General features: G+C 55.0%; 42 protein-coding genes and 2 pseudogenes (2 of these 44 running past the window's edge). 24 read left to right on the top strand and 20 right to left on the bottom strand.

Annotated elements, in window-relative coordinates:
- The 8 genes and pseudogenes from AC4LFW_RS14030 to AC4LFW_RS13995 all read right to left on the bottom strand — a co-directional run.
- Positions 1-150, bottom strand: a pseudogene (locus AC4LFW_RS14030) (conjugal transfer nickase/helicase domain-containing protein); its annotated part reaches 246 nt to the left of the window's first position; the annotation flags it as partial.
- Positions 151-461: 311 nt separating this feature from the next.
- Positions 462-2268 (bottom strand): annotated as a pseudogene (mobH, locus tag AC4LFW_RS14025) (MobH family relaxase); the annotation flags it as partial.
- A gap of 267 nt (positions 2269-2535) precedes the next feature.
- Positions 2536-2841: an ArsR/SmtB family transcription factor gene (locus AC4LFW_RS14020; RefSeq protein WP_049326338.1), complete on the bottom strand. Its 306-nt coding sequence runs from the start codon at positions 2839-2841 to the stop codon at positions 2536-2538.
- Between the two features lie 138 nt (positions 2842-2979).
- Entirely contained in the window at positions 2980-3963 is a 984-nt protein-coding gene (locus AC4LFW_RS14015) for an LLM class oxidoreductase (RefSeq protein WP_063543695.1), read from the bottom strand.
- Positions 3964-4029: 66 nt separating this feature from the next.
- A complete protein-coding gene (locus AC4LFW_RS14010) occupies positions 4030-5154 on the bottom strand; it encodes an alkene reductase (RefSeq protein WP_015275826.1) in 1125 nt (374 codons plus the stop codon).
- A gap of 63 nt (positions 5155-5217) precedes the next feature.
- Positions 5218-6717 carry an aldehyde dehydrogenase family protein gene (locus AC4LFW_RS14005; RefSeq protein WP_003291466.1) on the bottom strand — a complete coding sequence of 500 codons (1500 nt, stop codon included), beginning with the start codon at positions 6715-6717 and terminating at the stop codon, positions 5218-5220.
- A gap of 251 nt (positions 6718-6968) precedes the next feature.
- Positions 6969-7100: a hypothetical protein gene (locus AC4LFW_RS14000; protein WP_003291465.1), complete on the bottom strand. Its 132-nt coding sequence runs from the start codon at positions 7098-7100 to the stop codon at positions 6969-6971.
- Between the two features lie 216 nt (positions 7101-7316).
- Complete coding sequence (locus AC4LFW_RS13995; RefSeq protein WP_003291464.1) at positions 7317-7568, bottom strand: PIN domain-containing protein; 252 nt, start codon at positions 7566-7568, stop codon at positions 7317-7319.
- A 920-nt stretch (positions 7569-8488) separates the two neighbouring features.
- On the opposite strand from AC4LFW_RS13995, the gene AC4LFW_RS13990 reads away from it, so the two are divergent.
- The 6 genes from AC4LFW_RS13990 to AC4LFW_RS13965 all read left to right on the top strand — a co-directional run bounded on the left by AC4LFW_RS13990 (position 8489) and on the right by AC4LFW_RS13965 (position 16555).
- The gene (locus AC4LFW_RS13990) at positions 8489-8893 is read left to right on the top strand and encodes a DUF6957 family protein (RefSeq protein ID WP_003291463.1); all 405 of its coding nucleotides are present in this window, start codon (positions 8489-8491) and stop codon (positions 8891-8893) included.
- The gene (locus AC4LFW_RS13985; protein WP_003291462.1) at positions 8893-9207 is read left to right on the top strand and encodes a hypothetical protein; all 315 of its coding nucleotides are present in this window, start codon (positions 8893-8895) and stop codon (positions 9205-9207) included. Before AC4LFW_RS13990 ends, AC4LFW_RS13985 begins: the two co-directional genes overlap by 1 nt.
- Positions 9208-9723: 516 nt before the next feature.
- Positions 9724-10377, top strand: coding sequence for a 3'-5' exonuclease (locus AC4LFW_RS13980; protein WP_003291461.1), 654 nt, complete (start codon positions 9724-9726; stop codon positions 10375-10377).
- A gap of 208 nt (positions 10378-10585) precedes the next feature.
- Positions 10586-13069, top strand: a complete 2484-nt coding sequence (locus AC4LFW_RS13975; protein WP_197446075.1) for a tellurite resistance TerB family protein — start codon at positions 10586-10588, stop codon at positions 13067-13069.
- Positions 13066-14361: an ATP-binding protein gene (locus AC4LFW_RS13970; protein WP_491819700.1), complete on the top strand. Its 1296-nt coding sequence runs from the start codon at positions 13066-13068 to the stop codon at positions 14359-14361. Before AC4LFW_RS13975 ends, AC4LFW_RS13970 begins: the two co-directional genes overlap by 4 nt.
- Positions 14336-16555: a DEAD/DEAH box helicase gene (locus tag AC4LFW_RS13965; RefSeq protein ID WP_393552737.1), complete on the top strand. Its 2220-nt coding sequence runs from the start codon at positions 14336-14338 to the stop codon at positions 16553-16555. Before AC4LFW_RS13970 ends, AC4LFW_RS13965 begins: the two co-directional genes overlap by 26 nt.
- A 320-nt stretch (positions 16556-16875) precedes the next feature.
- On the opposite strand, the gene AC4LFW_RS13960 is transcribed toward AC4LFW_RS13965, so the two are convergent.
- Both AC4LFW_RS13960 and AC4LFW_RS13955 read right to left on the bottom strand, forming a co-directional pair.
- Positions 16876-17778, bottom strand: coding sequence for a proline iminopeptidase-family hydrolase (locus AC4LFW_RS13960; protein WP_058147394.1), 903 nt, complete (start codon positions 17776-17778; stop codon positions 16876-16878).
- Between the two features lie 111 nt (positions 17779-17889).
- A complete protein-coding gene (locus AC4LFW_RS13955) occupies positions 17890-18651 on the bottom strand; it encodes a DeoR/GlpR family DNA-binding transcription regulator (RefSeq protein ID WP_042909940.1) in 762 nt (253 codons plus the stop codon).
- A gap of 221 nt (positions 18652-18872) precedes the next feature.
- Between AC4LFW_RS13955 and AC4LFW_RS13950 the strand changes: the two genes are divergently transcribed.
- A complete protein-coding gene (locus AC4LFW_RS13950; RefSeq protein ID WP_042910624.1) occupies positions 18873-19871 on the top strand; it encodes a phosphotransferase enzyme family protein in 999 nt (332 codons plus the stop codon).
- Positions 19868-21202 carry an aspartate aminotransferase family protein gene (locus tag AC4LFW_RS13945; RefSeq protein ID WP_042909941.1) on the top strand — a complete coding sequence of 445 codons (1335 nt, stop codon included), beginning with the start codon at positions 19868-19870 and terminating at the stop codon, positions 21200-21202. Before AC4LFW_RS13950 ends, AC4LFW_RS13945 begins: the two co-directional genes overlap by 4 nt.
- A gap of 123 nt (positions 21203-21325) precedes the next feature.
- Here AC4LFW_RS13945 and fabG read toward each other — a convergent pair whose 3' ends face one another.
- Entirely contained in the window at positions 21326-22090 is a 765-nt protein-coding gene (gene fabG, locus AC4LFW_RS13940; RefSeq protein WP_393552733.1) for a 3-oxoacyl-ACP reductase FabG, read from the bottom strand.
- Positions 22091-22338: 248 nt separating this feature from the next.
- Between fabG and AC4LFW_RS13935 the strand changes: the two genes are divergently transcribed.
- From AC4LFW_RS13935 to AC4LFW_RS13920, 4 genes are read left to right on the top strand one after another with little or no spacing between them, the layout of a single operon-like run.
- The gene (locus AC4LFW_RS13935) at positions 22339-23490 is read left to right on the top strand and encodes an ABC transporter substrate-binding protein (protein WP_393552730.1); all 1152 of its coding nucleotides are present in this window, start codon (positions 22339-22341) and stop codon (positions 23488-23490) included.
- Between the two features lie 25 nt (positions 23491-23515).
- Positions 23516-24616, top strand: coding sequence for an ABC transporter ATP-binding protein (locus AC4LFW_RS13930; protein WP_200984355.1), 1101 nt, complete (start codon positions 23516-23518; stop codon positions 24614-24616).
- A 2-nt stretch (positions 24617-24618) separates the two neighbouring features.
- Positions 24619-25485 (top strand): ABC transporter permease, encoded by an 867-nt coding sequence (locus tag AC4LFW_RS13925; RefSeq protein ID WP_042909948.1) that lies wholly within the window; start codon positions 24619-24621, stop codon positions 25483-25485.
- Position 25486: 1 nt separating this feature from the next.
- A complete protein-coding gene (locus tag AC4LFW_RS13920) occupies positions 25487-26284 on the top strand; it encodes an ABC transporter permease (protein ID WP_042909949.1) in 798 nt (265 codons plus the stop codon).
- Positions 26285-26716: 432 nt separating this feature from the next.
- Here the strand turns inward: AC4LFW_RS13920 and AC4LFW_RS13915 are convergent, their stop codons facing one another.
- On the bottom strand, positions 26717-28981 hold the full coding sequence (locus tag AC4LFW_RS13915) for a DUF262 domain-containing protein (protein WP_491820230.1): 2265 nt from the start codon (positions 28979-28981) through the stop codon (positions 26717-26719).
- Positions 28978-30741 carry a DUF262 domain-containing protein gene (locus AC4LFW_RS13910; protein ID WP_491819698.1) on the bottom strand — a complete coding sequence of 588 codons (1764 nt, stop codon included), beginning with the start codon at positions 30739-30741 and terminating at the stop codon, positions 28978-28980. The genes AC4LFW_RS13915 and AC4LFW_RS13910 overlap by 4 nt, the downstream gene beginning before the upstream one ends.
- Before the next feature lie 877 nt (positions 30742-31618).
- On the opposite strand from AC4LFW_RS13910, the gene dpdE reads away from it, so the two are divergent.
- The 8 genes from dpdE to dpdD are packed head-to-tail and all read left to right on the top strand — an operon-like array spanning position 31619 to position 49093.
- Positions 31619-34708, top strand: coding sequence for a protein DpdE (dpdE, locus tag AC4LFW_RS13905; RefSeq protein WP_491819697.1), 3090 nt, complete (start codon positions 31619-31621; stop codon positions 34706-34708).
- Positions 34708-37185, top strand: coding sequence for a protein DpdF (dpdF, locus tag AC4LFW_RS13900; protein WP_491819696.1), 2478 nt, complete (start codon positions 34708-34710; stop codon positions 37183-37185). The genes dpdE and dpdF overlap by 1 nt, the downstream gene beginning before the upstream one ends.
- A gap of 5 nt (positions 37186-37190) precedes the next feature.
- A complete protein-coding gene (gene dpdG / locus AC4LFW_RS13895; RefSeq protein ID WP_491820228.1) occupies positions 37191-38087 on the top strand; it encodes a protein DpdG in 897 nt (298 codons plus the stop codon).
- Positions 38084-41182, top strand: coding sequence for a protein DpdH (dpdH, locus tag AC4LFW_RS13890; protein ID WP_491819694.1), 3099 nt, complete (start codon positions 38084-38086; stop codon positions 41180-41182). The genes dpdG and dpdH overlap by 4 nt, the downstream gene beginning before the upstream one ends.
- Positions 41169-41921, top strand: coding sequence for a hypothetical protein (locus AC4LFW_RS13885; RefSeq protein ID WP_491819692.1), 753 nt, complete (start codon positions 41169-41171; stop codon positions 41919-41921). The genes dpdH and AC4LFW_RS13885 overlap by 14 nt, the downstream gene beginning before the upstream one ends.
- Complete coding sequence (dpdJ, locus tag AC4LFW_RS13880) at positions 41921-46381, top strand: protein DpdJ (RefSeq protein ID WP_491819690.1); 4461 nt, start codon at positions 41921-41923, stop codon at positions 46379-46381. The genes AC4LFW_RS13885 and dpdJ overlap by 1 nt, the downstream gene beginning before the upstream one ends.
- 10 nt (positions 46382-46391) lie before the next feature.
- Positions 46392-46919 (top strand): phospholipase D-like domain-containing protein DpdK, encoded by a 528-nt coding sequence (gene dpdK, locus AC4LFW_RS13875; RefSeq protein WP_491819688.1) that lies wholly within the window; start codon positions 46392-46394, stop codon positions 46917-46919.
- Entirely contained in the window at positions 46916-49093 is a 2178-nt protein-coding gene (gene dpdD, locus AC4LFW_RS13870) for a protein DpdD (protein ID WP_491819687.1), read from the top strand. The genes dpdK and dpdD overlap by 4 nt, the downstream gene beginning before the upstream one ends.
- Positions 49094-49126: 33 nt before the next feature.
- On the opposite strand, the gene AC4LFW_RS13865 is transcribed toward dpdD, so the two are convergent.
- The 7 genes from AC4LFW_RS13865 to AC4LFW_RS13835 are packed head-to-tail and all read right to left on the bottom strand — an operon-like array spanning position 49127 to position 55336.
- Positions 49127-49570: a 6-pyruvoyl trahydropterin synthase family protein gene (locus AC4LFW_RS13865; RefSeq protein WP_491819686.1), complete on the bottom strand. Its 444-nt coding sequence runs from the start codon at positions 49568-49570 to the stop codon at positions 49127-49129.
- On the bottom strand, positions 49570-50202 hold the full coding sequence (gene queE, locus AC4LFW_RS13860) for a 7-carboxy-7-deazaguanine synthase (protein ID WP_491819684.1): 633 nt from the start codon (positions 50200-50202) through the stop codon (positions 49570-49572). Before queE ends, AC4LFW_RS13865 begins: the two co-directional genes overlap by 1 nt.
- A complete protein-coding gene (gene queC, locus AC4LFW_RS13855; protein ID WP_491819683.1) occupies positions 50199-50903 on the bottom strand; it encodes a 7-cyano-7-deazaguanine synthase QueC in 705 nt (234 codons plus the stop codon). The genes queE and queC overlap by 4 nt, the downstream gene beginning before the upstream one ends.
- Before the next feature lie 23 nt (positions 50904-50926).
- Entirely contained in the window at positions 50927-51982 is a 1056-nt protein-coding gene (dbpB, locus tag AC4LFW_RS13850; RefSeq protein ID WP_491819681.1) for a DGQHR domain-containing protein DpdB, read from the bottom strand.
- Positions 51979-53277, bottom strand: a complete 1299-nt coding sequence (gene dpdA, locus AC4LFW_RS13845; protein WP_491819679.1) for a tRNA-guanine transglycosylase DpdA — start codon at positions 53275-53277, stop codon at positions 51979-51981. Before dpdA ends, dbpB (AC4LFW_RS13850) begins: the two co-directional genes overlap by 4 nt.
- Positions 53274-54401, bottom strand: coding sequence for a DGQHR domain-containing protein DpdB (gene dbpB / locus AC4LFW_RS13840; protein WP_491819678.1), 1128 nt, complete (start codon positions 54399-54401; stop codon positions 53274-53276). Before dbpB (AC4LFW_RS13840) ends, dpdA begins: the two co-directional genes overlap by 4 nt.
- Positions 54398-55336: a hypothetical protein gene (locus AC4LFW_RS13835; protein WP_491819677.1), complete on the bottom strand. Its 939-nt coding sequence runs from the start codon at positions 55334-55336 to the stop codon at positions 54398-54400. Before AC4LFW_RS13835 ends, dbpB (AC4LFW_RS13840) begins: the two co-directional genes overlap by 4 nt.
- 171 nt (positions 55337-55507) lie before the next feature.
- Between AC4LFW_RS13835 and dbpB (AC4LFW_RS13830) the strand changes: the two genes are divergently transcribed.
- From dbpB (AC4LFW_RS13830) to AC4LFW_RS13815, 4 genes are all read left to right on the top strand, one after another.
- The gene (gene dbpB / locus AC4LFW_RS13830) at positions 55508-56608 is read left to right on the top strand and encodes a DGQHR domain-containing protein DpdB (protein WP_491819676.1); all 1101 of its coding nucleotides are present in this window, start codon (positions 55508-55510) and stop codon (positions 56606-56608) included.
- Positions 56601-57035, top strand: coding sequence for a hypothetical protein (locus tag AC4LFW_RS13825; RefSeq protein WP_491819675.1), 435 nt, complete (start codon positions 56601-56603; stop codon positions 57033-57035). The genes dbpB (AC4LFW_RS13830) and AC4LFW_RS13825 overlap by 8 nt, the downstream gene beginning before the upstream one ends.
- A 1-nt stretch (position 57036) precedes the next feature.
- Positions 57037-57390, top strand: a complete 354-nt coding sequence (gene queD, locus AC4LFW_RS13820; RefSeq protein ID WP_491819674.1) for a 6-carboxytetrahydropterin synthase QueD — start codon at positions 57037-57039, stop codon at positions 57388-57390.
- Between the two features lie 81 nt (positions 57391-57471).
- A protein-coding gene (locus tag AC4LFW_RS13815) for a hypothetical protein (protein ID WP_491819673.1) crosses the window boundary here: on the top strand, positions 57472-57671 show its beginning. Its footprint extends 754 nt past the window's final position; 200 of the gene's 954 nt are visible here — the first part of the coding sequence; it begins with the start codon at positions 57472-57474; its stop codon lies beyond the right edge, outside the window.

Here is a 57671-nt window from a genome sequence, read left to right as displayed (position 1 = left end):
CTACGCATAGCGCTGGAACACGCTGGGACTGACCAGGTAGGCGGTGTCGCTCACCGTATGCACGAGCGCCTTGGCGTCGTTGATGATGAGTCGCCGCGCGGCGACTCCCTGTTGCAGCCACGTCATGAAATGCTCCCCGGATGGTATCGCGACTATTGGAGTTGATGCAGGTCCAGGCGCAGGGGTAAGTGGCAAGGGAGACGCTGCGGCTGTGGTTGGGGCAGGGACTTTCTCCACTGGATCTTCACCCTTCCCCATGTCGGCCGTGCGATCCAATCCAACCATCGCCAGCATGTCCTCCATGACGTCAGGCACGGGCGGGGCCGCAGTCGGCAAGGCGGTATCGCTGCGAGGGCATTCCCAAGGGGGAGTCTCCAGACCTTCGGGGGTTGGCTGCCCCACGACCGCGGGCGGTGTGCCTGGTGCACTGCCGTTGGTTTCCGCTGGCGTCGTGTCGATCGCCACCGTGCCTGCGAAAAGCGCTGGCCGCTCGCCGGATTCCCAGATCAGCGCGGGCGCGAGGCGCAACAGGGTCAACGAGTAGGACCAGCCGGTCGCACTGGTCACGGTCGCGCGCCAGACCGCCTTGCCGTCTGAGGTGGGCTGGAGCATGCCGTGGTTCTGCAGCACGTTGAAGACGGCGGTGTTGTTCACAGGAATGCCGTCGATCCCCTGAGACAGCAGGTGCGCGCGCAGCTTGTCCGAGACAGTCTTGCTCACCAGCCACAGCCCATCCTCAGTGAGCCAGCCATCGGAGGCTTCCGGCTGATTCAGCTTCAACGGTTCCTTGAGCAGGAAGCGCAGCCCGTCCAGCAGCTTGCGTTGCAGCGCGTGCCTGGGCGCGGCCATGGCGCGCGCGGGATCGCCGCCCAGTTCCTGTGCCACAGAAGCGCGATCAGCCTGCACGACCAGTTCACTCAGCACGCCGGCGTGCTCGTACTGCCCGGCCAAGACGTAGAGCAATGGTGCCCACAGAGACGGATAGCCGCTGAGCCAGTCTAGGAGCGGACCATCGAGCAATTGGCGGTAGAGCAGCCCTGTTGCGGCGCTGTGCAACCGGTACTCGCGGTCTTCGCGGTAGCGGAAGCGGTACGACTGGTGCAGCGGGCCGTGCCAGGGATGCCACAGCGAGCCGTCTGCCAGCTCGACCAGCAGATCGACGGCCACCTTGCCGATGTCGTGCAGCAGCGCGGCGTAAGCAACGGCGGCGGTCCAGGCTTCCGACTGCGCCGCCTGGTCTTCGGGGCTGGCGCCGATGGGCAACAGATGGGACTGCCGCAGCTTGAGCGCATAGGCGACGATCTCCAACCCGTGATCCAGCATGCCGCCGGGGTAAGCGTGATGATGGCTCTCGGAAGCGGGGAATTGCTGGACCAGCTCGGCGTAGCGCTCCAGCGGCGTGCGGTACAGCGTGGCGAACTGCCGGCGCGACAGCGACGTGCGCTGCCAGATGTGTTCCAGCAGCTTCTGTCGGCGCGGTGTCGCCAGCAGCGATGCGGCCGATTCGGGCCGTAGCAGCCCTTTGGGGAGGTCGGTGGCGGGCGCTGGTGATGGTGCAGTGACCGGAGGCCGTTTTCGCTGGAACAGGGAGAGCATGTGGGTGTCCTCTGGGGGGGCGGCCGGGATGCCTTTTCGCCTTTTCGAGGTAGGGCCTTTCCCCTTGCACCCCCATTCCCTTGCCGTTTCGGCCCTTTGGCCTTTAACCGCTTCGGTATAGCGGGAAATGGGATGCGGCTCCAGCGTCAATGGGGAACCCGCTGGAATGGAATGGTCAGCGTCCTTCAGGTCACGCTCGATGCCGTAGAGCTTGTTGATCAGGCTCAGCGCCACGTCGGCACGCCCAGTCTTGCCCTTGGGCTGCACCTTTTGGGCTTCGACGAACTTGCGTCGCGCATGCGCCCAGCAGCCCAGGCGTTCGATGCCGTCGCGTGCAGCCACGGCGTTGTAACCGGCGTAGTCGTCGGTCATCAGGTAGCCGCGGTAGCCATCGAGCAGGCGTAGCGGCACCTCCTGCGCGCGGCTGGCTGTGTAGTCGAAAAGGATCACCGGCTTGTCCGGCGGCCCACCGCTTTGCACCCACATCCAGGATTGTGCCGAGGGGTCGCGTCCCGGTTCATGCAGCACCTGCAAGCGCGTTTCGTCGCAGTGCAACACGGGGTAGTCCAGCAGCTTGTCGCGCATCAGGTTGAGCAACGGTTGCAGTTGCTCGCCACTTTGGATCACCCAACGCGCCAGGGGCTGGCGTGGGATGTCGACGCCGTGGCGGCTGCCCCCTAAAGAAGGTTGGCCGTAGAAGAGCACTTGAAGGGCTTCGCGTCCCTCTCTGGAGTGTGCTGTCTTTTGCGTGTACAGCCCCTGGTTTCAGCGTTGTCAAGTGGCAGTTTTGCTATAGGAGCGTTTTTTCCGCGCACCGCATCACTGGTAATGCTGTTCGATCACTCGAAGCTTCGGATGATCTGATCGTTATTTGGTCACATTGCTGTTTTTGACATCGGCAAAGACTGAAATCAGTCAGAAATACAAGGGTGTGCAGCCCTAGATTCTTTCTTGCAGCGCCTTGAAGAAGGCATCGATATTCTCATCGTGGCGTTTGTAGTAGGTCCAGGGGCCGATCCGCTGCGATGTCACCAATTGCGCGCGCTGTAGAGCTGCGAGATAAAGCGATGTCGTTGACTGCGAGAGGCCCGTGCGCTCTTGGATGATACTGACGCACACGCCTACCGTTTCTGGGTCGACTTCCTGCTCGGGAAAGACTGTCCTGGGATCCTTGAGCCAATTGAGGATGGCAAGGCGCGTCGGGTTCGCCAATGCTTTCAGGGCTTCGTTGACGTCAATAATCATGAATTTTTTGAGACCTGTTTTTTTCGATATCTAGATATCTTCCTGATTCGCGCATCAAATTGGAAGGCTTCGCCATGATCTCTGCGCGCCAGCCCGTCGCAATGACGGGCTGGTTTGGACTGGAATCCTATTGTCCTGTCAGGTAGGACTATCGGGCACCTGTGCGCCGAATTGCGGGACGATATGTTTGCCAAGTTCCTCGATAACCTCTGCTGCGGGGCGTTTACCATACTTGAGGTTCAGGATGACGTGATCTACACCGATTTCCTGAAGTGTATCCAGCAAGGCCCGCAGGTGGTTACGTCCCAGTCGGAATCCTAGATGGATAGGCGAGGGCGGCGTGGATGGGTGTTCGTCCAGGTCGATATACAGCGATTGCAAGAACGGCTTGTAGATAGTGCCACATTGTTTAGCCGTTTCCTGTCGCCAATCTTCCACGATGAGTTGCTGCATTTTTGGCGGACGTGGATAGTTGATCCATCCATGGCTTTCACGCGCGATCCAATCGAGCGGCTGGCGGCTGTGTCCGGTTACGAATAGCGGTATTTCCCGAGTCGTAGGTTTGGGAACGAGATCGGCCCCCAGTAACTCGCCGTGACTCCAGCGAATGGGCTCGAAGTGTGTTCGATGGGCTTGGCGTATCACATTGAGGTTTTCTTGAAAGGTCTCGCCACGCTGTTCTGGATCAACGCTGAATGCGGGAAACTCCACGGGACGATCGCCAGAGGCTACTCCCAGGAGCAAGCGACCTCCGCTCAACTGATCAATGCTCGCTGCGGCCTTTGCCGTGTGCAAGGGATTACGCAAAGTAAGGGCGATGGAGGCGGTGCCTAGTGCGATTTTTGTTGTATGGGCTGCCATGTAGCCCAGATACACCCAAGGGTCGAAAACCTGGCCGACATCGCCGAAGCTTGGGTCCCTGAGCGGCACGTCGCGAAACCAGAGCGCCGAAAAACCAAGTGCCTCTGCACGTTTGGCCAGCGCGACCTGATCTAACATGCTCGGTGTATCACCTTCGAAAGCCTCCAGGGGAAAGAACAGCCCAAGGCTTAGATGACCCTGCCTGAAGGTTCGTTTGAATCCCCTATGCTCTTGGTAGGGGATCGTGCTCGGTTGGTACATGCTTAACTTCCTCGGTCAGCAAACGCAAAGCCACGCCCCTGAGTTATGGGGCGTGGCTCTGAGCGTTTAGGATTTGTAAGTCGGGTAGTCGGTGTAGCCCTTATCGGTACCGCCGTACATGCTGCTTGGATCAACTGGGTTAAGCGGCCAGTTGTTGGCGATACGAGCGGGCAGGTCGGGGTTCGCAATGAAGGGGCGGCCAAAAGCGATCAGGTCGCCCCAGCCAGCTTTTATCACGCGATTTCCTCGTTCAGCGGTGTACTTGCCGGCATAGATAATCTTGCCGCTGAAGGTCTTACGAACAGCTTCCCGGAACGTCTCAGGCAGCTCGGGTGCGTTTTCCCAATCGGCTTCGGCGAGCGACAGGTAGGCAATGCCTACTTCCTCGAGGATCTTCACTGCCTCGATGTAGGTTTGGTGAGGATCTTCTTCGACCAGGCCAAGGTAGACGCGGTCTTCGTCTGTGGTCGCGAACAGCGGGGCGAAGCGAACGCCAACGCGCTCCTTGCCGACGACACCAGCAACGGCGAGGGTGATTTCGCGCAGGAAGCGAAGACGGTTCTGCAGCGAACCGCCATATTCATCATCACGCTGGTTGGTATGCGCCGAAATGAACTGGTTTACCAGGTACCCATTCGCGCAGTGAAGTTCCACCCCGTCAAAACCTGCGTCCAAAGCATTTCGGGCTGCTTGGGCGTAGAGCTCAACCAGTTCCTTTACCTCCTTGGTGGACAGGGCTCGTGGGGTCGAAGGGTCGGCCAGTGTACCCGTGCCGGGGCCAGTTTCGATGAACACCTTGACGTTGTCCGCGCGGATGGCTGATGGCGCGACGGGCGCTTCACCACCGGGTTGCAGCGACGTGTGCGACACGCGGCCCACATGCCAAAGTTGAGCAAAGATCACCCCCCCTTCGGCGTGAACAGCGTCGGTGACCTTACGCCAGCCTTGTATCTGTTCCGGGCTATGAATGCCAGGTGTCCAGGCATAACCCTGTCCTCGGGGTTCGATCTGTGTGCCCTCGGTCACCATGAAGCCAGCACCGCTGCGCTGACGGTAATATGTGGCCATTAGGTCGTTCGCAATATTGCCGGGTTGGGAGCTGCGTGAACGCGTCAGTGGCGGCAGAACGATACGGTTCTTGAGGGTGTATGGGCCCAGCTGAGTGGTTTTAAAAAGTTCTGAGTGTGTCATTTTGCTTACCTGCATATCTAAAATATTCGATGTTATAAGTCAAAAAAACATGGTTCAAGGAGGTCAGAAGAGCCCGAGCGGTGCTTCGTTGAGGCTGACGTAGATGTTCTTCTTCTGGCTGTAGGCTTCCAGCATTGACTTGTGAGTTTCCCGTCCTAGGCCAGATTTCTTATAGCCACCAAAGGGGGCATGGGCAGGGATCTCATGGTAGGTATTTACCCACATACGTCCGGTTTCCACCGCGCGTGCCACACGTAACGCCCGGTTGATGTCTTGGGTCCAGACTGCACCGGCTAGGCCGTACTCGGAGTCGTTGGCCATGGCGATGACCTCCGCTTCATCCTTGAAAGGAATGACGCACAGAACAGGGCCGAAAATTTCCTCGTAGGCGACGCGCATATCGTTGCGAACACCGACCAGAATCGTTGGCTGGATGAAGAAGCCGGCATCGTAATTGGCACCTGTGAGACGACCGCCGCCGATCAGTACCTCAGCGCCTTCCTGTTTAGCGATATCGACGTAGCCGAGGATCCGTTCCATCTGGGACTTGCTGACCTGTGCACCCATCATGGTGTCCGGGTTCAGTGGGTCACCCACACGCACAGCTTCGAACTTATGCTTGAGCTCAGCTAGGAATCGTTCGTAGATGGATTCGTGAACGAACAGCCGTGCGCCGGATTCGCAGACTTGGCCTTGGTTCCACAGGATGGCGAGGACTGCGCCTTCCACGGCCTTGTCCCAGTTCGCATCGGGGAAAACGATGTTGGCCGACTTGCCGCCCAGTTCAAGGGTGGCGGGAATGATTTTCTTCGCTGCCGCATTGGCGACGAGTTCGCCGACACGCGTCGAGCCGGTAAAGGCAAGCTTGCGCAGGTCCGGATGATCCAGTAACGCCTGCCCAACTGTGGTGCCTAAGCCTGTGACGATGTTGACCACGCCGGCTGGAAGTACCTTAGCGAAGATCTTCGCCAGTTCGAGGATGGTTACCGGGGTCAGCTCGGAAGGTTTGATGACTACGGTGTTACCCGCTGCGATGGCCGGAGCGATCTTCCAGGCGGCCATAAGCAGCGGGAAGTTCCACGGAATCACTTGGCCCACAACTCCGAGGGGTTCACTGAGAGCGATGCTGAGTGTTTGCTCATCCAGCATGACCGCCTCATCCGATTGGCTGCGGATTACGCCGGCGAAGTAGCGGAAGTGATCAATTGCCAGCGGGATGTCGACGGAGCGACTTTCACGAATGGGTTTACCTACATCAAGGGTTTCCAGAACGGCGAACCGATCGGCATCGGCTTCCAGCAGGTCGGCGATCTTCAACAACGCATTGGCGCGTTCCGCAGGTGAGGTGGTACGCCAGGTCATGAAGGCGCGCTGTGCGGCCTGCACCGCGCGGTCGACGTCGGCAGCTGTGGCGTTTGGGATGTTGGTGAGAATTTTTCCGTTGGCGGGGTTGATAATGTCGAGGGTTTCACCGTATTCGTCCGAAACCCACTGGTTGTCAATAAACAGGCCGTAGCTGCTGTCGGGAAGGTGATTCGGATGGGTATCGCTGGAATCTTTCATGGGGGGTGCCTCCTGAGGTTTCTAGCGCGGGTTACGAGTCCAGGCTATTCGCAATATTCATATATGTCAATATAACGCTATTGGTTCCGGCACGTGTGCATATTTCCACGCCCTTGCAGCTCACTTCTGGATCAGCTGGGAACGCGCCGTGCTTCGCGCCAGGGTTGCCTATGCAGCCAGCTCCCTTGAGCTTTTCATCATGGAGGCTGGCTGCATCAGGTATTGATGTTTGCGTTGATGTGCAGATGAAGTTAGAACGGCGCGTCAATATCGATGACGCTAATCAGCTTGTGATTGACGAATTCCTTGATGCCCAAGCCGATTAGCTCGCGCCCGTAGCCGGAGCGTTTGATTGCGGATTCCACGCTGACTCGGACACCCATTCCACGCACATCCGGACAGTGATTCCACGCTGACCCGGACACTCATTCCACGAGCATCCGGACACCGATTCCACGGCCATCCGGACACTTTTCAGGCAGGCAGACGGCTTGTATGGTCATTAGACATCCCGTTACGACAGGGTATCGAAGGCTGGCGCATTCAACCGACGTGCTTGATTGGCCCCGAATACTTCGCTATAGCATGATTATTGGTTACTAGGATGAAGCCTTCCGAAGCGGCTTGTCCGATGAGCATCCGATCAAATGGGCGCTGTGAAGGAGAGGCGAGGCCGCAGCCGTAATGGCGTGTCGGCTGGTCATGGACAGCTCCTTGTAGTCGCCGTCCAGAAGAGACCTTCTTAGTACTCCTGTATCGAACTGAAAGCTGGCTTTGCCCATCGCGTTTTGGCCGATTTCCCAGATGCTAGCGGCGCTGATGAACAGCTCATTGGCGCGATCCTCGATCATCTCCACAGCCCCGAGTTAGCTAACCTACTTAGTCTATCCCCTCGTTGGAGGGGCAGCTGTCATGGTCAATTGCAGGCTGTAAATAATTGCGGTTTTTCCGTGACGCTGCGGTTATATGGAATTATGGCTCAGCCATAATTATTGCTGAGCCATAATTTCCATCATTTTGTGGCCCCGCCGTACAGCTCGACGCGTGACGCGCTTCGTGCGTGCACTAGATAGGCAGCTAGATGTTAGTGAGCAGATCTCAGCGTACGCAGACTTTCTCGAACCTGCCCCTCGCTACAAATTACTCAGGTCATCCGCTTTCGTTTGCAATTTAAGCAGTCGCGAGGAGTCGCGGTACCCTTCCGCGTCACAGACGCGCCTCGCTTGTGGTGATTACCAACGGTGCGAAATTTCAAAATTCGAAAAGACGACTCCGAGCCGGTTGGATCAGCCTCGCATCGTCCGTGGAGATATGTCTTGATCTCAAATAGTCATTGGCCGCGCCTAGGGTAAGTCCGATAAGGATTATCTTTCTTGCTCTTCTGGTGCGTGAGTTCTGGCAATCCTTGTCAATATATACGTATTACAAATACCGATGGTCAGTGGTTGGCTTTTTCTTTTCTAAAAGTGCTTGACGAGCAGTGGTTGGAGCTGGATTATTTTATTGCATTGGTTTCAGGTTGCTGTTTTTTGTCCAATACTGAGCGTAGTGGGGCGATGCCATAGGCTTGCATCGATGAATAAGGTACTTAGTTTAATAATGGAGGTTGATGGGGTTGCGCTGCTCGCCTTTTAGACTCAGGCCATATATTAATAGTCAGAACTGACGCTCATTGGGAAACAAGCTTTTCATACTTGGTAGGTTTGTCAAGGTAGGGACGTTTTGCCCAGATTCTGCCTCTAGACATCTATGGCTCAGATAGAGAGATGGTATGGACGATTTAAAGAAAGTATCTCATTTGTTATACGCCCCGGGTGAGGTAATGCCTGGTATCGAGATGTCGTTAGCAGAGGCGTGCGCGCGTGGTTCAGCGGCTGCGTTGCTTGACGAGGTGCCTTTCTGTGTTGTGCGTGACTGGATCTGGATCGATCTCATCGTGCCTGACGCGATACGAGAAACGTTACAGGCGGCCGGGCAACAGCCCGCGATGGTGTATGCCGGCCGCGTGTTGTACGACAGTGCCAACCGTTTCCAAGAGGGTGACTGGGTGCGTACAACACAACTGATTGAGTTTGCCGATGGGTGCATTTTCAGAACGCGCAATACGCGATATGTGCTTGCTGGCCCAGGGGCTCGCAAAAGCGCCGAGTTCACTACTGTGTTGAAGATTTTTTGATGCGTCGTCAGATATTGGCGGGCATGGACGTACCAGACAACCGACACCCCGATGTGCCTTGCGACGTCTGTGGTACCTCCATGCGAGTGCCTGGGTACGGCGAACAGTTCGGTGTGCTGCAAGCGCACTGGGGATACGGCGCGCGACATGACGGTGAGCGTTATCGCGTACGGATGTGTGAAACCTGCTTCTTCATGACCTTGGCGTACCTGCGACAGGAGCGACGCATACATCATTTGTTTGGCGACGCCCCGCAGCATGAAGACTACAAGTTTGGGCGTATTGCTCGAGACGATTATTGGTTGGACAGCTAGCCGTTAGTGGGGGGGCAACGAGTTTTGATCCGAATTTGGGTGCTGACGTGATGAGTTCAACTAAACTAAGTATCGACCAAACACGTGATGTATCTGACGCGTTGTCGCGAGCAATGGATATGTGTTTTGGTAGGGAAGTTACGGCGTATCTCACGGACGCTTATTTAATCGCAGGCTGTTGTATCGGCGTGGTTCATCGTCACGTGCGGGCGGATGTGTATGGAAGGTTCCAGGACGGTCACCGGGTTCGGACCTCAGATGTACTGAAAGCTCATGAGCAAGGCGGTTTTTGGGCGCTGTTTACCGCCACGGGCAGCTTGTACGTTATTGTGACTTTCAAAGAAGACGGGCGCCTGTCACTGGATTGGCTGTTGGCACAGAGGGCAAAAGGCATACACGCAACCCCGGTAACGATTCAGTGATCCGTTTCTCGTGTCACTACTATAAAACTGAGCCCACGGTCCGTGCTGATGCTCGTAAGTTTATATCCTCTGAGGAAAAGAAGGGCGGGGTGTCATGCAGGTAAAGCGTTGGGGGCAGCTTGATGCGCTTCGTCAACAACTTGGAGAAAGTCGCTGGTTACTTTGCGTGGATCTGGAAGCGACTTGCGATGAATACCCTGCCGGCCTAAACGAGGCGGCCCGGAACGCTCACGTATTGAAGGTCCAGCGCGACGAGATGGAGACGATCGAAATTGGCATCGCGCTGTTGGATGTTCAGTTGGAGTACAGGATTGTCGATCATTTCGGACAGTTTGTCCGACCGCTACTTCGCCCCACGCTAACTGAGTTTTGCACGGGGCTGACCGGCATATCTCAATCTGACGTCGATACTGCAAAGCGTTTCGCGGAGGTACAAGATCAGCTTGGTGACTGGCTGAGGCCGCGAAATACAGAAGGCTGGCGCTGGTGCTCTTGGGGCGATTACGACCGAAACCAGCTGAAGGAGGACGCTTTCAGAGCAGGGGTAGATGTATTGCTGGATCCGGCGCGTCATATCAATCTAAAGAAGTGCTTTTGGAAGATTTTCGCTTGCCGTGCGCTAGGGCTGAAGTGTGCAGTGGAAAACATAGGCCTTTCCTGGGAGGGTGAGCATCACAGGGCCATCGACGATGCGCGTAATCTGGCACGGTTAGCGCAGTTACTGCTCAGCGCGAGGCAACCGACGTAGTAGGGCGGACGGCGCTGTGCCTGCTCATCAATTCTACCCCGTGGCCGCCCGGCTCGCATCGAGCCGCCATCTCACCAGTGCATACGGAACACATTTGGATAACATCATAAAGAGATTCAACATGTAGCTTGGCGTGAGGTATTGGCTGATGCACCCGAATTGCCGATACTGCTAAATGGCCAGCATGCTTGTATAGGGAGTCGAAGCGATGGCAGGGAAGCGTAAGCGCAGCAGCAAGTCTGGCGTATCTGGAGCGATGGTTCTGTGTGCCCTAGTGATTGGGGGGCTAGCTTCCGTTCCCAAGGGTGTTTGGGTTTTCTTGGGCGGAGCACTCATTGTCGGCATAGGCGGGTGGCTAGTAATAAAGGCCTTCAGCAAACCGTCAGTCATGTCTTCGGCAACAACTATGCGGCCACCTCAAGGGGGAACTCGTTCAAGTTCCTCGGACCTCGGCATAAGCACCGGCCTGACGTTTTCATTGGATGAGGTCTCGCCACTAAATGAGCCCTCTGCTCCTGCGCAAGTCTCGGCGTCGCCCCGGCAGGTTTCGGCAAAGCGAGACGACTCTGGCTTTTTTACCGTAACTTTGGAGGCCACTGAGCGGTCTTCCCACCGAATTCCGAGCGCGCCGGCGAACCTGAATAGTGCCAACGTGCGGTGGCTTTCTGCTGGCGAAAGCATCGAAGTGGCGGGCGAAAATATCCCAATTGGTCTGATCTACGTCGGCGAAGATAAAAACAGGCGCAATGGACCTTCGGAACCGTCACTGATCAACCCGAAACTGAAGGTCGCACGGGGCATCGTCGATATATCTGAGCGTCTCACCTCTTACTGGCCCAGTTACGACAGCATCTCTCCTGAGGCCCGCCGCGCATATTTGCAATGGCTATCCAGTGGTCGTAAGGCTCCGCATGCCAACATCGGCTACGTGTTCCTATTCTTCTACGGTCTTGAGCGTAGGGTTTTTGTCGACGCCAAGACGGATCAGGCTGCGGCGGGCGACATACCTATCATAATTGCCGAGGTAGAGCGGCTGCTCTCGATCTATGGCAAGAATAACTCCTTCAATAACTACGCCAGTCGCTTCGTAGACTTCCTCCGCCAAGGCCAAATACTCGCCAGGCGCTATCAAAAGGCGCCGCCGGCACCATTACCTTACGGCTACGAAATGCCTGTAGAGCTGCGTATTGGCCTGGGTCAGTTGGCGGCTGACAAGCAACCAATGCCGGCTGACTGGGCGTTGGCCTGGGTGCTGTCTGATCACAACGTCGGGAAGCGAACACCCGTAACCCGTTGTAAAGAAGCGTTCGCCCAGTTGTTCTGCATGCGCTACGAGGAACGTTATGGCGCCGGTATGGTGCTCCCTCAGAACAAGACCCGTCTGAGACTCCAATACAACACCGCTTCTGCGGGTCTACCACCCCAAGAACTGGATGGCCTATCCGGTATTCCTGACGTCACGGCGACTAGCGCAGCTCGGAAGAAGCTGCAGCAGTTGGTTGACGAATGCACGGTGCAGTTGGAGCCCTACAGTCGTTATCTCGGCCGCAACCCCGACACTCCTGATGCACTAGAAGGGCTGTTACAGCTGCCTGTAAACCTGTGGCCGCCAACAGCTCGAACAGCGCTCGCCGAGCTAAAGCAACGCATCGGCGACGGCATGGTGGTCATGAGCTTCGGTGAGCTGGCAGGACGACTGCAGAGTGCAGGTAGCCTGTCGCGAGAAAAGGTTCTGACGCTCGCCCGCGCGCTGGAGTTTTTACACATCGGTATCGAGCCGGATGTGCTGACAGGCAGCCGAACACCCAAGTCTGAGGACAATGTGGCGCTCTTTGCGACCCAGGCTGACGATGGTGATCTGCGGTCTTCGCCGGCTTATAGCGCCGCCTCTGTTACGTTGGACCTTGCTTGTGCTGTGGCTGCGGCCGATGGTGACACGTCGCCGCAGGAAATTATGCTGCTATCCCAGCATATAGACTCTTGGAGTCACCTGAGCGGTGCTCATCGGAAGCGCCTGAAGGCCCACCTGCGCCTGCAGCTTAACCAGCCACCAACCCTGCAGAGCCTGAAGAAGAAACTGGAGCCCCTGGCCGAGCCGGCGAAGAGGGTTGTGGCGGCTTTTCTCGCTCACTTGGCGCAGGTCGACGGCGAGGTTAGTCCCGCAGAGGTGAAGTTGCTGGAGCGCGTCTACAAGACCCTGCAGCTGGATCCGCAATCGCTGTACAGCGACCTTCATGTGGCCTCCAGTGGCAGCTCCGTTGGCTCATCGCAGACAACGCCTTCCATACCCGGAGCAAGTCCGTCCAAGCCCGTTGGCGGATTTGCTCTGGACCAGGAGCGCATCGCTCAGCTGCAGCGTGAAACGGAACAGGTATCTGCGCTGCTGGCTCAGGTTTTCGTTGACGACAAGCCTGCTGAGCCAGATGACGTAGTTGTGGAAGAGACTGTTGAGGATACTTCCTCCATTTGTGGCTTAGACGCCGATCACTCAGCCTTCCTGCGTGTACTCGTATCCCGTACCGAGTGGTCTCATGACGAGTTGGAGGCCGTTGCAAGCGATATGGAGCTCATGCTCGACGGAGCATTGGAGCAGATCAACGACATGGCATTTGAGCATTTCGATATGCCAGTCACCGAGGGGGAAGACCCCTTCGAAGTCAACCCTGACATTATGGACAAATTACCGCTATGAGCAGCATCAGAGCCAAGGACCGCGATGCGGTCATCCAGTCCCTGCGCGCCGGCGTCGTTCCCCGTGCAGGCCAGCACCTGATTCAAGTGGGGCGTGTCGGGGAGCTGGAAGCACTCATCCGTGATGTGGAGCGCCTCGCGGAAAGCGGTTCCGCGTTCCGCGTAGTGATCGGTGAGTATGGTGCAGGCAAGACATTCTTCCTCAACCTGGTTCGTTCTATCGCGATGGAGCGCAAGCTCGTCACCATGCATGCCGATCTGAACCCGGATCGTCGTCTCCATGCTACTGGTGGCCAGGCTCGCTCGCTGTATGCCGAATTGGCCAAGAATATGTCCAACCGAACTAAGCCTGATGGCGGCGCTCTGCAAGGAATAGTCGAGAAATTCGTGGCACAGGCCAAGACGGAAGCCAAAGCGTCCGGCAAAGACAGTGAGGCTGTGATTCGCGAGCATCTAGACCAACTGACAGAGATGGTCAACGGCTATGACTTTGCTGATGTAATCGCGGCCTATTGCAAAGGCTTCGAAGAGGGTAACGAGCAGCTCAAGGCCGATGCTATCCGCTGGTTGCGTGGCGAGTTCACTACCAAGACAGATGCCCGCACCGCACTGGGGGTGCGAACCATCGTCGACGATGCGTCGGTCTACGATCAGCTCAAGCTGCTTGCTCGATTTGTTCGGTTGGCCGGCTTTAGCGGGTTGATGGTATGTCTCGATGAGCTGGTGAACCTGTACAAACTTTCCAACACCCAAGCTCGTAACGCTAACTACGAGCAGATTCTTCGTATCCTCAATGACTCCCTGCAGGGCTCTGCTGAGGGGCTTGGTTTTGTGTTGGGCGGTACACCCGAATTTCTCATGGATACTCGCCGCGGCCTCTACAGCTATCCGGCGCTGCAGTCGCGTCTGGCTGAAAATAACTTCGCCAAGTCCGGGCTGGTAGATCTGTCCGGCCCTGTCATACGCCTCACTAGTCTGAGACCTGAGGATTTCTACGTGCTGCTGCAGAAACTGCGTCATGTATACGCGGCAGGCGTGAACGAGCGCTATTTGCTACCCGACGAAGCATTGCCGCTGTTTATGGCCCACTGCAACCAGCGGATGGGTGAGGCCTACTTCCGTACCCCGCGGACGACCATTACCGCATTCATCAGCCTGCTAGCGGTGTTGGAGCAGAATCCTGACGCTGATTGGCGGACCCTGTTGGGTGCCGTGGAGATTGCACCGGATCGAGGCGGTGAGGCCGATATCCAAGTGGATGCGGACGATGAGCTTGCCACCTTCCAGCTCTGAATCGGTTGGCTTCGAACTCCTTGAACCGCGAATCCAGCGCTGGATATGGACCGAGGGCTGGACCTCCCTACGCGATGCCCAGGAGCGTGCTATCCCTGCGCTCTTGGGGGCCGACCAGGATGTCATCATCGCGGCGGCTACAGCTGCAGGCAAAACCGAAGCCGCGTTTCTGCCCATCCTTACCAATCTCCTGCAGGACACGGAAAAGCCTGGGGCGGTGCTTTACATCAGCCCGCTGAAGGCTCTCATCAATGACCAGTGGGATCGTTTGGCGAGGCTTTGCGATGAGCTTGAGCTTCCTGTCATTGCTTGGCATGGGGATATCTCAGCGAGCCGCAAACATCGCTTCCTCAAGTCCCCGGAAGGCATTCTGTTGATCACGCCGGAGTCGCTCGAAGCTCTGTTCGTGAACAAGGGAACCAGCCTAGCGGGATTGTTTGCCAACCTGCGGTACCTGGTGGTGGATGAGCTCCATGCCTTTATCGGCAGTGAGCGAGGCAAGCAGCTGCAGTCACTCATGCATCGTGTTGAAACAATCATTGATCGCCCCCTGCCCAGGGTTGGTCTTTCCGCCACGTTGGGCGACATGACGCTGGCTGCTGCCTTCTTGCGTCCCAATGCCCCTCATCATGTGTCGGTGATCGAATCCAAGGGTAGTGGCCAGATACTTAAGGTTCAGATCAGAGGGTATGTGGAGTCCAAGAAGGCGCTCCCGGTGCAGCCTGAAGGTGACGATGTTTTTTCTCCGGACCATGCCATCGCAGAGCATCTCTTTCAGGTGCTACGCGGCAGCAATAACCTGATCTTCCCCAACAGTCGAACTCAGGTTGAGTGGTTCGCTGACAATCTGCGGCGCCGTTGCGAGCAGGATGGTGTACCGAACGAGTTCTGGCCGCATCACGGCAGTTTGGCGAAGGACATTCGAGAGGAAACCGAGAAAGCGCTGAAAGCCGGTGACCGGCCTGCCACCGCAGTCTGTACTACCACGCTGGAGCTTGGGGTCGATATCGGCAGCATCAAGACGGTAGTGCAGATCGGGGCTCCGCCATCGGTAGCTAGCTTGCGTCAACGCTTGGGGCGATCCGGACGCCGTCCGGGAGAGGCAGCCATTCTCCGAAGTTACTGTAAGGAGCGTCAGCTAGACGATGGCTCGCCCCTGTCGGATCGACTTCGCCAGGGTTTGCTGCAAAGCATCGCGATGATCCGGTTGTTGATGCAGGGCTGGTTCGAGCCTCCTCGTGTTCATGGTCTTCATTTATCGACGCTGGTACAGCAGTGCCTCTCGGTGATAGCCCAGCGGGGTGGAGCTACAGCTGCAGAGCTGTGGAGCACCTTGATACGCAGTGGTCCGTTCACTGGGGTGGAGCAGGGCAGCTTCCTCAGTTTGCTTCGTGCCCTCGGTGAGCGCGATTTGATAACCCAGGAAACATCGGGGCTCCTGCTGCCCGGCGTAGTGGGGGAACGCCTGATCAACCACTACGACTTCTACAGTGCATTTGTCAGTAATGAAGAGTTCCGCCTGGTATGCGATGGGAAACCACTTGGCGCATTGCCCGTCTCCAGGCCATTGACCGTCGATCAGCGAATCATCTTTGCTGGGCGCCGCTGGCGGGTGACGAGCGTGGACACTGAGGCCAAGGTCGTTGTCGTGAGATCCGATCCCGGTGGTGCTCCCCCGTCCTTTGACGGGCTTGGAGCCCGTGTACATGATCGGGTTCGGCAAGAGATGAGGAGCGTCTTGTTGGAGGCGGACGTCTACCCCTATCTTGATACTACGGCACAAGAGCTACTAGCTCAGGCACGTAGCGCTTTTTCGGACCTTGGACTGGCACATTCGAGCATGACCGAAAGCGGAGGTAAGACTTACCTTTTCAGCTGGCGAGGCGATTGGACAAACGATGCCCTAGCCATCTTGTTGACGCACACCGGACTAGCCAGTGAGAACAGCGGGTTGGTCATCGAGGTTGAGGGAGATCGGACGTCGCTTGAAAGCAAGCTGCGTGAGATCGCCGAGTGGGACGGTATTGATGAATCCGCTGTTCTGGCGGACGTACAGAACATGGCTCAAGAAAAATGGGATTGGGTGCTTCCGCCAGCATTACTCATGCAGTCTTACGCCACGATGCATTTGGACTTGGGTGGAGCAAAGGCCTTGGCATTGGCTCTAGTGAGCCAGCCTGCGGAGACGGCCTGAATCTAGCTTATTTGTGTGGTGCCTGCTTTGTTGAAAGCCGACTTTGGTTCATCTGCTGTAGATGAACCGTAATCCGATTGTTCGGGTACTTTAGTTGCGGGTAGTAGAGCGTCCTGCTGCTTGTAAAGTGATTCTGAACCGCCCCGGTTTCGTATACGCGTTCTAGGCACAATATCGGGCCTCAGTTCACCTCCGCTTCTGGCCGAAAGCGGCCGTAGTCACGACAGCCAGTAACTGACGAATTCCTTGGCGCGGCGGGGCGGGGCCTTGTTGAACTGGCGGCTCAGCGGCGCCTTCAGTCTTCGCCTTAAGGCTAGTGCTCAACAAAAGTGACGCCTCAGAAATGAGAGCAAGGCTGGAAAATAAGCCACCGGCTCTTCATAAAATGGCATATGACTGCTATTGAGGAATACATGCACTTCCGCATGGGGCGCGGCCAGTTTCATGCGCAGGGCGCAGGCGGGGGTGAGTTCGTCGTGCTGGCCGGTGGTGATGAGGATGGGCATGCGGAACTCCCCCATTTCCTTCAGTCGGTTCCAGTCGCGCAGGTTGCCGATGTAAAGGAACTCGTTCGGTCCCTGCATGGTTTGGTAAGGTCCCATGTTCCAGTCGTCCAGCGAACGTTTCACCGGGGCCGGCCATTCCTCGAGGCGGCACACGTGACGGTAGTTCAGCAGGGTGACCGCGGCCTGGTACTCGGGGTGATCGGTGGTCCCCTTCGCTTCGTGGCGCTGCATCATCGCCACGGTTTCGCTGCCCAGTGCCGCGCGCAGCCGGCCGAGCTCCTGGGACAGGTGCGGAATGTCCGCCACGGTGTTTTCCAGAATCAGCGTCTTCACCGCCTGCGGGTAATGGATGCTGTATTCGATGGAGAGCCAGCCACCCCAGGAATGCCCGAGCAGGTGCACCCGGCCGAGGCCGAGGGCCTTGCGTACGGTTTCCACTTCCTCTACGTAGCGGGCAATGGTCCACAGCGCCGGGTCTTCCGGGCGGTCCGCCTTGCCGGTACCGAGCTGATCGAAGGCGACGATGCGCAGGCCCTCTTCCTTCAGCCAGGCGTGGGCGTCGCGCAGGTAGTCGCAGGGCAGGCCTGGCCCGCCGTTGAGGCACAGCAGGACCTCGTCGCCACTGCCGTAGCTGTAGGCCGCCACCTCGTGGCCATCCACCTGAACCCGCTGTACGAAGTCAGGTTGCAGTTCTGGTATCTCGAATTTCTCCAGCATGGTCGTCTCCGTACGGAGGCCGCGACTCATCGAGCACTTCCCCGGACGGGGGCTCGAGCGGCCTGCGAAGGGAGCAAAGCAAGTTCCGCACCCGCTTCCATGCCCCAGCGGCTAATGGCGTCGAACGATGACCTTGTGCTGGCTCAGGGCGCTGGCGAGCTTGCCGGTCGGCTGCTCGTCGGTGACCAGGTAATCCACCTGCTGCCAGCTGGCATAACGAGCCGGGAAGGTCGCGTCGAACTTCGAATGATCGGCCACCACCAGCGTGCTACCCGAGCGCTGCAGCATGGTGCTGTAGACCACCCCGCAGTCGATCAGCGCGTCGGTCGGACCTTCGGCGGACAGGCCGCTGGCGCCGAGCACGGCGAAATCGGCAGTCAGGCCGTTGAGAAAGGCCACCGTGTGGGCGCCGACCATGGCGCCTTCGGTTGCGTGATAGTCCCCTGGCACAACGATGACCCGAATGGTCGGGTTGATCGACAGTACCGTGGCAACCCCGAAGGAATGGGTGATCACGGTAATGTCCTTCATCGCCGTCGCGATGCGGCGAGCCACATGCAAGGTGGTTGAGCCGGAGCCGATCATCAGAATGCGCGCGTCCTTCATCAGCTCCACCGCCACCCGGGCGATCTGTTCGCGCTCGGGGCCGAACAGTCGGTGACGTTCAGTGACCGAGGGCTCACTGGTGATGGCTCGCACCGCGCCGCCATAGGTACGGTTCAGGTGGCCGCAACGGGTTAGCTCGTCGAGGTCTCGGCGTATGGTTTCACTGGATACGCCATGCAGCCTAGCCAGGTCGGCGATACGCAGGCTGGGGGTGTTGTTGAGCTCGGCGAGAATCTCAGCCTGGCGGGCGGTCTTGGCTCTGGACATTACGCGCGTGGTTCCTTGTCGACATCGGCCGGGATGTGGTGAATGCCACAAAATGGTGAAGCGGACATGGTAATGCAGTCTTTTGGCGCAGACCACGCTAACTCCTAAAGGGCTGGAGTAATTGAAGGTAGTGCGACATTTTAATGTGGTGACCGCTAAATTAAATTTGTGGTTATCTATTCAAAATGTTGTACTTCTCGCATCACTCCAAGGGGGCGACAATGCTTTATCAATCGGATTTTCTCGAAAGACTGGAGGCCGGGCTGCGCGTCCTGCTTCCTGAGTGGGAGATGGCACCGGACGCTGCGCTGAAGCTTCTGACCATTTCCGAGAATGCCACCTACCTTGCCGAGGATGTGGCCGGTCGGCGACTGGTACTGCGGGTGCAGCGCCCGGAGTACCACAGTCTCCCCGAAATCGAATCGGAATTGGCCTGGATCCGGGCGCTGCGGGAGTCGGGGCTGGTCAGCACATCGGCGCCGGTAGCCACGGTTGATGGACGGGCCCTGAGCTGTTTCGTCGATGGCCAGACCCTTCGGCATGTCACGGCCTTCGAGTGGGTGCCGGGCAGTGAGCCGGAGCCAGGATCGCGGCTGATCAGCTGGTACCGGGTCCTCGGCCAGACCAATGCGCGCCTGCACCAGCACAGCCTGAGCTGGCCTCAGCCCCAAGGCTTTACGCGCAAGGTCTGGAACTTCGACACCATCATTGGCGAGCAGGCGTACTGGGGCGATTGGCGCAATGCGTTGGGACTGACAGCGGAAGGGCGGGAGGTACTCGAGCGCACCCAGGCGCTGTTGCGCGAGCAGACTGAAGCTTATGGCATGGCGCCGGAGCGGTTTGGGCTGGTGCACTGCGACATGCGCCTGGCCAACCTGCTGGTGGATGGTGAGCGGCTCACGGTGATCGATTTCGACGACTGTGGCTTTAGCTGGTTTGTCTACGACTTTGCCGCCTGCCTCAGTTTTCTCGAGGAAGACCCGCGGGTAGGCGAGTTTCTCGCTGCCTGGCTCGAAGGCTATCGCAGCGTGACGCCTCTCTCCGAGGAGGACGAGCGAGCCATTCCGATGTTTCTCATGTTGCGCCGCATGCAGCTGACCGCCTGGGTCGCCAGCCATTCGGAAACGCCTACCGCGCAGTCCATGGGCGAGGACTACACCCGGGGCACGGTGGCCCTGGCTCAACGCTATCTTGACACCCACAGCGGGGACATCCCATGACCGAACCCAAACAGATCCTTGCCCTGAACCGCTTCGACGCTGGACGCGCCACCGCGCTGGGCGGCCGGCTGGGTACGCTGCTTGAGAAGCGCCGGCGTTGTTTTGGCGCCTCCTCGGTGCTGTTCTACGAGCAGCCTTTGGAGATCGCCCGGGCCGAGGGGGTGTTCATGTACGACACCGCCGGCAGGCCCTATCTGGATGTTTACAACAATGTCCCGGTGCTCGGGCATTGCCATCCGGCGGTGGTGGAGGCCATCAGCGAGCAGGCTGCCCGGCTGAATACCAACACGCGCTATCTCTACGAGAGCCTGACGGACTACGCCGAAACCCTGCTCGGCACCTTTCCCCCGGCGCTATCGAACCTGCTGCTGACCTGCACCGGCAGCGAGGCCAACGACATCGCCATGCGCATTGCCCGCTCTGCGACAGGCGGCAGTGGTTTCGTGGTGACCGAGACGGCCTACCACGGCAACACAAGCGCGGTGATGGAAATTTCCCCCTCGTCTTACCGCAAGGGGCGCGAGCTGCCCCCGCATATCCGCACAATTCCGGCACCAGACAGCTTCCGCCTGGCGCCGGGGGAGGAAGTTGGCGAGGTATTCGCTTCGCATCTGGAGCAGGCCATTGCCGACCTCCAGCGCAATGACATCCGCTTCGCCGGGTTGGTGGTCGACACCATCTTCTCCAGCGATGGCGTGTTTGCCGATCCACCGGGCTTTCTGGCCAAGGCGGTGGAGGCGGTGCATCGCGCCGGCGGGCTGTTTATCGCCGACGAGGTGCAGCCGGGCTTCGGCCGGACCGGCCAGGGGCACTGGTGCTTCCAGCGCCACGGCGTCGATCCGGATGTGGTGACCCTCGGCAAGCCTATGGGTAACGGCTTTCCCATGGGCGGCGTGGTGACCCGGCCGGAGCTGCTCGATGGCTTCTGCGCCGAGACCGGCTACTTCAACACCTTCGCCGGCAACCCGGTGGCGGCGGCGGCCGGCCAGGCGGTGCTGGACACCCTGGAACGGGAGGGGCTGATCGCCAATGCCGATAGGGTCGGTCGCTACCTGCGCGACGGCCTGAAGCGGATGGGGCAGAGCGATGCGCGGATTGGCGACGTGCGTGGAGCCGGGCTGTTCATCGGGCTGGAGTTCGTCAGCAAAAACGCCACGCCGGATGCCGCCCTGGCGGGGTTCGTCATCAATGCGATGAAGGAGCGGGGCGTGCTGATCGGTGCCGCCGGCGCCTATGGCAACGTACTGAAGATCCGCCCGGCGCTATGCTTCAGCGAGGCCAATGCCGATCAGTTCCTGACCACCCTGCAGGAGGTGCTGCGCCAGGGGTGACCCGCGCCGGCGCGCTCCTAGGGGACGGGCTTGGCCGTGAACCGGACTCCGGCTCCGACTGTGGAGTCCAGGGCATGAAAAAGGCGGACCGGGTCCGCCTTTTTCAGTTTCAGCTGCCTCGTTTCAGCCCAGCGCCTCGGAGGATTCCGGCAGGACTTGGCCGCCGTCGACGACAATGGTCTGCCCGGTGATAAAGCCGGCCTCGCGGCTGGCGAAAAAGAGCACGGCGTTGGCGATGTCCTCGACCTTGCCCAGCCGGCCGGAGGGGATCGAGGCGGCCATTTTTGCAGCGTATTCCTCGCCCATGCCTTCCAGCCCCTCGGTGGCGATGTTGCCCGGCATCACCGCGTTAACGGTGATGCTGGCGCGGGCCAGTTCGATCGCCGCGGTGCGCATGAAGCCCAGCTGGCCGGCCTTGCTGGCGCCATAGTGGGACCAGCCTGGGAAGCCGGTGATCGGTCCGGTGATCGAGGAGGTGAGGATGATCCTGCCAAAGCCCTGCTTTTCCATCACCGGTGTGACCGCGCGGGTGCAGAGAAAGGCGCTGCGCAGGTTGGTGTGGATCACATGGTCGAAATCCTCCACCGTCATCTCGGCAATGCGGGCGGAGGGGAAGATCCCTGCGTTGGCGGCCAGCACGTCCACCGATCCGTAGCGCTCGACGGCCGCATCGACCATCGCCTGGCAGTCGGCCTGCTGGCTGACGTCAGCGGCGAAGCCCGAGGCCAGCGGGCCAATTTCCTCGGCCACCTTGCGGGCGTCTTCCAGCGAGCGTGACACCACCAGCACATTCAGCCCGGCCTCGCCGAAGCGACGGGCGATGCCGCGGCCGATGCCCCGGCTGGCGCCTGTGACGATTACCGTCTTTTTTTGTAGTGATTCAAACATTTCTATCTCCTGTTACGGACGGCCTGCAACGCCTCCTGTGGTCCAGTTAGCAATATGCGGACCAGGCATTCACCTTAGTAAAGATGGGTGTTCCAGCCGGGTTTAGCCCAGCGGGAGGGCGCTAAGACCCCCATTTTGGGGCGCCTCGCGTCATGTTGGTGCTTGCCAAAAAAAATGTTGAACTCGCCTCGTATCTGGTTTTAACTCGCCCTCGTTGTCTTTCACTTCAAGACAGGCGAGGACGAATCATGAAGGGCGTATCGAGAAGGGAACTGTTGAAGCTGATGGGGATGGGCGCCGGTGCGGCAGCCCTCGGTGGCGGCTCGTTGCTGATGAGCTCCAGTGCCTTTGCTGCGCGGGAGAAGGAGCTGAACATCCTTTGCTGGGAGGGTTACAACTCGGCACAGGTGCTCGATCCGTTCCGCCGTTCGACCGGTGCCAATGTGCGCGCCGAGTCCCTGACCAACGACCCGACCATGATCAACCGGCTGCGCGCCGGTGAGACCAACGTCTGGGACCTGATCAACGTGAACAACCCCTGGGCGCGCAAGGTGATGTTGCCCGAGGGCCTGATCAAGCCGCTGCCGCGGGCCGAGTTCGAGCCCTATTTCGAGGACATGCTGCCCCAGTTCAAGCCGCCGTATCAGTGGGCGATGAGCGCCGACGGCAACGAGCTGCTGGGTATGGCACAGCGTTTCGGTCCGTTCAACTACGTGGTCAATACCGACCGGATCAGCCGCGCGACGGCCGAAGACACCGGCTGGGACCTGTTCAACGATAAGGCCCTGAGCGGCAAGTACGGCATCCAGGAGTCGGATGACTGGAACGTCTTCGATATATTCCTGGTGGCCGGGATCAACCCCTTCATCGAGCACACGCCGGCGCAGATGGCGAAGTTCCAGGAAACCGCCAATGCGGTGTTCAAGGGCGCGAAGATGATCGGCGACGCTTCCAGCCTCAATCAGGCAATGATCTCCGGCGAAATTGACCTGTACATGACCGGCGGCACCTACAGCTGCTCGCCGGCGCGGGCCGACGGCTTCCCGGAAATCCGCGGCATCACCCCGCTGCGCGGTCCGGTGGATGGCAAGGGGGGCGTGTCCTGGGTGGAGATCACCTCGCTGGTGAACAACCCCAACCTCTCGCCGCTGGCCAACGACTTCCTCAAGTACGTGCAGGACCCGGAGATCGCCCATCGCGTGGCTTTCGCCGAGGGCACCTTCAACCCGGTCAGCCAGATGGGCAATCCCGAGTGCTTCAAGCTGTTCACCAAGGACGAGCTCGCCGCCATCCAGTGGGACAGCCTGGGCGAGGAAATGAAGCGCTGCGTGGCCTACGACATCGTGCCGGAGTTCGACGAGGCTCTGGGAATGATCTCCGCGGCCAAGCGGATGCGTTGATATGGTTCAGTCAGGGCAGGCATCAATGAACAGCTCGACGATCGACAACGTCGCGAAACAGCCACTACCCGTGCTGCAACTGGTGGATGTGCAGAAGAAGTTCGGTGATTTCACGGCGGTGAAGAACATCTCGCTGGATGTACTGGAAGGTGAGTTCCTGACGATCGTCGGGCCGTCCGGTTCCGGCAAGACCACGATGCTGCGTATGCTGGCGGGCATGGAGGCCCCCAGCAGCGGCAACATCACCCTGCGCGGGGAGGCGATCAACAACCTGCCCGCCCAGCGCCGGCCAACCTGTCTGGTGTTCCAGTCCCTTGCGCTGTTTCCCCACAAGACGGTGGGGGAAAACATCGAGTTTCCATTGAAGGTGAAGAAGGTGCCGAAGGCTGAGCGCAGGGCCCGGGCGCTGGGACTGCTGCGGATGCTGCGGCTGCCGGAGAACTACTACGACAAGAACGTCACGAAGTGCTCCGGCGGCGAGCGTCAGCGGGTGGCGCTGGCCCGCGCCTTTGCCTACGACCCGGACGTACTGCTGTTCGACGAGCCGCTCTCGGCGCTGGACTACAAGCTGAAGAAGGTGCTGGAGAAGGAGCTGAAGGATCTGCACCGGGAAAGCGGTAAGACCTTCATCTACATTACCCACTCGCTGGAGGAGGCGATGGTGATGTCCGATCGCATCGCCGTGATGCGATCGGGGCAGATCATTCAGGTAGGGTCGCCGGAGGAGATCTACGCGCACCCGGCCGACGAGTTCGTCGCCGAATTCTTTGGCGAGGTCAACAAATTCCCGGTCAGCCTGGAAGCCGAGCGGGGCTGGTACAGCGCCGGCCTCGATCGTCCGCTCCGCCTCGATCTGCCGGCCGAACTGCAGGGCGCGACGGCCGCCACCGTGGTGGTGCGCCCGGAATACATGCAGTTCGCCGGTTCGGAGGACGAATTCGACAACGTAATCCGCGGCACGGTGTTTAACGAGTACTCGCTCGGCTCGCGCGTGCAATACCAGATCCGCTGCGGCGACCGCAGCGTGCTGCTGGAAAACCCGCGCACCTTTACCCGCGACCGGGCCCGTGACGAGCAGGTGCTCATCGGCTGGAACGCGGCGGACGCCATCGTTGCAGGAGCCTGACTATGGATGCTGTTTCGGGGCGCGGCCTCTCCATTGGCGCCCGCTACGCCAGTCCGCTGGTGATCTTTCTGCTGCTGGGCTTTCTCGCCCCGCTGGTGACGGTGGTGGCCTTCGCCTTCGCCGAGCCGAAAAGCTTCGAGGTGTTCCGCACCTTCACCTTGGAAAACTTCGCCGCCGTGCTGGATCCGTCCAACACGGTGTGGCGCTCGTTCGTCTGGTCGCTGGTGCTGGCCGCGCTCTGCGTGGCTGTGCTAGCGGTCATCGCCTATCCTATCGCCTACGGGCTCAACCGGGTGTTTGGCCGCTTCGCCCCGCTGATCAGCGTGCTATTCGTGTTCCCCCTGTTCGTCTCGGAGAACGTGCGGCTCTACGGCTGGGTGCAGTTCTTCATTAAGAACGGCGTGCTCGACGGCGTGCTTAAGGCGTTCGATCTGGGCCGCGCGCCCGATGTGCTCTACAGCCCGGGACTGACCCTGTTCGGCATGGTCTATGTGTATCTGCCCTTCATGCTGTTCCCCATCACCCTGGGGCTGGCCATGGTGCCGCGGGATCTGGTGGATGCGGCGAAGGATCTGGGCGCTGGCCGGCTGATGGTCTGGCGCGAGGTCGAGCTGCCGCTGGCGATGCCGGGCATCCTCATCGGCATGTTGCTGACCTTCGTGCTCGCCGTGGGCGCGGTGGCCGAGGCAAGAATTCTCGGCGGGCAGTCGGTGATCACTGTGGTTCACGACATCGAGGTGGCCTTCACCTACGCGCAGAACTGGCCGCTGGGCGCCGCGCTGGCGGTACTGCTGGTGCTGATTATCGGCAGTCTGACGCTCTTCGTGCTGACGCGCCTGGACCTTGATCGAGTGTTAGGGAAACGTTGAGATGAGAAATCAGGCACAAATCCGTTCCGACTTTCTGGTGTGCTGCTGGACGGGCTTCGTACTCGTGGCCATTTACCTGCCGATCATCTGCAGCGCGCTGGCCGGGCTGTCGACGAGTCGCTACTTCCTGTTCCCAGTACGGGAATACTCGCTGAGCTGGTGGCAGCGCACGGTCGATTCGTTTGAGGTACAGATCCTCGTGCAGAACTCGCTGAAGATCGCCCTGCTGGTGACGCTGATTTCGGTAGTGCTGGCCTTCTTCGGCGCGCTGGCCTTCGCCCGCTACGACTGGAAGGGCCGCAAGCTGTACCAGAAGCTGCTGCTACTGCCGATCTTCTTTCCGCAGACTGTGCTGGGCCTGGCCCTGCTGCTGTGGATGAACGCGCTGGGCCTCAGTCCGAGCTGGAAGACCGCGGTGATCGCCCATCTAGTGTGGATCGTGCCGGTGGTGACCTTGGTCATCGCCATCCAAGTCTACAACTATGACCCGAGCCTGGAGGAGGCCGCCAGCGATCTGGGCGCCGGCAAGCTGTTCATCTTCCGCGAAATCACCCTGCCGCTGCTGTGGCCGGGGATCTGGTCGGGGGCGTTGTTCGCCTTCCTGCTGTCCTGGGGTAACTTCCCGCTGTCGCTGTACACCTCCGGGGCCGACTCGACCGTGCCCAAGTGGTTGTACTCGAAGATGGTCGCCGGCTATACACCGATGGTGCCTGCGCTAGGCACTATGAGCACCCTGGCTGCGGCGGCGCTATTGCTGCTCGGCGGGGTAATCATCGCGACGCTTCGCCGACGCAAGTAGAGATCGCCTTAGCTTATCGGAGCAAATGGGCTGCGGAGCATTGGTGCAGTCTTGAACCTACCTCAAGCTTGCGCCGTTTTCACCGGGGCGCAGGCGCTGTTTTCTGACCGATGCGGCACGTTTATCGGCGCATCATTGGCCGCTCTCGGCTATATGAGAGCAAGCGCCAAGGAAAGGTTAATCTCCAAACTGCTGAGGATGCTGCTTTAGATCAAAAGCCGTCATTGTTGAATATCTACTTTGGTTGAGAGCTTTCCGGTCGGCAATGTCTGCTTTTTTGGCCGATATCGAACCGTGGTTTGTCCGATCTAGATGAACCCTAGTCAGCGAAGGGCTTTCGGTGCGGAGTGGCTGGTCGTACTTCCCTAAGAACATGGCGGGCGTAGGGTCTCCGTTGGGCCGCGAAGCGGCACCAGGCAGCCATGTACTACGCTAGAGCCCGATCTCATTCAGCGCACGAATCAGTTCTGCACCCCTTAAGATCCGGTCTACGGTGTCCCGCTGGTTTTTCTGCGGCATCCGAAAAACGTAGTCGGTGCCAATGCCAAAGACGGCGCACATATCGGCCAGGCGACTCAGCTGATCAGGATCGCTTGGTATTTCCGCCAATTGCCAGCCCTCATCGACACTTTCTAGGGTAATGATGCCGTTCGATCGTTCCAGCTGGCGCCGTTCGGTCTCGTATCCATAAAACCAGAGATCCTTGGTAGACAAGCCACTCAAGCTCGCTAGCTCAGTCAGATAAGGATCACGGTAGTAGCTACGCATAACGGTCTTATCCAGCATGCAGATGCTATAACCAGTTTGACTCACAGCATAGCGACCAGAGGCTCCCCTGCGCATTGATGGGTATTTGACGAGGTAATAACGCCAGTCCAACGATTGGTTTTTCTCGCATTCTTTGATAAATGCTTCCTGGATGGTCTTCAAGACGGCCAAATCACTGCTGTTCTGTGCGACATGATCGAGTAAGCGGGTCAGAGGTTGCGTCAGCTCCGCATCGCTTCTGCCCATGAGTATCTCTCGCCATACTGCCTCGCTACTGGGTGAGCCGAGGTCGACGAACCTGTAACCACCATAGCGATTGAGCTTGCGTGAGTAATCGCCGAGAGCCAGCAGTGCCCCGGTCAGTTCTTGCCAGCACTGACGATCTTCGGATAACCGAAGGAAGGCTTTTGCCCGTTCGGTGAACACCGTGGGATCGCCGGACGGGTCCAGATCAAACACGGCTAGGGATCCCCTCAGTAGGCGATTATCCTCCAACCGGTGGACAATCTTCTGCAGCGCAGGGTGGGCGGCGAGGAGTGTAGCTTTGTCCTTCTCATTTGCCACTTGCCTCTGGTTAAAGGTCGATATGCCTTCCAGAGTCGCCTCGACCACGATGCGCCTAACGTCCTCCAGTAATGCAGCCATGTTTTGAATACGCATCTCACCGCCACCGGAAGACTCGATTAGATTGCGAACAATACGTAACTGTCGAGGGAAGTCAGTTGTGGCGTGGATGCGATGCAGGAGCACCGCATATAGCAGCAGACTGTGGGCCTGGTTCCACTCGGACTCCCCATAGTGACGGCAGCAGCCGCCAAATAGGTCAGTGCTTTGCACTGCCTTAAAACGCAGTGGGTTAAAAATAAGAAGCGCCGATGATTCTTCACATGGCTCCGTACATAGCAATGCGGAGAACTCGGCGTGAATCATAACGTCCTGCCAAACATCGAAGGTTTTGAACAGAAACTCCAGATGCTCGGCAGCGCGCTCATTGCTGGCGTCGAACAGGCTTTGTGCCAAGATATCGAGATTTGCCTTGCTGTCCGAACGACCGCCCTCGCGCCAAGTGCATAGGTCGCAGGCAAAGCGGAAATAGCGCATGAGCTGATCATCAATCAAGTGATCAGCGTCTTTATAGGCCCAAAGAGTATCGGCCCACGCGGTATCGATCTTCTGTGAAAATTCTTCAAGCCGGTTAGGTTGGTTGGCTTTTAGCAGCGCCTCAAAATGAGCCTTGAAATTTTCGAATGGTGTCAGAGGCTTACCGCGGGAGTTCATCTTAATGTAGAGATCGTCGGTAAGCTGGTTGGTCACGACCGGCAGTAGGTGGAAACTGATCGCCGGAGCAACCGGGTCTACCAGCCGCTTCCAAGCCGCCTTGATCGACTCAGAGTTGGCGCTCGCAAAGCGTTCTTCCAGCGCCTGCAGCATGACCAGCATTGCGCTAATACTTGAATCGTGATGCCAGCCATGGAAATACCAGGCTTGGTCGACGATCCACGCCCCTAGGCAGGTTTCCTCGGCAGGCGGTTGATGGGTTGCCAGCGCTTCACAGAATTGCCGGGCACTGGCTCGCGTCGCGTAGCTGAAGTTTCGCCAAGCTTGACCTTCGAGCGGCGTGCCGGCCCGCCAGCACAGAAACCAATGCAGCAGGAATAGCGTGGTAAGGCGTTGCTGGCCGTCCAGGGGGTATAGGGTGTTATCGACCACGTCTCCGTAGACGAAGTCCAGGCTGATTGGAGCCCCGCCCGGCATGACCGCATCGTACAAGGCAGCGACAAAGTCCTTGCGGATCCGCTCTACGGATTCACCTTGGCGACCTTGCGCGTAATCGCGTTGAATCAGGGGGATCTCAATTCGGTTGATTCGATGAGTATCTTCCTGGCTTTTGCCGAAGAGCGAAGCATAGGACGTAAGAGTTTGGTTCATGATGTCCACTCATCTTCCAGGAAATAGGACTTGGTTGTCGAAATTATTGCTTCGAGATAGTTGCTGCGGTCCTGAGGACTCCAGAAATGATTCTGGTGCGCATCTGCCGAGGTGTAGTACTTTAGGAAGACGTTGCGGGTGCAAACCGGGATGTACCCGCCCTTACGGTCGATTGCCAGCAGGCTTTGCCGCTTAACCTCGAACACCGAGTTGCTCAGGAGACTATTGTCGGCCCTGGAAAGTAACGCAAGGTTGCTGACGGAGTGCACACTATGGGCGGCTGACAAACTCTGCTCGATGTGTGTGCTGAAGGCTTTGACGACGCGTGTGGCAAGGTCTTGGAAAGTGGCGCCGAAATTTTTGGCAGTTTCCAACTGTGCTAGTGCAAGCTCGATGTCCTTGATCAATTGCGCTTGGTCTTCAACGGTTTCTGGGGCTAGGGCAGACAATGCGGACAAGTGCTGTCTCAGCCAGGTCTCCCACTGCTCAGCCTTGGTTAGGCTCTCGGCGTTCTGCGCATGGATGTGCTCAAGCGACCAGGCACTATCAGTATGCAAGTGGAAGGGAAAGCGCTGGTTGGAATGGGGGGCAAGGCGCATGCTCTCGACATTCATTAGCAGCAACAGGCGCAGCAGTTTCTTGTAGTCGCTCTGGTTGTCATAGCTGAGCGTCTCCACCTCCGAGGCTCGAAGTGCTAGTGAGCCCCTTATCCGTTCATCCAGGTGATGCTCGAACTGGCTTTTGCTCTGATCGCGGGCCAGCCGGGCCAGTTCCCCGAAAGCGGTACCCGTGAGCACCAGATAGCCCACCTTGTGGTAGATGCTGCGGTTGTTAAACCAGCCAAGCATTAGGTCATGCAGGTTCAAAACCTGCATCCAGAATGCCATGGGGCTTGTTTCGATCTGCTGTCTTAACGACTCGAAGGTGTAATAACGGGGCGGCTTTCGCCCTGGCCAGGGGGCGTTAGGTGCCAGGGTGTCGAGCAGGAGGCTAATTCTAGTAGGGTAACGATCATCAGTAACCCCTGGTGCGTCACTGGAGATGAATCCCCACAGCTCAGGCGCGTGGAGATCGCGCTCGATGATGTCCCATTGACTTGCTACCTCAGCAGCTCGATGAGCATGTCCGCCTTTAATCTTGGACAGTAGGAGCGCTTTTACCAGCTCGGCATCGGTCAGGGGTATCCTACCCACATTGAGGCGAGTGAACAGTGCGGTGGCATCCATGTCGTCGGGAGCTTGATACCAGATCACCCGGACGCTTTCGAACAGCGCCGCGTAGAACCGGTTGGCGGCGTACTGAAGTCGATTCCCATGAGCTTCGAACCATTCACCAATGCATTGGTAGGCTTTGTGCAGATGGTAGTAGTCAATGTTACTTTCATGAGCAATCGGCTCGTTATTGCCGAGTCCTTTTAGGAAGTTTGAACTCCCTGGGCGCGTCTCATAGTGCAGCTCATACGGCAGGTTGATTCTATTCAGTCCTGTATTGTACATGTAGAGCAGGATCAAATAGAGCGTGGTCAGGCGCTGCTGCCCATCTACAAGCTCCCAGTGGCAGGACTGTGCTGTAGCGCCTTCCTGGCGAAGCTTCACGACAACTGGCTGCAGGTTGTACGGCTGTTGGAGCGGGTTGTTATCTAGGGCGTGCCAGATATCTTCCAGAAGCCGTTTCACATCCGTGACATCCCAGCGGTAGCCCCTTTGGTAGCCTGGTATGAAAAACACGCCGGCGATGTCGCCTACATACTTATGAGCCAAGGTTGCTGACGCCTTACTGGCCCTATGTGCGTCCAAGCACGGTACGTCCATGATTTCAAATCTCATTGTGGGTGCGGGCTGATCAGGGGACGGCATCCGCATGATAGGAGTTTGGAGCTAGGATGATGCTATAGAGGTACGGCTCATGGCCACTGCTCGCCCCATCAATGCACTTAAAGGAAAATGATTGCGAGGAAGATTGATGGCTTCCTTGGCGAAAATAGCAAGCCTTGGCCTCGTTACGAGTCCGGTGCCGCCGGCGATTCAAGCGATTTCAGGGCACTCGTTAGCAGGGTTGTGGATAGAAGAAGGTTCGCCCAATCGATACGAACCGTAATCCTTTGCCCAGCCAACCTACGCGATAGCTTCTATCTGGCCTGGGCATCCCATCTATTGCGAAGCCCAGGCTGGCTATCTTCAGCGTTTTCGATAACGCAATGGCCGCCGCGAGATCCAGCGCATGGCCCCAATAGATTGCTTGCGTTTCATCACATCTCCATGTGTTCGAAAACTTTACCTGTGCATGTGAACACTGTAGATATGTAATCAAAGCTTACATACGATCAGGCGTGCGGTCGATGAAGTCAGTTGTCGGTGTATTTTGGTGAGGCGGTGGAGAAGGCTACGACCGGTAGGTGAGCAATCATGCAGTCTCTAGCCACTAGACCGATGAGTGCATTCGGCGTCTCTGCTGACAAGGGGTAATAGCAAAAAAACATTGGGCATGGCTTTACCCGCACATATCCAGTGGATAGGGTGACGGTCGTCGCATCACAACGGTTCTAATCGGTCCCTAAGATGGCCCCACCGCCAGTTGAGGAGCCAGTATGGATACTCCGATAGGTCGCTCATCGACGAAGTATGCGAGAGGGAAGAAATGGACCAGGTTCTAGAAATCGGCGAGTTGGTTCTGTCCAGTGTTTTTTCTGGCATTGGCAAGCTGTCGGGATTGGATCGTGATAAGGGGGAATGCGAAGTTACCTTCTTCGAGTCCCCTTTGAACCCTGAGGCGCGAAAGCTCAGGGCCGATCTGGCCGACGTTCGGAAAACTCAGTTGTATGAGGAATCCATCGTCTATTGTCGAGATCAATTCACAGGCATTTGGCGGCGTGGTAGGTACGGCGGTTCGCGGCCACTCAAGCGGCATCTAGTGATCTTCCGTGCTGAAGATAACGATCAGGCCGTTGTCGATATCGATGAAATCTACTGCCTGAACCTTGGAGCGCAAGGCTTGCTCGATCCTTCTGCGTTCCTGGCGGCTAGGGCTAACGATGCGCCATATTTTTTCCGACTGCGCCAGGATTTTCTCGAAGCGTATATCGAGCAGCGGGCGGCTTGCCGTTCAATCGGTGCGTTTACCAGCAGTAGCGTCGAGTTGGAGCCACACCAAATCGCCGTAGTTAGACGCGTCCTTCAGGACCCATGCCCGAAGTACTTGCTGGCCGATGAAGTGGGCTTGGGGAAGACGATCGAGGCAGGCCTTGTCATCCGTGAACACGTGCTTCAGAAGAAATTTAACGCCAATGTGTTAATTGCGGTGCCGGCTTCTCTTATCAGTCAGTGGCATGAGGAGTTAAAGGGCCGATTCCATCTTGGCGAGTTGATGTCTACAACGCATCGACCTAAAGCACTGATTCGAGTATGCAGTCATGAACGGTTGGTAAAGGCGTTGCGGGAGGGCGGTCAGCCTAGCTTGATTGTCGTTGACGAGGTGCATCAGTTAGCGCCGCTGGCCTGGGCCTCCGAGCAAGCCTTGAATTGCCAGTTCCAGGTGCTGGCGGAGGCCTGCCAGGCAGCTGAGGTGGCGCTGTTGTTGTCGGGGACTCCATTGAATGGGAACGAGAAAAATTTTCTAGCGATGCTTCACTGCTTAAGTCCCGAAGCTTATGAGATCTCGGAAGCGGGGGTTCAGCGCTTCATCGCTCGAGTTAAGGAGCGTGAGTGGCTTGGCGGGTTGTATGGCGCACTGACCCCGGACAACTCGAACGCCGCATTGGAGCAAGCAATACGAGATCTGCAGGGAAAATTCTCTGAGGATAAGGAGTTGCATGAGCGAATCGGCAGTTTGATGCCGTTGGTAGATCTTTTCGCCGAGGAGAGCGGCGAGCAGCGCGAGCAACAAATCATAGGCTTGCGGCATTACCTCGGAGAACACTATCGCCTGCATCAGCGCATGCTTCGTAATCGCCGGGAAATGGGGCATCTCGCGCAATTGTTTCCAGGATTGGCTGGTTTGCGCCGTCAACACTGGCCGATACAACCACGCAGCATGCCATTAGATCTGTTGTTGGAAGAGTATCGCAGCCAGGCCTGCCGAGATCCTGATGAGTTCCAGGCGATGAGTTCTGGAGAATACCTGAATTGGGTTGACGACTTGTTGGGCAGTCCATTATTGGTCAAGCAGCGGGCCGATAGGTTCGTCAGTCACCTGGCTACGAGGCTTGAAGCAACCGAGCGAGAGTTTCTTGCCGAAATATCCAAGCAGGCCTCACTCGAGCAGGCATGTAAAGATCGGAGTTTGATCGCGAGTCTTGAGGGTTGGTTGGCCGAAAACCCGAAGGGCAAGGTGGTTGTTTTCTGCGGTGACGAAGTAGTCGCGGATCATGTCGCCGCTACGCTCGGCGACTCTCTGGCTGTGGGTATTGAGCGCAATGCTTCCGACCGCGACTTGCAGTTCTTGCAGCCGGGCGGTTCTGTGCGGGTATTGGTTTGCGATCAAGGTGGTGAAGACGGCCTTAACCTGCATGGGGGGCAGAAACTCGCCGTGCATTACAGCCTACCGAGATCATTCAGTCGCGTTGAACAACGTCTGGGGCGATTGAATCGTTACAGCGCTAATTTGCGTGGCATCAGGCCTGTAGAAAGCTTGGTTTTGATTTCTGACCATGATGGTTTGTTAAGGCGGTGGGTGGATCTGCTCGACACATCGGTATGTGTGTTCAATCAGACGGTGGCTAGTTTGCAGTACGTACTGGAGGAGCACCTCGAAAAGACTTGGCAGGCGGTCGTGCGATCCGGCGATGAAGAGTTGCTTGTCTGCGCCAAGCAACTGAGCGGCGAGGGAGGCCTGCTGGACCGCGAGCGCCGTCGGGTGAAAGTACAGGAAGAATTGCTTGCATTGGATGATGATGTCGCCAAGGCACGGGACTTCGCTGAGGAGATTTCTGAGGCGGACGAAATAGCCGAGGAGCAGATTGACCGCATGTGTGCCTGGATGACGCGCGGGTTGAACTTCAGGTTAGAGGGGGATCTGCAGCAGCAATTCAGGTTAGGCTTCGGCCTTGACCCGGCTGGGCGTGGCGGTCGTACCCTCGTGGACGTGAAGACCTTTATCGAAGGATGCATCACGGGTATTGACCCGGAAAGTGGTAACCCGCCATACACCGCTCCCATGAGTTACTTGCGGCAGCAGGCTTCAGTTCAATCGGGCGTGTACCCCTTCCGTTACGGTCAGCCATTCGTGGATTCCATATATGAACTGGCCGCTGGTGATTCGCGGGGGGCAACCAGTGCTTTTATGCGCGTGCTCGAAAAAAGCAACTTGAGCGCACCGAAAATATTCTTCCGCCTCAATTGGTTGGTTGCCGCTACGAAGCATGGCGCTAGTCACCTGGAACAACTCAGTGGCGATGAGATGATGCCGCCTTCAGTAAAGAGCCATTGGCTGGCGGAGGATGGCAGTCTGGTAGTTGCTGAGGGCATGTTGAGGTCTTTGGAATGGCCTTACAACAAATCAAATCCTGGTTTTCAAGATATTAATTTACGCAATGACGTCTGGCCTGAACTGGAGTCCTTGCTACCTGCAGAGCATTGGAAGCGAATGGTCTTGGAGATCATGTCTCAGAGTCGCCAACAGACTTTGGCGGATTTGCCTCAGACGAAGATCTTTTCGTTTGAGCCGCAACTGCATCTGCTATCGATGCGTGCGGTAGTGGTGTGCACAAAAAAAATGCTGAGGGAGGGGTGATGCAAGCGCAATGGAACGCACTACAAGCAGCATTGTTGAGTCCTGGCCATGTGAGCAAGTCCGGTGCTCTGACTGAGTCATTTTTCATTCGATTACTAACGGTTTTTCGGGATTGTAAATCTGGTCCGGCTGATCGTGCAGCTGCGTGCCGCGATGCCCTGGGTTGCGCATTGGCAAACAATATCGTCCAGCCTGTGTTGCAACTACCTACCAATGCGGTTGATTCCTCGTCTCTCAGTCGGGCCGGTCTAGTTCAGGATTTCATGACCGGGCATGTACGGATGGTAGAAGTTCTGGATGATGCTGCGCTTGCTGTGTATGGGCATCGCCGACGCCGGTATATGAAGTCGGTACCGATGGATGTGGCGCTACGGCAAAAGCTTAAAAATGACGATTTTGATTCGTACCAGGGCCTTGGGCAACAAGCAGCGGTAAGGACTGTTCTTACTTCTGCGCCAGACAGCACGCTGATCATCAATCTGCCCACTGGTAGCGGGAAGACTCTCGTTATTCACGCACTGAGCCTGTTTGCGGGCAAACAGAAACTGGTGCTAACCATTGTACCAACCGTAGGGTTAGCGTTGGAGCAGGCTGCTCGCGCGGCTGAAGTACTTAACCGCGCGGATTGTGGTCATGGAGGAAGTTATGCGTTGTATGGAGGTCAAGCGGATGCTGAGCATCAGCAAGTCCTTGAGCGATTGAAAAGCGGGGATCAGCGTATTTTGTTTTGTTCGCCGGAGTTGGCTATTGGCAAACTCCGGCCGGCGCTTTTCCGGTTGGCACAGGAAGGACGGCTGGAGGCTCTGGTTGTCGACGAGGCGCATATGATTGATCACTGGGGGGCTGGGTTTCGTCCGGAATTCCAGTTGCTGGCGCCCCTGTTTCGCTCATTAAGGGACCACTCGCCGAAAGGTGTACGTACACTCCTGATGTCGGCAACCTTCAGTGATTCGACCTTACAGTTGCTCAAGGATTCGTTTGTCCAGGAAGGCAAACAAACGATCGAAATTCACGGCGGGTTCTTACGTCCAGAGCCGAATTTCAACGTGCTGAGAACTGCTGACCCTGCAGAGCATCAACTTGCTGTACTTGAGGCAATCCGGCATTTGCCTCGGCCGCTTATTTTGTACACCACTAAGAAAAAAGAGGCTGAAAATTGGAAAAACTTACTCCTTGAGGAGGGATTCAACAGAATCGGTCTGTTCTATGGATCAACTGCTGCCGATGAACGTGACGCCTTGATCCAAAAGTGGCGATACGACGAACTGGATATCATGGTTGCTACTTCCGCGTTCGGAGTGGGCATGGATAAGTCCGGGGTGCGAACGGTTCTGCATGCAACTGTGCCGGAGAGTATAGATCGGTTCTATCAGGAGGCCGGACGCGGGGGGCGTGACGGTACGGCCTGCTGGTCTTGGCTTGTCTACCATCCGGGACAGTTGAATATTGCGGAAAGGCTATCGCAGGAGAAGTTGATCTCTGCGGAGTTGGGCGTGGAACGCTGGAAAATGTTGTTGGGAAGTAGGGAAGTCAGTGGTGAGTACTTCACAATTTCTAGAACTGCTCTGCACCGCGGCCTGACTCGGAATAGCAAAGGTAACGAAATGTGGAATCTGCGTACCCTGCAGTTGATGCAGCGTGCGGGGTTGATACGTCTGTTTTTTGCTCCACCTGAACCGCCACAGTTCGAGGGTGAGTTAACATCAGAAAATGAGCGGATTCTAACAGAGTATTTTGAGGATTATTTCAACCGTATCGGCGTTCAGATTCTTATCGACTCCCATTTAGCTCCAGAGGTATGGCAGCAGCAGATAGCCCCGCGTCGCGATCAGGAAAAAAAGGCCAGGGCAGATGGTTTTGATCGTTTAACCGGATGGCTAAAAGACACGCAGCAACCGCTATGCTGGAAGTTGGATGAATTCTATCGCCCTAGCGGAATCGCCCCTGAACGCAGTTGTGGTGGATGTCCTGGTTGTCGTAGTCAGGGAAGAGGAGTTTTTACTCCAACACTGGGGAATATATTTCATCTGCGTGGTTTAGAGTTATCACGTATCCCGACTTGGATGCCATCTTCACTGTTACTTCGGGTCCGCTATCAACCTGAGTCCTACGCCAGGGTTACGACTAAAGCATTGCTGCACAATTGGCGTTTCTGGATGCAAAACTTACTGCGTACTAGGCAGGTTCAGGCTGTGCGCGCCAGTAGGGCAGTGCTAGATGAAATGTACCAAGACGACGCCCTGAAAGCGTTGCCGTTCTGGTGTGCCCTTGATCCGCAAGACAGTCCAGGGGGATGGCTTGAGTTGGTGCTACTGATGCCAGGTGAAACCCATTTACCGCTGTCGGGTTTTGATGATCCACCAAGAGTTATTGTTGCGCCTGAAAAATTAGCCGATCCGTCTTCGCCCTATCGCACGTGGTGGGAATGCCGCCCCGGTAGCAAGGTTTTGGAAAGTTTTGTGCAGGAGTCTCAATAGTGTCGATGGTGAACAATGCCCATGCGGGCAGCAGTTTAGTTTTGCTAAATATCATTGATCGAGTGCTAGTGCGGAAAGGTAAGCCTATATCTCGTGTTGATATTTTGGAGATTCTTCGACCCGATTTTTTACCTAAATCAGAGAATGCTAAAAAGCGTTTTGAGTGGAACTTAGATTTTTGGATAAAGGAAGGGCTTTGGTTGCAGGATGAGGCCGGCGAGATTTCTGTGCCCGAGGGCGCGACAGATAGAAATTTAGCGCACAGGGTGTTGGCTTTAATAATCGAAAATAGTAGGGAAGGTACTGATCAAACCATTCTGGATGATAAGCGGGTTGAGCCTTTCTTTCGGGCTATGACCTGTCTGCTGGTGCAGCAGGGCTATACGTTTATGGGCGGAGAAGTGGTATTGCCCGGTATAAATGGCAATGCGCAAGAAGCAGTAAATCGATGGCTGCCTGGTGAACGAGGTCTTAACCTCACTAACGAGTTATCAACATTTTTACAATACGGAGATTTTCTGGGTTTTCTCGAGCCTTTTCGTGGAGGCTACATTGTTGATCCAACTCGTGCGATCGAGCCGTTTTTAGAGTCGCTGTTTGCGGTTGAAAAAAAATTGTCGTTAAGGGTTTTTATTGAGCGATTGGCCGTACAAATACCACTTTTGGACGGTGGTCGTATTCGTTGTTTGCTCGAGCCTCTCATGCAGGAGTTAGGCTGGCATCCAAGAGATGATCATCACGTTAGCCCGGCATTAAGCCACGCATTAGTTCGTTTGGAGAGTTCTTTCCGCTTGCGGTTTGAAAGGGCCTCCGATGATGCCTCCAGCATGGAGTTACAACTTCCTGGTGAAGTGCGACGTTTTGTCAGTGTAGTTGTTTACGTTCCAGTGGTGACTGCATGAGTTTGATTAATTACTGGCCAAAATCTGAATGTGTCGCCCAGTGCATTCGTACAGAGGCCGAAGAGTTAGCTGAGCATGTGCTTCTGGCAGTGCATGAGCCAATGCAGTTGTTGCGTATGGGTGCAGGTGTTGACCAAATATGCGACGAGCAAAATCTGCTTGATCACTTTCTGTCGATAGAGCGACCGGTACCTATCATCGGGCGATCTGGGGTGGGTAAGTCCCATCTGATTCGCTGGATGGATGCAAAATTAAAACTGCACTCTGATTACCAGAGTTGGCATGTCGTGCGCATTCCAAAAAATGCCAGTCTGCGTCAGGTGCTGGAGCTCTTATTGGCTGGGCTTGAGGGGGAGGAATTTGATCAAGCTCGTAGTCGTATTAGTGCTGTTGGTGAGCAACTAAAGACCGAGGCAGTTGCGGATCTATTGCTGACATTTATGTCTCAGCAACTGAATAAATTGCACCAAGATGCTGCTCAGATAATGGCGTATTATCGGGAGCATCCAGAGTCTCGGGCCCAGTTGAGGGATGAAGAGCAGAGACGCTTGCGAGATATTCAAACCTATACATTGCCTGGTCGAGGGCTTTCAGAATTAATAACTGACTCTAACTTCAAAAAGAACCTACTTAATCCGGAGCATTGCATACATCAGTTTGCTAGTCGCCTTACGCGTGGGGCGACTGACCATGAACTGATTCGCAATGATTACCAAATCAAGGATGGGGATCTTGATTTTAGTTTCAACCTTGATGATTTGTCCCTAAGTGCGCGGCAGTGTGTAAGTACAACGCAATTGAATACTAGCCAAATTTCCCGAGAGGGTGCGGCGCGGGTGCTGAACGAGGTTCTTGGGGAGTCTATACGTACGGTTTTTGGATATCTTTTTCAGTTCAGTGGTGGCAGTTTTCAAGATCTGTTCAAGGAGATTCGTCGCTCGCTGAAACGACAAAACCGCACACTGGTTGTGCTAGTAGAGGATATGGCGGCCATCTCCGCTATTGAAGACGTACTGATCGATAGTCTGCTGGAGGAGTCGGTGCGTGATGGTGAGCAGGAGTTATGCACTCTGCGTTCGGCCATTGCGGTAACCGACGGTTACCAAGGCTATCTGCGGCGTCAGGATACAATCAAAACCCGTGCACAATTTGAGTGGTATATCCGCGAGCAGGGGCAGGGTCGTGAGCAGACCTTAGAGCGGATTGTAGATTTTTGCGGACGCTATCTGAATGCCGCTCGTTATGGAAGCGAGGCGTTGAAATCTTCTTGGTTGGTTCGAGAGTCCGACTCGTGGCCACCAGTTTGGTCAGATCCCGATGATGATAGCGATTACTTAAAAGCGTTCGGTTATGCGTCCAGTGGGATACCTCTTTTTCCTTTCAATCGCAATGCGATTGAAGCGCTGGCTGATTATTTCTGCCGCAAAGGCGATGAGGAACTCAAGTTTAATCCCCGGCAGGTATTGAACGAAATTCTCTTGCGCACCCTTAGCGATTATCGGGAAGCATGTTTGTTGAAGGCGTTTCCGCCTGCAGATTTTGCCGGAATTAGAGTTAAGACTGTATTGTCAGGTGCTTTGCAGAAGCTTGAAAAGCCAGAACGCTGCAAAACAGTAGTTGCTATCTGGGGATTTGACAGTCGTTCGATCGAGCATCTACAAAGCAATTTGGATCGTCGCGTTGCCAGGGTCTTTGGTCTAGACGGCCTGGCTGCGCTGCTCAAGGACGGAGTGAGTGTTTATGTTGCTCCCCCTAGTGGGGGTATGGTTTCAGAAACCTCAAGTCGACTTGTAAAATCAGGTGCCTTAAAAGGCTTATCCCTAGAGAAAGTGGACGCCGATCAGGAAAAACTGCAACTGTTGGAGGAGTCCGTCACCCTTTGGTTTCAGCGTAAGAAAAAGCTGGGGCAGACAGAGGCTCGCATCTTACGTGCAGGTCTCTTGTGGATATATGAGTTGTATGCACACTTGGATTGGATGGGTATAAGGGAGAAACCATCTCTGAAAAGTGGAGCATTTGTACTCATAGATCTTCCTTATGCTGAAAGTAACGTCGCAGGGAGTAAGATATCGTTCTGCCTGGAAAAGGACTTTAAGATCCCACAGAAATCAGAATTTTTGCAGGGAGTAGCACTCGCACTACTTCGTTACGAATATTTTAATCCAAAGTTTGATGGAGCCAGCGATTGGAGGTATCCCAACGGTTTTGAGGACTATCTTCTATATCAAAGTTTTGCCGCGAACTGGGTGCCGGATGTCTTGCAGACACTAACGGTTGAGGCGCGACAAACCTTGCCAAGCTTGTTAGGTAAGCAACTGCAATCGGCCGTGACACTGGGTTTGCTGGCGGATAGCAATAATGATCGTCAACGCTTAAATGAATTGCTTAGAACCGCTAAGGAGATTCGTGCAGTTGAGATTCCAGCAGTAGTTTCGCAACTAAAGCAAGCTAAGGACCAGGCGCTTGATAATTGGGATGCTCAGCGTGAGGCTTGGTTAAAACTAGTTTCTGCGAATGAGCATGGGATGGATGGAGACTTAGCGCTAAAAGCTTTAAAGAATGTCAAGACCAATAATGACCCCCAGCTTGGGAAGTTGTCGAATGCAATCACTCTGTCTCTGAAAGCGTCAGTCAACGTTGTTGAGGTGCTAGATGGTTGCACTCGACAAGATGTCTTCTGTTCTTTGTTGGATGAGATGTCTGACCTAGTGCATGACATCAGTGTTGGTGGGCAGCATTACCCAGTTCATCCAGACTTCCCCAATGCTAAGAAAATGCGTGCTTCGCTGGTTGATTTGAAAGACGGTGAAAATTGGAAGGTGGTGAAAGATCTGCTTGCAGTCCGTGAGGAAACGGATGTGGTCAGGCACTTGCAACGAGTCAACCAAATTGATGGTCAGCGACTGGAGCAAGTGGTGAAGGTATTGACGGATTGGAGAAACTTTTACAGTTACGTATTGCCTAGATTGGAGTCAGAAAATAAGAAGTGGGGGGGAGACATTCTCAAACAGTCTCAAGATAGTGTGACCCGTCTACTTGATGAAATGGCCGAAACAGTGACTGACCTGTGGGAGGAAAGTCATGAGTGCGCTTGAACAGCAGATCCGGAACTTGCGCAGCGAACAACTGTTAAGTCAGTCTGCTGGACAGTCCCGTGAGTCTATCGAAGACTGTAAGCATATTTACGAGCGGTTCCAAGATATCGCTAGTCGCCTTAAAGCCATGGTTGCCAACGCCGCAGTGCTCAAGGCGCTGCCGGCGGATGCTCCAGAGTTGACGCAATTAAGTGAAGAACTACAAGAACAATGCAGCAAAGCACTTGCCAGTCTTAAGCTTTTTATTGGCGTGTGGTCGCAAAAAAAATCCGCAGCCCGTCAGGATGATGCTCTTGATAACGCGCAGGCTGCACTAGAAAAACTAACCACGCAGTTAGAAGAGAAAGTTTTATCTTGTTGGAAAGCCTGGACCTCTCAACTTGATAGCCGATCCCGGGTTGAGCAGGTGATGCTTGATACCCAGCGCGGTATCCCCGGAGTTGATAACTTTTATACTGAGTACGTCGCTCTGCGTAAAAGGTTCTTAGCAGAGGCTAAACAGATTCCTGACACCGTGTGGAAGATTCAAGATTTGAATAAACTGGCAGCACGTATGCAGGAACTGCGGGGTCAGATGGATTTCGATCTTCCGGCAGATGTTAGTCTTTTTTTTAACAAGCTTAATCAGCCTGGAAGCCTTGGTCAGGCACCGCTTTCCTTCATGACACAGGAGGCTTTTCGGTGGCTTCAAGAACACGATCTGTTGGGACAGTTCACAGTTAGTCGGAAAGCTTTCTGATGGCGATTAATCTAGGGCAGTTGCACGCTTGCTTGGATAAGTTAGAGGAACTGGAAACTAACCTATTGGTTTGGGGTGATACCGGTGGATTCTTCAGCGAAGATGAGGTGTTGACAACGCTGGAGGGTGTACTGCCCGATCACGATCCCTATGATGTGCTGATTGAGTTAAGTAAGCATGCGATGCTCATCGAGGTGCCCCATCCTGAAGGGCTAACAAATGTTTACCGGACGAGAATGGGCGAGGCGGCGCACCTATATCGTAATCTTCGGCAATGGTTTCTCAAGCAACCGATAGATCGCTCTCGTACGTTAGTGTCGGATTTCCGCTTTTTGCGGCGACCTCGTAGTTACCCCAAACGCAATCAGGATCCGGCGCAACTGTTGCCTCAGTGGTTGCAGTTGGCGGGGCTGCATGCCCCTGAACATTTAAAAGCAGCCATTGAGTCATTACTCGAGTCGGCCAGAAATCCACTGGATTTGGCCGGTTTTCAGACCCGCGCCACATCGAGAATTTTGCAGGCTTTCAGCGCGCATCGCAACGGACAAACCTATGCCTCCGGCACAATTGTTTGTGCTGGTACAGGTAGTGGAAAGACGCTGTCGTTCTATTTACCAGGACTAGCCGCGCTTGCTGCGGACCTGCTGGGCAATCACACGCCCAGGGTGCGGATCCTAGCTATCTATCCGCGAAATGAGCTGCTCAAAGACCAGTTTATGGAGGCTTGGACCCAGTGCCGTAAACTCGATGGCCTGATGCAGGCCGGAATTGGGCGCAAGATTCGCATCGGCGCACTCTTCGGTGATACCCCTACTGAATGGCAATGGGCTGGGGTGGATTTTGAAACGAAGAAACCAAGTCTGGCGTTTGATTTGCTGCGTTGCTCCAGCAATAGTTGCGGCGGAAAAATGGAATGGCGCTCCAACCTTAAAGAGGTTGAATGCAATCGCTGTGGGCACCGCGTGGCCGATGACGAAGTGGCCTTGACTCGTCGTTGCCAGTCAGAATTTCCGCCGGATATTTTATTTACCACCACTGAGATGCTCAATCGGAGACTTGGGGATTTTAGTTGTAACCACCTTTTTGGCGTTGGCCCGCAAGCGGGTCCGACGCTAGTGTTACTTGATGAGGTGCACACCTACGGTGGTAGCAGCGGGGCTCAGACGGCGTACTTATTACGGCGTTGGATGAAACGCGCTCAATGCCGACCTCATTTTGTCGGGCTATCTGCAACCTTGGCCGATGCTGCACGTTTTTTTGCCGACCTGGTCGGAGCACGCCAAGAGCATGTTGAACTGGTTGAACCGTTGCCTGATGAAATGATAGATGAGGGTGCTGAATACCTGATGGTGCTACGCGGTGATCCGGTCTCACAGACTGCTTTGCTGTCGACCACCATTCAGGCCAGCATGCTAACTAGGCGTATTCTTGATCCCCGCAAGGGCTGTTCTAAGGGGACGTGGGGGAGTAAAACCTTCGTCTTTACCGACGACTTGGACGCCAACAATCGTCTTTATCATCAACTAGCCGATGCCGAAGGATGGCGTACGAATAAGTGGGGGCTAACTCCTCATCACCCCGCACTGGCTAGTCTGCGCGGCCCAAACGATGGGCAGGATGTAGATAAGCAGGACGCGACGCTTCCTCTAGAACGTATTCGTCTAGGACAGGACTGGCGAGTGGGCACCGATATCGGCCATTTGCTCAGTGAGGATGATAGAGCGGTAATCGGTCGCACATCGAGCCAAGATGTGGGCGTAGATGCCGACGCTGAGATTGTCGTTGCCACAGCCTCACTTGAAGTGGGCTTCAACGACCCTGCAGTGGGGGCAGTGCTGCAGCATAAGGCGCCGCGTGATGTTGCATCCTATTTGCAGCGTAAGGGCCGTGCGGGTCGCTCGCGCACAATGCGCCCTTGGATGTTGGTAGTCCTTTCCGAGTTTGGTCGTGATCGAGTTGCATTTCAGCGCTACGAAGAGTTGCTTAGCCCAGAAATCAAGCGGCAAGGTCTGCCGTTACACAACAGCCATATTCAGAAAATGCAGGCGGCTATAGCGCTGCTCGACTGGCTAAGTGCGCAATTAGGCAGTGGTTCCGTGTGGGCGATACTTCGTAAGCCTCAGAATAATAAGAGTAGTTGCAAGAAATTATTGGTTTTGGTTGAGCAATTACTACAACCAAGCAGCCAGCAAGATGAGTTTACTGCTTATCTAAAAGATGCCCTGCAGGTCGATAACGATACTCTGCTGCGTATTCTTTGGGCTCCGCCGCGTTCGGTTATGCTTGAGTTGTTACCTGCTCTGCAGCGCAAACTTGTTACCGACTGGTGTGCTAATGGCCAACTCTGGGAGGATGTGTCTAAAGGAAGTTCACCACTGCCGGAGTTTATCCCCGAAGCGCTGTTTGCAGAACTGAGCTTACCCAGTCTATTTATTGCCTTGGTGCGCGGGGTGGATTTGGGCATCGAGTGGAGAGATTTGCCGATTTTCCAAGCTCTACGTGAGTTTGCACCTGGACGGATTTCCAAGCGCTATGCCATTGACAGCAACCTGGATGCTGATTGGCTAATTCCAGAAAGTTTCGTTCCTGAGCCTGACGCCACCCAGCAGATGGGATTTGAGGTTTGTGAGGCTTTCGGCGAGCAGTTACGCGATGAGGGCTTGGTTAGCATTAGCGCTGCTCAGCCACTGACTGTACTGCGCCCCAGTGCGGTCTATACCCGCCGTCTCGAGCAAAAGTTAAATCTAACTGAGAAAAGTAACGCGCGATTGGTGTGGCAAGCCGAGTTTCGTGTGCCGTCACTGACTGAGGTACATGAGTGTCCAACCGGCAGTTGGGGGAGGCATCTGACCGATGTGACGTTCTGTTTGCACCAGCAAATGACTCCTCTGGAGGTGGTGCGATTTAGCACCGCGGCAAATGCCACGTTGCGATTCACCAACGGTGCAAGCACCAGGGTGAGATTTGACTGGCAGCGCAGCGGTGAACCTGTAGCTATTGGTGCAAGGCAGTGGGTCGATGGCATGCGTTTGCGATTTCAGATTAGTGATCAAGTGATTGCCAATATGTTGGCGGACCCACAAGTTCTACGTGGAATCCGCCCTGTATTCTTCCGTCATCTTGTTGATCAACTAGATATTTTGGGCGGAGATCCGTTTAAGGCAAATTGGATTGCCGAGTGTTACTTAGCCGCTCTGGCCGGAGAGTTGTTTGATCTAGATCCTGCAGCGGTTCAACCTTTAACCAGTGCGCTGACTCGGCTCCACGCTGCTGCCGGTATTGACCGTTTGCGCACAATTCCACAGAGTTTGTTTCAACCCGATGAGCAGTTAGATTCTGTGCAAGAGCAAAAACTGCAAGCGGAACTGCGTGAGTTACTGGCGCGTGATGATCTGCTCATCGCTCTACAGAACTGCGCCCGTGCACTGTGGGTGGATGTAGATTTGCTACCTGAATTGCCTGTCTGGAGTCGTACGCTGCTAGCCAATACCCTCGCTGCCGCTGCTCAGCGAACAATGTGTGTGCTGTTGCCAGATGTTGATGAGCGGTTGGTGTTGGCCGATGCGTTATGGCTGGAGGACTGTCTAGAGATCTGGCTGAGTGAGTCGGAGGCAGGGGGTAACGGGATTATAAGTCGCTTGGAGCAAGTCTATTTCGAGGATCCGCTACGCGTTCTTAATACTCTCGCACGCAGCCTACAGCCAGGTGACTATGAGCATATCGATTTTGATCTGTACCAATTGCTGGGGCAGGTGGTTCCAGGGGGCAGTCTGGCCGATGCGTTAGCCGTGGTGCGAGGGGCTGGTGATTTGCAGCAGCGCCGTGAAGCCAATGCAGAGCTGCACCGAACTCTACTCAGCGAAGGTTTTGCCCTGAGTCATAGCTTCTTGAGTGTGCTGTATTCTAGGGCTCTAAGACCTGGCAGCAATGACTCCACTGACGCGCGCTTGCTTGACTTACTAAACGCCTGGCGAACGTTGGAGGCTGATAGCGGCCTTGAGTGGGGCCTAAATATCGCAGCCCATGCACTGGCGTCCAAAGAGCTAGGTAGGCAGGCAACGCCTCTTGAGGTATTCCAAGGTCTTTGCCGCAATCAGGGGCTGTTGTGGCCACGTGGCAATGCTATTCGTCAGTCTGAAATGAGTTACTACAACCCATTCCAAAACGATGTTGCTACCACTGAACGCTTGCTCGGCAGTTTGCTGTTTGCCGAGCAAGAACCGACTGTTCAATTTTCCTCTGATTATTTGCCTAAGTTGCACGATGTGTTACGCCGAGCAGGGCATGCGGACTTGTTACTTACGCGTGTGCAGATGACCAAAGTTTCTCAACTGATTGCTGAGATTCAGTTGCAGCCTGTTGATCACTCAGGACTATGGTTGTACCCGCGTATCGGGGCTATGACCCGGTTGCAGGATAGTGTGGTATTGCGAGTCGAACTGGCTGAGGCTATTCAATAAGAGTTTTACCATGAATGATCAGCGGCAAATGTTTTTACACGGCCCACTAGGGCGTAGGCAATTTCGTGAAGTTCTTGGCGGGCTAATGGCAGGCCTGCTACTCCGTCCAGAGCCTATATGGCTAGTGTCGCCCTGGCTGAGTGACTTTCCTGTTCTAGATAACTGTTCTGGGCAGTGGGATGCGCTTGAGCCAGGCTGGGGTAGTAGAGAGGTTAGTTTTAATGAGGTATTGGCGCGGGCCGTTAATGGCGGTTGCCGGTTGCGGGTAGTAACCCGAGACGACGTTTACAGCCGTCGATTTGTCCAGCAATTGAGCGGCCGCTTAGTTGCCGATCAGGATTTTTGTTACCAGTACAGTGATCAGGTTCATACCAAAGGTCTGCTTACTAAAAGTTGTTTTTTGAAGGGCTCAATGAACTACACCTGGAGCGGTACCAACCGCAACGATGAGCACGTCATGCTGACGAACAACCCTCAGATAATTTCTGAAGCGCTACTGGAGTTTGAAGATTATTACCGCTTCGAGGCGTGTTCATGAGCGCAGTGCCGACATGGTTGCAGCCGTTCTTTTCGGTCGAGAATAAGATAGATCCAGAAAAAGTGATCGCCGGAAAATACCCGCAACCGTATCAGCGTTTGTTAGAACCATTGGTAAAAAGTGCTTGTGCCGAGCAGTGGCCGTTATTGTTGCCGTACAGTCGCCCTCCGGAATTGTGTTTCTACGCAGTTGCTGAGGATGGCCGTGCGCTGGAGGAGTTACGTCAGGTGCTGTCAGCGTTCTTAGGAACAGCCGGTACCTCTCCTAGTTATGGTCTGATCAGCACTCCAAATAATGAGGGGCAGAGTGCATTGCTAGTGCGCGCCCCCGCGGGTTTGTTGCGTATTGACTTACTGAGCGGGGTAAGTGAGCAGCAGAAGCACCGGATATTTACAGTGCTGGCTAATGTGCTGCAGTTGTATCGTCAGCGCCCCGCACTTATGTCATTGGCTAAACGGCCAATAGGTCGAGTGCTACGTGATTTCATGTTGGCCTACCGACTACATGATGGCGAAAACGCTTGGCACTTATACGGCGAACTTAAGAACTCAGGAGGTTTCAGTCCGCCTAATCTCCTGTCGTTGGAGTTGCAGGCGTTAGCTGCAGCAGATCGTTGGCAGGATATTGTTAACCATCCTCGCTTGCCCAGTCTGCTCGGAAGCCGTATGCCGTTACGGCTAGTTCGTATAATGCTTCGAGCGCTGGGGCGTCTAGGCCTCAACCGGCTACTTATTGCTGACGAGATAGTTGAGGAAAGCAGGGACGAGTTGGCAGAAATATGCTATCCGCTTAGCCCGCTTTTTATAACGGTTCCGCTGTTTGAGGTTCACGAAAGCTTTAAACAAGATTGGCAACTTTGGGTAGCTGGTGCCGCTGTTTTAAGGAGTGTACAGATTCAGCAGCACGTGCCCGCCTTTATCGATTCGGACTGGTTGCGAAAACTACTGCTTTGGGCAGAACTGGCTCAGGTAACTCAACCCGAGGCTGATATAGGGGCGGTTGTAAGTACGTCGATAGATAAAAATGAGGGGCCCGGTGCGGTGCAAGTCTTACTGCAACGCTCACTGGATGCGTCACTAATTGAGTTGCAAGAATTGTGGAATCAATTGCAAACCATGCCCGAGTCTTGGTTTGAACCACTGCAATCATTGCCTATGATGAGTGCGATTTTGCAAGATATGCAAAAACGCTTTTCTAGAGAACAGTTGGGTGGGTGGGATAGCTGGTTTCAGCGCTTGGGCGGCACGGAGTCGCCAACTGGCGAGTTGGAGCGTGAGGCACAAGAGTACTGCGAAAATTGGACAATTGAATCCTTTAACGCGGAAAGATTGCTTAAATGTATTCAGACCGGATCGGCTAAGGAGCAGGCAATTCTTCGCAACGCACTGCCATTGCTGCTGGATTGGTTAGAAGAGCGGGACGTGATTGTCCAAGGAACTCTCTGGGTAGAGTTTTTGGAATTACTAGCTCTTGACTCTATTGTTAATCCAGCATTGCTGTCGCTGGCAGCACAATTGACGCAGTTGATGTTAGCGCAACCGTTCAGTGTTGGTGAATATACGAGGTCGATCGATGCGATACTAATGTTATGGGAGGTCAATAAAGGGCCTGAAGCGTATATCCATATGCTGGAGTTAGTGGATGTGCTGCTGGATGCACCCTGCCCAGAAGAGCCATTGCGTCGTCAGATCTGGCAGTCGCTACAGGATTTCGCGACAAAGCATTGGAGACAAATTAAAGATCCAGCGATACGCCAGTTAACCTTCGTTTTAATGCGAGAAATTCTCGAGGTCGGTGAGTCAGTTCCAGACTTTAGCGATAACAAAAACTCTGTCTCAGATGTCGACTCAGCGATAGATTCAGTCCCTGACTTACAAGGAAAGTCGTTAGCTATCTACACCCTCACAGAGGGGGCCGCGCGCCGCGCACGGGATGTACTGGAAATGATCTTTATAGGACTCAAGGTTGATATCAACAGTGACCATACAGCTACGCCAGCCTTGTGCCATCTGGCTAAAACTGCTGATTATTTTGTGTTCTCTTCCCGTAGTTCAAAACATCAGGCATTCTATCCTGTGATCAGTATGAGGCGAGACATTATCTATCCTTATGGTAAGGGTGCTTCAAGCATAATTCGTGAGTTTATAGAGGGGGTGAGGCGGCAGTCTATTTAGATGTCGGGCTGTTATGGAATGAAGTAACGAAGGTCATTCTTTCCTCCAGCGCAAAACGCAGCGATCGCCGCTGGCTCGGCGCTCGATCATAACGGCGCATAGGCCTGGTACTGAACCTTCCATATGTTCGCGGATAAAAGCGCAGAGGTTCTCGATAGTGGCAGATCCTAGACCTTGAACCTCATCAAGGAGTCGGTGATCTAGCATCTCTTTTACTCTGGCAATTTCACTGCGCAGATAGCCAAGATCTATGAGCATCCCGGAGGTGGGATCCGGTTGACCAGCGACGGTAACCTCTGCTTCGTAGGTATGTCCGTGGATACGTAGACTGCTCTCGGTCTCGATGCTTCGATTCAAGGTGTGGGCTGCCTCAAAGAAAAAGCGCTGTGACAGTTCGTATACGGTCACGCAATCAGTGGAAGACTTAGTTGCAACCTCAGGAAGAAGATCTTTGGACGCGACTGCTAGCGTGGACATCAGCGGATCTCCAAAATCTTGTGTGTCTGAACGGAAAGGCGCCATTTGGTGTTGGCCTGACAATAGGCGATGGCCGTGCGGGTATTTTGTCGCTGAATCGGTCCGTCCATGGGTTGCAGCAGGTAATAGTGAAAATCGCTGTCTCGGATGTCGCCCGGGAGGAGGCCTGGTTGCGGATAGACGAGTTTCAACTCGTGGCCACTACGCTGCACCCAGTCGGAGCCAGCTTTAGGGCTGACACAAATCCAATCGATCCCCGAAGGTGCCGGAATGGTCCCATTGGTCTCGACAGCGACTTCGAAATCCTGATCGTGCAGGGCCGCAATCAGGGCTTCATCGACCTGCAGTAACGGTTCGCCTCCCGTGAGCACGACATAGCGATGCTCCTGTGCGACTGGCCATAGTGAGGAGATTCGCTTGGCTAAGGCCTCTGCTGTCAAGTACTTGCCGCCCAAGGTTCCATCGGTACCCACGAAATCGGTGTCACAGAACTGGCAAATGGCGTTTGAGCGGTCAATCTCTCGACCACTCCAAAGGTTACAACCCGCAAAGCGACAAAACACAGCTGGTCGACCTGCTCGAAGCCCTTCGCCTTGGAGGGTGTAGAAGATCTCTTTGACACTGTAGGTCATGCGTCAGTGTCTCGTTTGAAGGCTTCATAGCCGGTACGGCGCAACTCGCAAGCGGGGCATCGGTCGCATCCATACCCCCAGTCATAGCGATGCTCACGATCGCCTAGGTAACAGGTATGGGTTTGCTCTTGAATAAGCTCGACAAAACTCTGCCCGCCTAGGTTCTCTGCTAACTCCCAGGTCTCCTTCTTGTTCAGCCACATCAAAGGCGTCTCGATCACTAGCGGCATTTCCATGCCGAGGCTAAGAGAAACCTGCAAAGCCTTTAATGTGTTGTCTCGGCAGTCGGGATAGCCCGAATAGTCCGTCTCGCACATTCCACCCACGAGTACGCTCAGCCCTCTACGATAGGCCAGTGCTGCGGCGAAGGTGAAGAAGAGCAGGTTGCGGCCTGGGACGAAGGTGTTAGGCAATCCATTCTGGGCGAACTCAATCTCCTTCTCAGAGGTCATTGCGGTCTCGCTGATCTGGCCTAGCAGTTGCAGATCCAGAAGATGATCCTCGCCCAATCGCGATCCCCAGTGATCGAAGTTTTCACGGATGCAGTTCAGCACGTTCCGCCTGCAATCGAGTTCTACGCTGTGGCGCTGCCCATAATCGAAGCCGATAGTCTCGACCCGTTCGAATCGATTGAGCGCCCAGGCGAGGCAGGTCGTAGAGTCTTGACCGCCCGAAAACAAAACGAGGGCTTTGGTATGCATAACAGACCTCCGAATATGGTTATCTATTTGCGTTTGAGTTCGCTTTTAAGTTTGTAAGTAAGGTGTTGTGTAAGTAGCGAAATATCGCTAGGCGTATTCTGAACACCATTCCATGGGCGACGATCGGTTTCAGAAAAGTGCCATTCACCACTAGTCCATGCGGTGTGTGGCTTAAGGAGTTTAAGTCCTTCCATAAAGCCCTCTTTGCTCGTCGAACCTTGCCGGGCGTATAACTCTTCCATTACGAATCCAAGCGCAACAAGACCCGCGCCATGCTTAAGTCTCGAATGCCGAGGCGATAAGCCATCCCACTCTGAACGAAATACTGTCCGAACAGCTTGAAAGAAGTTATTGATGAGTTCGACAGAACGGGCATCGAAGTCATCGTATTGCATAAATGTCTGAATAGCTCCGTCGCTTGCAGAGTTCATGACAAGCTTTTGCATCGCCGTGTCACTTAGCACACCCTGAGGGTTCGTATGCTGGCGGATCTCACAGAAGAGAGCCGAACCCGGTAAGTGGTTCAGCAAGTCTACTATGCGCGCTGCGAACTTACGCTTGGTGAAACGCTCCGGAAGGCCGTCGACGGTCGGTAGAAGTTCATAGATGAGCGACTTCGGCAGCGGCCGAGTATTATTAATCAGAACAAACTGTTGCCTGAGTTCGTTATAGTCTTTGCAAACCAAAGCAGATGCAAATATTTGGAAATTTGCTTTGTCCATCGTCGACAAAGCACTCAAGCGTTGTTGGCCATCGACAACGAAACCTGGCTTGCTTTTCGACGCGTCCACAGTGATATCCACAATTCCGTCGCCTATGTCGATAACTTTGACATCGCCAAGGAATGCCAAAATGATCGCGTTGGGCAGCAGTGCATCGTCTCTGCGTAGGTAATCCCGTATATCTTGGATATGTGACGCCACCTGATGGCGCTGGAACCCTTTGAGATGACCTTCTTCGTTTCTGCCAACCCGTTCAATTTCCGAGAAAGACAGGATGTCTTTTGGCGTAGCGGCAAACGTAAATATGTCATGGCCTTGCGCCTGCGTAGCGCGAATACCTTTGAACCTGTAGATCATGCTTTAGATTTTTCCAGAGTCTTCTGAAGGTGTCGATGGTAAACGCCTAGGTTGTGGAATCCCCGGCGTTTGTTTCGGTTGCTGGCGCGAAAGATGATGGTTTCTATGCCGGCACTGCTACAAATCGAACATTTGCACTTTTGCCATGGCTTGTCACGAAGGGTGGGGCCGATTAGGCGGATGTTCTTGTCAATTTCTTTTTCGAGTTCTTCAGCGGTAGACACGATATCGCTGAGTGTTAGACGGAGATAGTCAATAATGGCCGATAAGGTTGATTCGTAATCAAGAGCGCCATCGTCATAGTCACGTAATGCCTTCAGGGATCTTGCTTCACGTTTCTGCAGTTCTTCAGCGCTAAGGGTCCCGCGCTTTATGCCTTGCATTAATCGCGGATTCTCAATGGCCTGTGGGATTCTGATCGCAGTGTAGTAAGACAGTTTTGATGTCTCGTTCTCTAGATAGTAGTTGGCTTTTGCATCCTTAAAGGCCCGAATGAGGGGAGACGTAGAATCAAAACTGGTAATACCGTAGCCTGTAAATTCATCGATTCGCTCTGCTTTGGCAAATCCCAACAAGTGAATATTGGTTTCAGGTTTTATTGCAACTCGCAGTGCAATCAGCACTTCGTGTATCTGCTCCACTTTCAGTGGAACCAGGCCGCCAATCGCAAGGTACCGATATCCCATGTCTTCAAGCTTTTTTGCCGCTTGTGCCATGCTTTCCGGAGACCATCCTTGGACTGCACCTAATGGTTCGAAGGGCCGACCGGCTTCGTTCGTAAGCCTTAGAAACTCACGTGCGTTTTCGAGCGTGATGCTGTAGCGGTTGAGGATATCTTCAGTTTGGCTGGCTGCTGGTGGGTTGCTTGAGTCGCAACTGAAAATTATATGGTCAGGTGAGCATCCGTGGGTAAACCCGCTATCAGCGTAAAATTCCACTACTTCTAGTGGGCTATAGGCTGGTTTCGAATGAGTTACGTAAGCAAACGCACCACAATCACCTAAAACCATCGTATCGTCGAATTTCTCGTCGTCTAGCCGCAAGAACTTTCGAACACCCTCCCTGAGAAAACGCTGCTGCTCAGCTGTGGAATATCGAACCTTGGAACTGGCAACGCCTATGGCAGGGCGAACCGCACTCATTGAGACTAGTAGACCGTCGTAGGGGATGGGTGTCATTATTTCGTGCGCGTACTGGTCGTCCCAATATCGTCTTCGTCCAGGAGCATTACGATCATTGATGAAGTCGTATCCTGGATCCACGTAATCTTGAGTGTCGGCGTACAGAAATTTCATGATGCGGCGCTGGTTAAATAAAGGCGTATCAGTGTGTCTTGCAGGTTTTTAATGTCTTGAGGCGTATGCTGGATTTCATTCCAAGCCTTTTTCAACATTGGCCACTCACCCGAAGACCATGCACAGACAGTTGCAATTTTTCGAAGCTCTGTTTCTATTTGTTCGGCGCTGTCTTTGCTTACTCCCGTTTTGGCGTAGATGCGGTCCATCAATACGCCCATAGCGATTATGCCCGCTGAGTGCATTAATCGCCCATCTTTGGGATCCAACCCCCAGTCTTTTGGGAAACAGACCTTTACTGCATCCCAGAACTGAATAAGTAGATGGTACATGGCTTCAATATTAGCGGTCTCGTCGTCACCTGACTTGTATGGGTAAAGAGCGCCCAATGGGTTCGTCATGCTATTTCGAATCATCTTGACGACAGCCGTATCGGTTACTATTGCAGCATTATTTTGTTGGTCGGAGGGTTGCTTGATAAGCTTGTAGAATGGTGACTTTGAATCGCGATTAAGGAGTCCGCATAGCTCAGCCGGAGCCCTCCGAGCACTTAATTCTCTGGGAAGTAGGATCGTGCCTGTTTCGGGGAGCAGTTCGTTGATTAGGCGTGTAGGTAACGGCTTTGCTTTGTTTACCAGAATGAACTGTTCTCTCTGAGTGGTAAGGTTGTCAGAAACAAAGCCTACGACCGGGACAGGCAAGTCGGCATTCTGTGCTTTAGCAAGTGCCAGTGAACGCTGCTGGCCATCGACGATCCACGCCGAACGTCTACCCTCATCATGTAAAGGGATACGAAGTGTGCCTGCTTGGGATAGCCCTTCATCGCCGGTTGGTTTGCTTCCGCGTGACGCAACGAACTTAACGTCTGGAGATAGCGCCAAAATGATCGCGTTGGGGAAGAGGGCATTTCCTTGGTTCAAATAGTCTACGATCCCTTTTACGTGACTGCGGATCTCCGGTCGCTGGAAACCCTTCAGGCTGCTGCTTTCATCTCGAGAAATACGGCTTATATCGGCTATCCGAACCAGATCTGAACCGCGTACGAACAGAGCATAGACTTCTAGGTTGTCCCCTTGCGTAGTACGAAGAGCACGCACCACAATTTCTTGGTTCTTCTCGTTCATGCCTTAGTTCTCGCTGTGTATTCCGACTTCAACTCCGTCCATAGTTTTCGGAATCGAGACTGCTCGCAACTCACGCATACGTCGTCTCTCAAGTGCCGGAGCAATCGGGAAGAACTGCCGTTGTGTTTTGCCCAAGCCTTGGCTAGTAAAGATTTTACTTCCTCGTCAGACGTCCGCCGGCGCGACACCTTTGACGCGAATGCGAGTTCGCTCATGGCGCCGGTCACAGCCCGACGGGCGTCCGGCAATGAGCACGTCGTCCAGCCTTGCTCTACGAAGTGGCGCAAGGCTCTCTGCGGGTAGTCTGCCCGTGTCCCCGCCAGGTCTGAACCTTCTAGCCGGTCGTCATATGGCATTGCATAGGGCTTCAGATCGTCAGGCAGCCTTTCGACCCCGGGTCGAGACGTGAAAATCCTCAGCTTGGATCGGCTGCATGGATTGAGGTCCAACAGGTCGTCGCGAATAAGATCGATGTAGTTAGCGGAGAGTGCAATTAAGACCAGCTCGACCGCGGGCTTCGTTGCCAGTTCGGCGATAGGGCTGCAGGAGCGAAAGCGTACGTTCAGTTGCGTCCACCAATGCGAAGGAGCAGCGTCGAGTTTTGCTAGTTTTGGTCGGATCGAGTCGTCTTCGCTGCCAACAGTCAGGTTGTATGAAGGAGACGGGTAATCGCTGTCGATAAGGCCAAGCCCAGTAGATGCGAACATCAAACGCGCGTCGACAAACTGAGCCGCGCGCTTGGCATCCAGAACGCTTCGGCCTGCGTAGAGGGACGCTGCTGGTAGGGTTCCAAGGCCTTTGGCTCTGATCTGCCCAACCCATTCGTCGGTCATCTCGTCCAGAGAAGCGAACGGCTTTTGAGGCAAACACAGCGTAGCCGTGCCAGCCATACGCTTCCTGTTGGTACAGTTAGTGATGATGATGATCGATGTCATTGGAAAACTGCGCCTATGGCTTTTTGATGGGTTGCAGTTAATTTATAGTGTGTAATCCTACCACCTGATAACTGTCTCAGCTATTGCCTTGCGCCCACGTTGAGGGTGGAGAGCAAAGCTGACCTGAGGAATGCGTTACACCCGGTGCGGTGGGGTATATGAGGGGGATCGATGCGGTTTTCGGCTATTCGAGCTAAGCAAAGCGCTACACACCAGGTCGTGTCTTTCGCTGCCACTGTGGAGCAGATCTTGGCCATTGCGTCGATAGATCGGGTGAGGCGAGACGCGGGAGGCGACTTGCACGGGTTTCAGCGACCGATGGTTGCCAAACATATTAGAGAGATTCGTGACTATCTTGAGCGACCTGATGCTGTGATGCCTAATGCAGTGGTGCTCGCATTCACCGATGGCATCACCATCACAGAGGGACAAGGTCCCTATGCCGAAATTGAGATAGATATCTCCAGAGGTCCGACTGGGTTTGTTGTGGACGGCCAGCAGCGGCTGTCAGCGTTGGCTGGGTTACCGTCGGGTGACTTTCAGTTACTGGTTTCGGCGCTTATCTGTCAGCACCAGGACGAACTGCGCCAACAGTTCATTTTGGTCAACAACACGCGTCCTTTATCAAAGTCGCTGATTTACGAATTACTTCCAGGCGTAGACGGTCTCCCTCTACGCATGACATCTCGCGCTCGTGCGGCACGTATTGTAGAGCTGCTGAACTTTGATGAGCGGTCGTCGCTTAGGGGACAGATCAAACAACATACGAACCCCCTAGGAACGATCAGTGATACTGCGCTCCAGAAAATGGTAATAAATTCGTTATCCGATGGATATTGCCGGTCGCTTATCGATCAGGAGGGGGGCGAAGAAAGGTGTTTCGTCGTAGTCAGCGAATTCTTCCTCGCGGTCCAACAGGTTTTCCGCAAAGCATGGGTAGGGCATCATCCGAAGTCGTCTCGATTGGTGCACAGCGCTGGCATCATCTCTATGGGTTACGTGATGGATCAGTTGTGTACAACCTCGGCGCCGCTTGCTCCTCTGTTCAAGCTTGGACTTAAGGATCTCGAGGGCAAGACGCCCTGGACGGCAGGGCATGGAGATTGGCCCTTCCAGAGCGGTATACGTTCGTGGAACGGTATCCAAAATCTACATCAAGACATACACGTGCTATCTGATTACTTGACGAAACTGGTTCGTCGTAACTCCGCCATCCGCACCGAGGCTGTCTCCCCTGTGAAAAACTCTAAAATGGAGAAAGTACATGACTAATGAACAGAGTGCTGCTCCGGCACTCGCTACCGTCGAATGTGTAAAAGAGTTCTCGGCTAGCCTTTTACAAGCCGCGGATGCTTATCAACGTGCTCTACATCGAATCTCAATAAACGATTTGGCGTTCGCTGATTCTGGCTATACTGTCTTGACGGAAGTGTATGGTCTTCGAAATCGGGCTTATGTACTTCAGAATGATGCGGCAAACCACATAGTCACTAATCTAAATTTTACTCAACGCGACCTGGTCGATCTCGTTAGCCGTGCGGCCGAGGCTGCGAATGTTGCAGTATCGTTAAAAAGGCTACAGTCGATCGTACTGTCGATTGCAACGTTTACTGTGTCGCTTGGGGAAGATAGGGCTAAGGTCGTTGAGTTCCTGTATGAATCGTTGAGGTCGGTCATCCTAGACCTCGAGGTTGTGTAACATGGAGATTTACAAGGAATTTACTTTTGAGGCCGCTCACTATTTACCGAATGTGCCGGCAGGGCATAAGTGTGGTCGGCTGCATGGTCATTCGTTTCGCGTGGCTATTTACATTACCGGAAGCGTTGACCCTCGTTTAGGTTGGATCAGAGACTACGGTGAAATTAAAGAAATATTTAAACCGATCTACGACCGCCTTGACCATAATTACCTTAATGAAATCGAGGGGCTCGAAAATCCCACAAGCGAAAATATCGCTATTTGGCTGTGGCGCAACTTAAAATCCGTGCTCCCAGAATTGTCTCGCATACGTATACATGAGACCTGCACTAGTGGTTGTGAGTACCTCGGCTAGCAATAACAGATATGCTGGGAGGTGTTCATGCGTCATATGACGAATATCGTGAACAGGGTAATAAAAATATCGAGGTTGTGTATGGGGAAGGACAATGCTACCCCTTTGTCCAAGCGGTCAAACGAATTGGGCTTCTTTTGGTTCCTTGTCGATGCTCCGATGTACACCGATGATCCGTTAATTGAGCGCTTTCATGACGCCGTGATGCGACCTGGCCTCATAGCACTGTCCGAGTCAGAGTCAGATCTTTTAAAAAAGACGACAGAGAAAAAGCTAGGAGT

Source organism: Stutzerimonas sp. C6.4V, assembly GCF_058536345.1.
The sequence above is the reverse complement of the archived record's forward strand: the minus strand, read 5'-3'. Positions and strand labels throughout refer to the sequence as shown.

Excerpts from the sequence above, each read along its gene's own strand:
- AC4LFW_RS13920 (WP_042909949.1), top strand. The coding sequence starts at position 25,487 with ATGAGAAATCAGGCACAAATCCGTTCCGACTTTCTGGTGTGCTGCTGG.
- AC4LFW_RS13825 (WP_491819675.1), top strand. The coding sequence starts at position 56,601 with ATGACTAATGAACAGAGTGCTGCTCCGGCACTCGCTACCGTCGAATGT.
- AC4LFW_RS13935 (WP_393552730.1), top strand. The coding sequence starts at position 22,339 with ATGAAGGGCGTATCGAGAAGGGAACTGTTGAAGCTGATGGGGATGGGC.
- dpdG (WP_491820228.1), top strand. The coding sequence starts at position 37,191 with ATGGTGAACAATGCCCATGCGGGCAGCAGTTTAGTTTTGCTAAATATC.
- AC4LFW_RS13980 (WP_003291461.1), top strand. The coding sequence starts at position 9,724 with ATGCAGGTAAAGCGTTGGGGGCAGCTTGATGCGCTTCGTCAACAACTT.
- dpdJ (WP_491819690.1), top strand. The coding sequence starts at position 41,921 with ATGGCGATTAATCTAGGGCAGTTGCACGCTTGCTTGGATAAGTTAGAG.
- AC4LFW_RS14000 (WP_003291465.1), bottom strand. The coding sequence starts at position 7,100 with ATGGGTGTCCGAGTCAGCGTGGAATCCGCAATCAAACGCTCCGGCTAC.
- AC4LFW_RS14005 (WP_003291466.1), bottom strand. The coding sequence starts at position 6,717 with ATGAAAGATTCCAGCGATACCCATCCGAATCACCTTCCCGACAGCAGC.
- AC4LFW_RS14010 (WP_015275826.1), bottom strand. The coding sequence starts at position 5,154 with ATGACACACTCAGAACTTTTTAAAACCACTCAGCTGGGCCCATACACC.
- AC4LFW_RS13985 (WP_003291462.1), top strand. The coding sequence starts at position 8,893 with ATGCGTCGTCAGATATTGGCGGGCATGGACGTACCAGACAACCGACAC.
- AC4LFW_RS13885 (WP_491819692.1), top strand. The coding sequence starts at position 41,169 with ATGAGTGCGCTTGAACAGCAGATCCGGAACTTGCGCAGCGAACAACTG.
- AC4LFW_RS13975 (WP_197446075.1), top strand. The coding sequence starts at position 10,586 with ATGGCAGGGAAGCGTAAGCGCAGCAGCAAGTCTGGCGTATCTGGAGCG.
- AC4LFW_RS13950 (WP_042910624.1), top strand. The coding sequence starts at position 18,873 with ATGCTTTATCAATCGGATTTTCTCGAAAGACTGGAGGCCGGGCTGCGC.
- AC4LFW_RS14020 (WP_049326338.1), bottom strand. The coding sequence starts at position 2,841 with ATGATTATTGACGTCAACGAAGCCCTGAAAGCATTGGCGAACCCGACG.
- AC4LFW_RS13915 (WP_491820230.1), bottom strand. The coding sequence starts at position 28,981 with ATGAACCAAACTCTTACGTCCTATGCTTCGCTCTTCGGCAAAAGCCAG.
- queD (WP_491819674.1), top strand. The coding sequence starts at position 57,037 with ATGGAGATTTACAAGGAATTTACTTTTGAGGCCGCTCACTATTTACCG.
- AC4LFW_RS13835 (WP_491819677.1), bottom strand. The coding sequence starts at position 55,336 with ATGACATCGATCATCATCATCACTAACTGTACCAACAGGAAGCGTATG.
- dbpB (WP_491819676.1), top strand. The coding sequence starts at position 55,508 with ATGCGGTTTTCGGCTATTCGAGCTAAGCAAAGCGCTACACACCAGGTC.
- AC4LFW_RS13970 (WP_491819700.1), top strand. The coding sequence starts at position 13,066 with ATGAGCAGCATCAGAGCCAAGGACCGCGATGCGGTCATCCAGTCCCTG.
- AC4LFW_RS13925 (WP_042909948.1), top strand. The coding sequence starts at position 24,619 with ATGGATGCTGTTTCGGGGCGCGGCCTCTCCATTGGCGCCCGCTACGCC.
- dbpB (WP_491819678.1), bottom strand. The coding sequence starts at position 54,401 with ATGAACGAGAAGAACCAAGAAATTGTGGTGCGTGCTCTTCGTACTACG.
- dpdD (WP_491819687.1), top strand. The coding sequence starts at position 46,916 with ATGAGCGCAGTGCCGACATGGTTGCAGCCGTTCTTTTCGGTCGAGAAT.
- dpdE (WP_491819697.1), top strand. The coding sequence starts at position 31,619 with ATGGACCAGGTTCTAGAAATCGGCGAGTTGGTTCTGTCCAGTGTTTTT.
- AC4LFW_RS13930 (WP_200984355.1), top strand. The coding sequence starts at position 23,516 with ATGAACAGCTCGACGATCGACAACGTCGCGAAACAGCCACTACCCGTG.
- AC4LFW_RS13945 (WP_042909941.1), top strand. The coding sequence starts at position 19,868 with ATGACCGAACCCAAACAGATCCTTGCCCTGAACCGCTTCGACGCTGGA.
- AC4LFW_RS13960 (WP_058147394.1), bottom strand. The coding sequence starts at position 17,778 with ATGCTGGAGAAATTCGAGATACCAGAACTGCAACCTGACTTCGTACAG.
- AC4LFW_RS14015 (WP_063543695.1), bottom strand. The coding sequence starts at position 3,963 with ATGTACCAACCGAGCACGATCCCCTACCAAGAGCATAGGGGATTCAAA.
- AC4LFW_RS13865 (WP_491819686.1), bottom strand. The coding sequence starts at position 49,570 with ATGTCCACGCTAGCAGTCGCGTCCAAAGATCTTCTTCCTGAGGTTGCA.
- queC (WP_491819683.1), bottom strand. The coding sequence starts at position 50,903 with ATGCATACCAAAGCCCTCGTTTTGTTTTCGGGCGGTCAAGACTCTACG.
- dpdH (WP_491819694.1), top strand. The coding sequence starts at position 38,084 with ATGAGTTTGATTAATTACTGGCCAAAATCTGAATGTGTCGCCCAGTGC.
- AC4LFW_RS13955 (WP_042909940.1), bottom strand. The coding sequence starts at position 18,651 with ATGTCCAGAGCCAAGACCGCCCGCCAGGCTGAGATTCTCGCCGAGCTC.
- dpdA (WP_491819679.1), bottom strand. The coding sequence starts at position 53,277 with ATGAAATTTCTGTACGCCGACACTCAAGATTACGTGGATCCAGGATAC.
- dbpB (WP_491819681.1), bottom strand. The coding sequence starts at position 51,982 with ATGATCTACAGGTTCAAAGGTATTCGCGCTACGCAGGCGCAAGGCCAT.
- AC4LFW_RS13965 (WP_393552737.1), top strand. The coding sequence starts at position 14,336 with ATGAGCTTGCCACCTTCCAGCTCTGAATCGGTTGGCTTCGAACTCCTT.
- AC4LFW_RS13995 (WP_003291464.1), bottom strand. The coding sequence starts at position 7,568 with ATGATCGAGGATCGCGCCAATGAGCTGTTCATCAGCGCCGCTAGCATC.
- dpdF (WP_491819696.1), top strand. The coding sequence starts at position 34,708 with ATGCAAGCGCAATGGAACGCACTACAAGCAGCATTGTTGAGTCCTGGC.
- fabG (WP_393552733.1), bottom strand. The coding sequence starts at position 22,090 with ATGTTTGAATCACTACAAAAAAAGACGGTAATCGTCACAGGCGCCAGC.
- AC4LFW_RS13990 (WP_003291463.1), top strand. The coding sequence starts at position 8,489 with ATGGACGATTTAAAGAAAGTATCTCATTTGTTATACGCCCCGGGTGAG.
- queE (WP_491819684.1), bottom strand. The coding sequence starts at position 50,202 with ATGACCTACAGTGTCAAAGAGATCTTCTACACCCTCCAAGGCGAAGGG.
- dpdK (WP_491819688.1), top strand. The coding sequence starts at position 46,392 with ATGAATGATCAGCGGCAAATGTTTTTACACGGCCCACTAGGGCGTAGG.